Annotated in this window: 57 protein-coding genes and 1 pseudogene (1 of these 58 cut by a window edge); 29 read left to right on the plus strand and 29 right to left on the minus strand. The window is 72.9% G+C overall.

All coding sequences use genetic code 11. The features are described 5' to 3' along the window. The first annotated feature begins 183 nt into the window (after window positions 1–183). On the plus strand, window positions 184–984 hold the full coding sequence (locus NLX94_RS23260) for a GntR family transcriptional regulator (protein ID WP_254384953.1): 801 nt from the start codon (window positions 184–186) through the stop codon (window positions 982–984). A 27-nt stretch (window positions 985–1,011) separates the two neighbouring features. Here NLX94_RS23260 and NLX94_RS23265 read toward each other — a convergent pair whose 3' ends face one another. The 4 genes from NLX94_RS23265 to NLX94_RS23280 form a co-directional block, all read right to left on the minus strand. Beyond that, window positions 1,012–1,500 carry a DUF4265 domain-containing protein gene (locus NLX94_RS23265; RefSeq protein WP_254384954.1) on the minus strand — a complete coding sequence of 163 codons (489 nt, stop codon included), beginning with the start codon at window positions 1,498–1,500 and terminating at the stop codon, window positions 1,012–1,014. A 171-nt stretch (window positions 1,501–1,671) separates the two neighbouring features. Next, window positions 1,672–1,962: a hypothetical protein gene (locus tag NLX94_RS23270; protein WP_254384955.1), complete on the minus strand. Its 291-nt coding sequence runs from the start codon at window positions 1,960–1,962 to the stop codon at window positions 1,672–1,674. Continuing rightward, window positions 1,959–2,270, minus strand: a complete 312-nt coding sequence (locus tag NLX94_RS23275) for a hypothetical protein (protein WP_254384956.1) — start codon at window positions 2,268–2,270, stop codon at window positions 1,959–1,961. The genes NLX94_RS23270 and NLX94_RS23275 overlap by 4 nt, the downstream gene beginning before the upstream one ends. Next, entirely contained in the window at window positions 2,267–3,376 is a 1,110-nt protein-coding gene (locus NLX94_RS23280) for a TauD/TfdA family dioxygenase (RefSeq protein ID WP_254384957.1), read from the minus strand. Before NLX94_RS23280 ends, NLX94_RS23275 begins: the two co-directional genes overlap by 4 nt. A gap of 171 nt (window positions 3,377–3,547) precedes the next feature. Between NLX94_RS23280 and NLX94_RS23285 the strand changes: the two genes are divergently transcribed. After that, a complete protein-coding gene (locus tag NLX94_RS23285; RefSeq protein WP_254384958.1) occupies window positions 3,548–4,732 on the plus strand; it encodes a DUF2330 domain-containing protein in 1,185 nt (394 codons plus the stop codon). A gap of 18 nt (window positions 4,733–4,750) precedes the next feature. On the opposite strand, the gene NLX94_RS23290 is transcribed toward NLX94_RS23285, so the two are convergent. Both NLX94_RS23290 and NLX94_RS23295 read right to left on the minus strand, forming a co-directional pair. Beyond that, the gene (locus tag NLX94_RS23290; RefSeq protein ID WP_254384959.1) at window positions 4,751–5,503 is read right to left on the minus strand and encodes a phosphatase PAP2 family protein; all 753 of its coding nucleotides are present in this window, start codon (window positions 5,501–5,503) and stop codon (window positions 4,751–4,753) included. A 195-nt stretch (window positions 5,504–5,698) separates the two neighbouring features. Further along, a complete protein-coding gene (locus NLX94_RS23295) occupies window positions 5,699–6,751 on the minus strand; it encodes a zinc-dependent alcohol dehydrogenase family protein (RefSeq protein ID WP_254384960.1) in 1,053 nt (350 codons plus the stop codon). 109 nt (window positions 6,752–6,860) lie between these two features. Here NLX94_RS23295 and NLX94_RS39035 point away from each other — a divergent pair, with 109 nt between their 5' ends. Then, entirely contained in the window at window positions 6,861–6,986 is a 126-nt protein-coding gene (locus tag NLX94_RS39035; protein ID WP_302170383.1) for a hypothetical protein, read from the plus strand. Between the two features lie 60 nt (window positions 6,987–7,046). Here NLX94_RS39035 and NLX94_RS23300 read toward each other — a convergent pair whose 3' ends face one another. The 4 genes from NLX94_RS23300 to NLX94_RS23315 form a co-directional block, all read right to left on the minus strand. Next, on the minus strand, window positions 7,047–7,748 hold the full coding sequence (locus NLX94_RS23300; RefSeq protein ID WP_254384961.1) for a DUF4232 domain-containing protein: 702 nt from the start codon (window positions 7,746–7,748) through the stop codon (window positions 7,047–7,049). Between the two features lie 163 nt (window positions 7,749–7,911). Next, window positions 7,912–8,106, minus strand: a complete 195-nt coding sequence (locus NLX94_RS23305; RefSeq protein ID WP_254384962.1) for a hypothetical protein — start codon at window positions 8,104–8,106, stop codon at window positions 7,912–7,914. Between the two features lie 45 nt (window positions 8,107–8,151). Further along, on the minus strand, window positions 8,152–8,952 hold the full coding sequence (locus NLX94_RS23310) for a RimK family alpha-L-glutamate ligase (RefSeq protein WP_254384963.1): 801 nt from the start codon (window positions 8,950–8,952) through the stop codon (window positions 8,152–8,154). Continuing rightward, window positions 8,949–9,956 (minus strand): RimK family alpha-L-glutamate ligase, encoded by a 1,008-nt coding sequence (locus tag NLX94_RS23315; protein ID WP_254384964.1) that lies wholly within the window; start codon window positions 9,954–9,956, stop codon window positions 8,949–8,951. The genes NLX94_RS23310 and NLX94_RS23315 overlap by 4 nt, the downstream gene beginning before the upstream one ends. 286 nt (window positions 9,957–10,242) lie before the next feature. Here NLX94_RS23315 and NLX94_RS23320 point away from each other — a divergent pair, with 286 nt between their 5' ends. The 8 genes and pseudogenes from NLX94_RS23320 (at window position 10,243) to NLX94_RS23355 (ending at window position 16,726) form a co-directional block, all read left to right on the plus strand. Further along, complete coding sequence (locus NLX94_RS23320) at window positions 10,243–11,934, plus strand: sensor histidine kinase KdpD (protein ID WP_254384965.1); 1,692 nt, start codon at window positions 10,243–10,245, stop codon at window positions 11,932–11,934. Further along, complete coding sequence (locus NLX94_RS23325; RefSeq protein WP_254384966.1) at window positions 11,931–12,332, plus strand: roadblock/LC7 domain-containing protein; 402 nt, start codon at window positions 11,931–11,933, stop codon at window positions 12,330–12,332. Before NLX94_RS23320 ends, NLX94_RS23325 begins: the two co-directional genes overlap by 4 nt. Continuing rightward, entirely contained in the window at window positions 12,329–12,691 is a 363-nt protein-coding gene (locus NLX94_RS23330) for a DUF742 domain-containing protein (RefSeq protein WP_254384967.1), read from the plus strand. The genes NLX94_RS23325 and NLX94_RS23330 overlap by 4 nt, the downstream gene beginning before the upstream one ends. Then, complete coding sequence (locus NLX94_RS23335; RefSeq protein WP_254384968.1) at window positions 12,672–13,322, plus strand: ATP/GTP-binding protein; 651 nt, start codon at window positions 12,672–12,674, stop codon at window positions 13,320–13,322. Before NLX94_RS23330 ends, NLX94_RS23335 begins: the two co-directional genes overlap by 20 nt. After that, window positions 13,319–14,557, plus strand: a complete 1,239-nt coding sequence (locus NLX94_RS23340) for a cytochrome P450 (RefSeq protein WP_254384969.1) — start codon at window positions 13,319–13,321, stop codon at window positions 14,555–14,557. Before NLX94_RS23335 ends, NLX94_RS23340 begins: the two co-directional genes overlap by 4 nt. Further along, window positions 14,554–15,789, plus strand: coding sequence for a cytochrome P450 (locus tag NLX94_RS23345; RefSeq protein ID WP_254384970.1), 1,236 nt, complete (start codon window positions 14,554–14,556; stop codon window positions 15,787–15,789). Before NLX94_RS23340 ends, NLX94_RS23345 begins: the two co-directional genes overlap by 4 nt. Window positions 15,790–15,881: 92 nt before the next feature. Continuing rightward, entirely contained in the window at window positions 15,882–16,613 is a 732-nt protein-coding gene (locus NLX94_RS23350; RefSeq protein ID WP_254384971.1) for a hypothetical protein, read from the plus strand. 25 nt (window positions 16,614–16,638) lie between these two features. Then, window positions 16,639–16,726: pseudogene (locus tag NLX94_RS23355) on the plus strand. Window positions 16,727–17,021: 295 nt separating this feature from the next. On the opposite strand, the gene NLX94_RS23360 reads toward NLX94_RS23355, so the two are convergent. The 4 genes from NLX94_RS23360 to NLX94_RS23375 all read right to left on the minus strand — a co-directional run bounded on the left by NLX94_RS23360 (window position 17,022) and on the right by NLX94_RS23375 (window position 19,843). Beyond that, on the minus strand, window positions 17,022–17,744 hold the full coding sequence (locus NLX94_RS23360; RefSeq protein WP_254384972.1) for a zf-HC2 domain-containing protein: 723 nt from the start codon (window positions 17,742–17,744) through the stop codon (window positions 17,022–17,024). Then, complete coding sequence (locus NLX94_RS23365; RefSeq protein WP_254384973.1) at window positions 17,741–18,322, minus strand: sigma-70 family RNA polymerase sigma factor; 582 nt, start codon at window positions 18,320–18,322, stop codon at window positions 17,741–17,743. The genes NLX94_RS23360 and NLX94_RS23365 overlap by 4 nt, the downstream gene beginning before the upstream one ends. A 116-nt stretch (window positions 18,323–18,438) precedes the next feature. Beyond that, window positions 18,439–19,431 carry a DUF1996 domain-containing protein gene (locus NLX94_RS23370; protein ID WP_254384974.1) on the minus strand — a complete coding sequence of 331 codons (993 nt, stop codon included), beginning with the start codon at window positions 19,429–19,431 and terminating at the stop codon, window positions 18,439–18,441. Window positions 19,432–19,540: 109 nt separating this feature from the next. After that, window positions 19,541–19,843, minus strand: coding sequence for a putative quinol monooxygenase (locus NLX94_RS23375; RefSeq protein WP_254384975.1), 303 nt, complete (start codon window positions 19,841–19,843; stop codon window positions 19,541–19,543). Window positions 19,844–19,960: 117 nt separating this feature from the next. On the opposite strand from NLX94_RS23375, the gene NLX94_RS23380 reads away from it, so the two are divergent. Then, window positions 19,961–20,725, plus strand: a complete 765-nt coding sequence (locus NLX94_RS23380) for a DUF1838 family protein (protein WP_254384976.1) — start codon at window positions 19,961–19,963, stop codon at window positions 20,723–20,725. A 17-nt stretch (window positions 20,726–20,742) separates the two neighbouring features. On the opposite strand, the gene pip is transcribed toward NLX94_RS23380, so the two are convergent. Continuing rightward, window positions 20,743–21,705: a prolyl aminopeptidase gene (gene pip / locus NLX94_RS23385; RefSeq protein WP_308402498.1), complete on the minus strand. Its 963-nt coding sequence runs from the start codon at window positions 21,703–21,705 to the stop codon at window positions 20,743–20,745. A 437-nt stretch (window positions 21,706–22,142) separates the two neighbouring features. Between pip and NLX94_RS23390 the strand changes: the two genes are divergently transcribed. Continuing rightward, a complete protein-coding gene (locus tag NLX94_RS23390; RefSeq protein ID WP_254384977.1) occupies window positions 22,143–23,909 on the plus strand; it encodes a S8 family serine peptidase in 1,767 nt (588 codons plus the stop codon). 263 nt (window positions 23,910–24,172) lie between these two features. Then, window positions 24,173–26,947 (plus strand): AAA family ATPase, encoded by a 2,775-nt coding sequence (locus NLX94_RS23395; RefSeq protein ID WP_254384978.1) that lies wholly within the window; start codon window positions 24,173–24,175, stop codon window positions 26,945–26,947. A 34-nt stretch (window positions 26,948–26,981) separates the two neighbouring features. On the opposite strand, the gene NLX94_RS23400 is transcribed toward NLX94_RS23395, so the two are convergent. From NLX94_RS23400 to NLX94_RS23415, 4 genes are all read right to left on the minus strand, one after another. Then, complete coding sequence (locus NLX94_RS23400) at window positions 26,982–27,893, minus strand: glycoside hydrolase family 19 protein (RefSeq protein ID WP_254385184.1); 912 nt, start codon at window positions 27,891–27,893, stop codon at window positions 26,982–26,984. A 173-nt stretch (window positions 27,894–28,066) separates the two neighbouring features. Continuing rightward, the gene (locus NLX94_RS23405) at window positions 28,067–28,477 is read right to left on the minus strand and encodes a rodlin (protein ID WP_254384979.1); all 411 of its coding nucleotides are present in this window, start codon (window positions 28,475–28,477) and stop codon (window positions 28,067–28,069) included. 281 nt (window positions 28,478–28,758) lie between these two features. Next, on the minus strand, window positions 28,759–28,950 hold the full coding sequence (locus NLX94_RS23410) for a DUF5302 domain-containing protein (protein WP_254384980.1): 192 nt from the start codon (window positions 28,948–28,950) through the stop codon (window positions 28,759–28,761). Between the two features lie 81 nt (window positions 28,951–29,031). Continuing rightward, a complete protein-coding gene (locus NLX94_RS23415; RefSeq protein ID WP_254384981.1) occupies window positions 29,032–29,475 on the minus strand; it encodes a MarR family winged helix-turn-helix transcriptional regulator in 444 nt (147 codons plus the stop codon). 142 nt (window positions 29,476–29,617) lie between these two features. Here NLX94_RS23415 and NLX94_RS23420 point away from each other — a divergent pair, with 142 nt between their 5' ends. The 3 genes from NLX94_RS23420 (at window position 29,618) to NLX94_RS23430 (ending at window position 32,541) form a co-directional block, all read left to right on the plus strand. Further along, complete coding sequence (locus NLX94_RS23420) at window positions 29,618–31,165, plus strand: MFS transporter (RefSeq protein ID WP_254384982.1); 1,548 nt, start codon at window positions 29,618–29,620, stop codon at window positions 31,163–31,165. Between the two features lie 195 nt (window positions 31,166–31,360). Further along, window positions 31,361–31,975 (plus strand): HutD family protein, encoded by a 615-nt coding sequence (locus NLX94_RS23425; RefSeq protein ID WP_254384983.1) that lies wholly within the window; start codon window positions 31,361–31,363, stop codon window positions 31,973–31,975. A gap of 110 nt (window positions 31,976–32,085) precedes the next feature. Beyond that, the gene (locus tag NLX94_RS23430; RefSeq protein ID WP_254384984.1) at window positions 32,086–32,541 is read left to right on the plus strand and encodes a hypothetical protein; all 456 of its coding nucleotides are present in this window, start codon (window positions 32,086–32,088) and stop codon (window positions 32,539–32,541) included. A gap of 57 nt (window positions 32,542–32,598) precedes the next feature. On the opposite strand, the gene NLX94_RS39410 is transcribed toward NLX94_RS23430, so the two are convergent. Then, window positions 32,599–32,904, minus strand: a complete 306-nt coding sequence (locus NLX94_RS39410; protein ID WP_308402500.1) for a hypothetical protein — start codon at window positions 32,902–32,904, stop codon at window positions 32,599–32,601. Window positions 32,905–33,612: 708 nt separating this feature from the next. Here NLX94_RS39410 and NLX94_RS23440 point away from each other — a divergent pair. Continuing rightward, window positions 33,613–37,014: a CARDB domain-containing protein gene (locus NLX94_RS23440; protein ID WP_254384985.1), complete on the plus strand. Its 3,402-nt coding sequence runs from the start codon at window positions 33,613–33,615 to the stop codon at window positions 37,012–37,014. Between the two features lie 12 nt (window positions 37,015–37,026). Here NLX94_RS23440 and NLX94_RS23445 read toward each other — a convergent pair whose 3' ends face one another. After that, window positions 37,027–38,895 (minus strand): glyoxal oxidase, encoded by a 1,869-nt coding sequence (locus tag NLX94_RS23445; RefSeq protein ID WP_254384986.1) that lies wholly within the window; start codon window positions 38,893–38,895, stop codon window positions 37,027–37,029. A 215-nt stretch (window positions 38,896–39,110) separates the two neighbouring features. On the opposite strand from NLX94_RS23445, the gene NLX94_RS23450 reads away from it, so the two are divergent. Beyond that, window positions 39,111–39,782, plus strand: a complete 672-nt coding sequence (locus tag NLX94_RS23450; RefSeq protein ID WP_374684012.1) for a DUF4360 domain-containing protein — start codon at window positions 39,111–39,113, stop codon at window positions 39,780–39,782. 54 nt (window positions 39,783–39,836) lie between these two features. On the opposite strand, the gene NLX94_RS23455 is transcribed toward NLX94_RS23450, so the two are convergent. After that, entirely contained in the window at window positions 39,837–40,196 is a 360-nt protein-coding gene (locus tag NLX94_RS23455; protein WP_254384987.1) for a DUF6204 family protein, read from the minus strand. Window positions 40,197–40,426: 230 nt separating this feature from the next. Here NLX94_RS23455 and NLX94_RS23460 point away from each other — a divergent pair, with 230 nt between their 5' ends. After that, window positions 40,427–40,678 carry an acyl-CoA carboxylase subunit epsilon gene (locus NLX94_RS23460; protein WP_254384988.1) on the plus strand — a complete coding sequence of 84 codons (252 nt, stop codon included), beginning with the start codon at window positions 40,427–40,429 and terminating at the stop codon, window positions 40,676–40,678. An 85-nt stretch (window positions 40,679–40,763) separates the two neighbouring features. Here NLX94_RS23460 and NLX94_RS23465 read toward each other — a convergent pair whose 3' ends face one another. Next, window positions 40,764–42,404, minus strand: a complete 1,641-nt coding sequence (locus tag NLX94_RS23465) for an FAD-dependent monooxygenase (RefSeq protein WP_254384989.1) — start codon at window positions 42,402–42,404, stop codon at window positions 40,764–40,766. Between the two features lie 285 nt (window positions 42,405–42,689). Between NLX94_RS23465 and NLX94_RS23470 the strand changes: the two genes are divergently transcribed. From NLX94_RS23470 to NLX94_RS23500, 7 genes are all read left to right on the plus strand, one after another. Continuing rightward, a complete protein-coding gene (locus NLX94_RS23470; RefSeq protein ID WP_254384990.1) occupies window positions 42,690–43,820 on the plus strand; it encodes a SchA/CurD-like domain-containing protein in 1,131 nt (376 codons plus the stop codon). A 210-nt stretch (window positions 43,821–44,030) separates the two neighbouring features. Then, entirely contained in the window at window positions 44,031–44,477 is a 447-nt protein-coding gene (locus NLX94_RS23475) for a cupin domain-containing protein (RefSeq protein ID WP_254384991.1), read from the plus strand. After that, complete coding sequence (locus NLX94_RS23480) at window positions 44,474–45,757, plus strand: beta-ketoacyl synthase (RefSeq protein WP_254384992.1); 1,284 nt, start codon at window positions 44,474–44,476, stop codon at window positions 45,755–45,757. Before NLX94_RS23475 ends, NLX94_RS23480 begins: the two co-directional genes overlap by 4 nt. After that, complete coding sequence (locus tag NLX94_RS23485; protein WP_254384993.1) at window positions 45,754–46,989, plus strand: ketosynthase chain-length factor; 1,236 nt, start codon at window positions 45,754–45,756, stop codon at window positions 46,987–46,989. Before NLX94_RS23480 ends, NLX94_RS23485 begins: the two co-directional genes overlap by 4 nt. 18 nt (window positions 46,990–47,007) lie before the next feature. Continuing rightward, window positions 47,008–47,265 carry a phosphopantetheine-binding protein gene (locus NLX94_RS23490; RefSeq protein ID WP_254384994.1) on the plus strand — a complete coding sequence of 86 codons (258 nt, stop codon included), beginning with the start codon at window positions 47,008–47,010 and terminating at the stop codon, window positions 47,263–47,265. A gap of 1 nt (window position 47,266) precedes the next feature. Next, window positions 47,267–47,746, plus strand: coding sequence for an SRPBCC family protein (locus NLX94_RS23495; protein WP_254384995.1), 480 nt, complete (start codon window positions 47,267–47,269; stop codon window positions 47,744–47,746). 20 nt (window positions 47,747–47,766) lie between these two features. Further along, a complete protein-coding gene (locus NLX94_RS23500) occupies window positions 47,767–48,096 on the plus strand; it encodes a TcmI family type II polyketide cyclase (protein ID WP_254384996.1) in 330 nt (109 codons plus the stop codon). Window positions 48,097–48,209: 113 nt separating this feature from the next. Here the strand turns inward: NLX94_RS23500 and NLX94_RS23505 are convergent, their stop codons facing one another. From NLX94_RS23505 to NLX94_RS23525, 5 genes are all read right to left on the minus strand, one after another. Beyond that, window positions 48,210–49,262 carry a LacI family DNA-binding transcriptional regulator gene (locus NLX94_RS23505; RefSeq protein WP_254384997.1) on the minus strand — a complete coding sequence of 351 codons (1,053 nt, stop codon included), beginning with the start codon at window positions 49,260–49,262 and terminating at the stop codon, window positions 48,210–48,212. Between the two features lie 181 nt (window positions 49,263–49,443). Then, a complete protein-coding gene (locus NLX94_RS23510) occupies window positions 49,444–50,055 on the minus strand; it encodes an RDD family protein (protein WP_254384998.1) in 612 nt (203 codons plus the stop codon). Between the two features lie 294 nt (window positions 50,056–50,349). Beyond that, window positions 50,350–51,009, minus strand: coding sequence for a fasciclin domain-containing protein (locus NLX94_RS23515; protein ID WP_254385186.1), 660 nt, complete (start codon window positions 51,007–51,009; stop codon window positions 50,350–50,352). 105 nt (window positions 51,010–51,114) lie between these two features. Then, window positions 51,115–52,713 carry a molybdopterin-dependent oxidoreductase gene (locus NLX94_RS23520; RefSeq protein ID WP_254384999.1) on the minus strand — a complete coding sequence of 533 codons (1,599 nt, stop codon included), beginning with the start codon at window positions 52,711–52,713 and terminating at the stop codon, window positions 51,115–51,117. Between the two features lie 229 nt (window positions 52,714–52,942). Continuing rightward, complete coding sequence (locus NLX94_RS23525; RefSeq protein ID WP_254385000.1) at window positions 52,943–53,182, minus strand: chaplin; 240 nt, start codon at window positions 53,180–53,182, stop codon at window positions 52,943–52,945. A gap of 286 nt (window positions 53,183–53,468) precedes the next feature. Between NLX94_RS23525 and sigK the strand changes: the two genes are divergently transcribed. After that, entirely contained in the window at window positions 53,469–54,080 is a 612-nt protein-coding gene (gene sigK / locus NLX94_RS23530; protein WP_374684013.1) for an ECF RNA polymerase sigma factor SigK, read from the plus strand. Further along, entirely contained in the window at window positions 54,077–54,823 is a 747-nt protein-coding gene (locus tag NLX94_RS23535; protein WP_254385001.1) for an anti-sigma factor domain-containing protein, read from the plus strand. Before sigK ends, NLX94_RS23535 begins: the two co-directional genes overlap by 4 nt. A 45-nt stretch (window positions 54,824–54,868) precedes the next feature. Here NLX94_RS23535 and NLX94_RS23540 read toward each other — a convergent pair whose 3' ends face one another. Continuing rightward, window positions 54,869–55,333, minus strand: the 3' portion of a protein-coding gene (locus tag NLX94_RS23540) for an amidohydrolase family protein (protein WP_254385002.1). It continues 537 nt past the right edge of the window; only the last 465 of its 1,002 coding nucleotides appear in the window; its start codon lies beyond the right edge, outside the window — the gene reads right to left on this strand; it ends in the stop codon at window positions 54,869–54,871.

Consider the following 55,333-nt stretch of genomic DNA (forward strand, 5'->3'; position numbering starts at 1 on the left):
CGGATCTTGCCTGGCCCGCGCCGCCCGGCACCGCACCTCGCCGCGCTGCCGGGGCACCCGAGTACGTCCAGTACGCGGGAGCCCCGGCAGCACGGCGAGGCACGGCACCGGACGACGCGGGCCTGACCGGCAAGATCCGGAAGAGACGGCCTAGCCCCGTCCGGGCCATGGCAGGCTGACCCCGTGAACGAGGCACCGCACGACCCCGCTCCCAGGAAACCCGCACCCGGGACACCCGCACCCAGGACACCCCTCTACCTGAAGGTCGCCGGAGACCTGCGGACCGCCATCACCGCCGGCGAGTACGGATCCGGCGCGCGGCTGCCCGCCGAGGACGAGCTCGCCCGCCGCTACGGGGTCTCCCGGGGTACGGTGCGCCAGGCCCTCTCCGCCCTGCGCACCGACGGGCTGATCACCTCGCGGCGCGGCACCCGCCGGGTCGTCCTCGGCGGCGGCGCGGGGGAGGCCGGGGGAGTCGCGGAGCTCCGCAGCTTCACCCGGTGGGCCCGCTCGCTCGGCGAGCAGCCCGGCGGGCGGACCGAGACCGTGGTCCGGGGCGAGGCGGACGCCGAGGAGGCGGAACAGCTGCGCATCGAGGCGGGCGGCCCCGTGTACCGCGTGCTCCGGCTGCGCACCCTGTCCGGTACCCCCGTGATGGTGGAACGCACGACGTACCCGGAGCCGGTCGGCGCCCTGGTCGCGGACATGCCGCCGGACACGGTCTCGTACTCCGAGCAACTCGCGCGGCACGGAGTCCTCTTCGCCGACGCCCACCACACCATCGACATCGCGGCGGCCGACGCGGACGACGCACGCCTGCTGGGCTGCCCGCAGGGCGGGGCCCTGCTGCGCGAGCGCCGCCGCTCCACCGACCCCGCCGGCACCCCGGTGGAGTGGTCCCAGGACCGCTACCTGCCGGGGACGGTGTCCTTCACCGTGCACACCACCGCCACCAGCGCACTGGGCCGCCAGCTCGGCTCCTGATCAGGAGTCGTCGAGAGCTCGGCGGCGTCAGGTGCGTGTGGTGAACGGTGCCGCGCCGGCCCACTCCCAGAAGGCCTCGCCCGCGTCGACCGAGGACTCCATCGCAGTGAAGAGGCCGGCGGGCTCGGTGTCCGGCGGAACGTCGACGGCGACGAAGCGGTCGCCGTTCCACTCGCTCAGGAGTCCCGCCCGACGGATCTCGGCCCTGATCCGGTCTGCCGCCCTCTTGAGGTCGTCGGCCGGTACATCGGGGACGAACATCATCGGCAGTGCCCGATGCCCGGACCGCTCGACCAGTTCGCCGACATAGTCGTCGTCCGTCAGCAGCACGGTGTCGCCGAGGGCGAGCCCGTAGGTGAGGAACGGGATGCAGGCGACCTCGTAGGTCCCGTCGGCGACGGCGTGGAGCCAGAGCTGTTCGACCTGTCCGTCCAGGCCGAAGCCGGCCAAGTCGACCCGGGCGATGTGATTGCTCGCGGAGCGGCCGACCGGGTCGTCGTGAACGATGAACCTCATGACGTCATCTCCCTGGGGGCTCCGGTGGCCTGCCATGATGCCGCGGCCGATCGACGAGACCTCCGCCGGGGTCCTCCGACGCGGTGGGTCACGGGCGGCGAAGCCCGTCCGGCCGGACGGGATCGCATGCAGGCACGGGCACTGCCTCGGCCGAGGGTGCCGTCACCGCGGTCAACGGGCCTGAGCCTCCTTGATCAGCAGCCCTTCCAGCAGCGGCCGGAAGTGGTCGAAGCCGGGGGTGGTCAGCTCGGGGTCCTTGGCCTGCTCGTCCCAGCGGCGTACCGCCACCGCGTCGGCCGACCCCGGGAGCGCCTCGAAGGCCCGGGCCTGCTCGACGGTCATCGGGCCGCCCTGGACGCGCAGGGTGTGCACGGAGGCCTCGGAGAGGAGGTCGAAGTAGCCCGGCTCGGCCGTGCAGAGGTAGCGCTTGGCGGCCACGTGCAGCCGGACCGGCTCGGTCACCTCCGGGCCGAACCACCGGGCCAGCCAGTCGGCCCCGGTGTGGCTGTGCCGTTGTCCCGCCCCTCCTCCATCAGATCGCGGCCGGTCACGGTTCCGTGGAAGTGCCCGACGTCGTGCAGCAGCGCGGCCGCCACCAGGTGCGGGGGCGCCCCGGCGGCCTCGGCGAGGGCCCCGGCCTGGAGCATGTGCCCGGCCTGGGTGACGGCCTCGCCGAAGTACTCGGCGCTGCCCTCGCCCTCGAAGAGGCGGGCCAGCGCGTCGATGGCGCCGGTGGTGTCAGTGGATTCGGCGGGGTGCTGGGCGTTCACGCGGGGGCTCCTTCGCGGCGCAGTACGGCAAGGGTGGAGAGCAGCCCGTCGAGATCGGCGTACGCCCCCTGGAGGTGGCGTCCGCCCGATTCGGCGAAGGCGGTACGGGCGTGCAGCAGGCGGGTGTTGTCGAAGACCAGGCAGTCCCCGGGCGCGAGCCGGAAGTCCAGCCGGAGCTCCGGCCGTTCCAGCAGCTCGCCGAAGCGCCGGTAGGCCGCGTAGAACTCCTCCAGTACGCCGGCCGGCTGGTGCAGCGTGGAGATCGAGCGGTTGTTGAAGCGGACCTCGCGGATCCGCCCGAGCGGGTCCACGCCGATCAGCGGCCGGTGGGCCCGCAGTTCGCAGTGCGCGTCGGAGAAGGCGAACTCGACCGGCACCCGGGTCAGCACCTCGAAGGCCTCCGGTTCCCGCTCGCGCAGCAGCGCGGCGGCGTGGAAGCCGTCGACCAGCCCGGAGTCGCCGCCCCGGGCCTCGTTGCGCAGGCAGTGCAGCAGCTGGAGGGTCGGTACGGGATCCCGGTAGGGGTTGTCGGTGTGCGGGGTGATCAACGCACCGGTGAAGGCGAGGTTGTTGGGGTCGGCCTCCACGCGGACCTCGAAGAGCTCCCCGTAATTGGTCTCGCGGACGAAGCCGAAGGTCCGGGCCACGTCCAGCACCATCCGGTCCCGGCACGGAACCTCCCGCAGGAGGGCGAAGCCCAGCCGGACCACGCTGCCGAGAACCCGCTCGCGGACCTCGCGGGAGCTGATGTACGCGTCCCAGCCGGCCTGCGGGACCCTCCCGTCCAGGTCCGCCGCCGCCCACAACTCCTTGTCCGCCTCGGTCCGCCCGTCCCCGGCCGCGCGGTACGCGGCTCCGTCCGGGCCGTGCGCCTCGAGCCACCGGGCCGGGTACAGGGAGCGGTGGCCGTCCGGCTGCCACACCACCTCCCAGCCGGGCCCGCCGTCGGGGGCGGGCGCTTCGCGCACCGAAGCCACGGCCAGGCCGGCGGGGAGTTCGGTGATCTGGAACAGCTTCTGGCCGGTGCGCGGGTCGCGGCACTCGGCGCAGGGACAGTTGTCGCGCAGCCAGGGCGCGGGCGGGCGGGTGATCGCCGGTACGGACATCGTGGCTCCTGCCGTGCTGGGAAAGTTGTATGTACAACTCTGGGCCGTCCGTCGCAGCGTGGCAGGAACAGGTGACCGGCGGGTGGCGCCCAGATGGCCGGAACCGGATCGCGGCGCCGGCCGTCTGAGACCGGGGCGGCGGACGGGCCCGCGGTCGATGGAGCGAGGAGCGTGGGGGAGACGGTGGGGACGGCGGAGATGAGGACCGGCGGGGTGGGATCGACCCGGGCGGGGTCGGCCAGGGTGCGGGCGGCCCTCTGGATCCGGCGCAGGATCGGACTCCTGCTGTTCGCGCTGCTCGCGACCCAGGTGGGGGCCCTCGTCAGCCCGGCGCACGCCTGCGGCTGCGGGGCGATGGTCCCCGACGGCACCTCGCGGATCGGTGTCTCCCGGGAGGCCTCCGTGGTCCGGTGGGACGGTAGGACCGAGCAGGTGGCCATGCGGTTCACGGTCGGCGGCGACGCCGAGCGGGCCGCCTGGATCATGCCGGTGCCGGGACGGGCCTCGGTGCGCCTCGGCGACGCCGCGCTCTTCTCCCGCCTGGTGGACCTGACCGGACCCGAGTACCGCACCCGCGGCTACTTCTGGCCGCGCCCCGGGGACTGGCCCCGCGGCTCCGGCCGGGGGGACACGGCCGGAGCGGCCCCGCCCGGCAGCGGCGAGGGGCGGGTCGGCGTCATCGGCCAGGAGCGGCTCGGTGACTTCGACGTGGCCCGCCTGACCGCGACGGACCCCGAGGCGCTGGGCGACTGGCTCGAGGCCAACGGCTTCGAGCTCCCCGACCGCCTCTCCGCCGAGCTCAAGCCGTACGTGGACCAGCGCTGGGAGTACGTCGCCGTACGCCTCGCCCCGCGGGAGCCGGGAGCCACCCTGCGCGGCACCCTGGACCCGCTCCTGATCCGCTTCGAGAGCGACCGGCTTGTCTACCCGATGCGGCTGTCGCGGCTGGCCTCGACCGCCCAGTCCCTGGGCCTGTACGTCCTGGCGGAGCACCGCATGGAACCCGTCTCCGCGATCGGCGGCGACGCGCCCGAAGTGACCTTCGCCGGACGGGTCACCCCGACGGGGCCGGTCGCCGAATTCGCGGGTGCGGAGCCGGTGTTCCTGACGGCGATCGACCAGAGCTTCCCGGTGCCGTCCCGGATCGACGGCGATCACGAACTGCGCGCCGCCGGGGCGGACGCCCCGTACCGCCGGGTCGTGTACACGGACGAACTGCTCACGGCCGGCGGCGTCCCGGTCTGGATCCTGGCGCTCGGGGGCGCGCTCGCGGTGGCGGCCCTGGCGGCGGTCCTGACCGCGCTCCGGCTGCGCGGCGGCCGGCCGGCCGCCGCGCCGGGGAGTCCGCACGCGTAAGGGGCGCGGCTCCTGATGTCAGCGGGCGGGGGATTCCGCCTCCTCCGCCCGTCGCCGGGTGCGCGCACGCTCCGCGCCCCGCCAGGCCTCCCTGGCGAGCGCCGGGGCGCAGATCCACCAGGCGACCAGTCCGGCCCCGAGCCCGGCCGCGGCCCCGGCGGCGGTGTCGCTGAGCCAGTGCGCGTGCAGCCAGGTGCGGCTCCACATCATCGCCAGGACGAACACCGCGCCGCCGGTCCACCAGGCCCGGCGCCGGGCGGCGGGGACGAGGATCGCGCCGGCGATGACGACGAGGAGCGCCGCACCGGCGGCGTGTCCGGAGGGGAAGGAGCCGTGGTCGACCCGGACCAGCGGGTTCTCCGGGCGCGGCCGGTCCACCAGGTGCTTGAGGCCCTGTACGACCAGCATGTTTCCGGCCATGTAGACGGTGAAGAGGAACCCCGCCGACACCCAGCGCCGCCGGACGAGCAGGAAGACCAGCAGGGCGAGCGGGACGACCGCGCCCACCGGGCCCCCGAACCAGTTCAGCAGCGTGGCGACCACCGAGGGGAACCCGTCGTGCGGCCCGCCCATCCAGGTCAGCCAGCGGTCGTCGAGCCCCTGGAAGGGCGGCTGCGTGACGTCCTTGCGCACGACGAGCGCGAGCGCGGCGGCGGAGCCGAGCAGCGCGGTTCCGAGGACGAGGGTGCCGGTGGTGCGCTTGCTGCCGGGGTCCGTCGCGGACGCGGGTGCGCCGGCTTCGAGGGGTGGGGCGACGGGGGTCGTGGACATGGCTGTGCTGCCTCTCGCGGCGGGACGGAAAAGAGGGGGACGAGGGGTACGAGGGGGTGTGCGGGCAGGGGTGTGGCCGAGATGTGGCCGATCGGCGTGGCCACATCTCGTGCTTACACGTGTAATCAGGGAATGTAGCCATGCCCTCCCCCCACCACAAGCCCCTTGCCCCCGGCGGCCCGGCCGCCCGCCGGCTCAGTTCCGCGCGCCGGCCCCCGGCCGGATGATCGTGATCCCGGATCCCGGCGCCGTGCCCATCGCAGCCAGCGCGTCCGGCGCCCCCTCCAGCGGGATCGTGGAGGTGACCAGCAGGTCCGGCCGGAGAGCCCCGGAACGGACCAGCTCCATCATCGGCGGGTAGGCGTGCGCAGCCATCCCGTGGCTGCCGAGGACCTCCAGCTCCCAACCGATGACCCGCTCCATCGGCAGTGCCACCGCCCCGCGCGCCGCCGGCAGCAGCCCGACCTGTACGTGCCGACCGCGCCGGCGGAGCCCCGCCACCGACGCCGCCGCCGTGACGGCGGAGCCCAGCGCGTCGAGCGACAGGTGCGCACCGCCGCCCGTCAGCTCCCGCACGGCCCCGGCCGCGTCGCCCTGCCCCGGATCCACGCCGTGCGCGGCTCCGAAGGCCCGCGCCAGCTCCAGCGCCGCCGGCGCGGTGTCCACGGCCACCACCCGGGCTCCCGCCGCCACCGCGATCATCACGGCGGACAGCCCCACCCCGCCGCAGCCGTGCACGGCGACCCACTCGCCCGGAGCCACCCGGCCCTGCGCGACGACGGCCCGGAAGGCCGTCGCGAACCGGCAGCCCAGCCCGGCGGCGGTGTCGTACGAGAGCTCCTCGGGCACCGCCACCAGGTTCACATCGGCGTGCTCCAGGGCCACGTACTCGGCGAAGGACCCCCAGTGCGTGAATCCCGGCTGCGTCTGCCGGGCGCAGACCTGGTGCTGCCCGGCGGCGCATTCGGCGCAGCTTCCGCAGGCGCAGACGAACGGCACCGTCACCCGGTCCCCGGTCCGCCAGTTGGCGACTCCCGGGCCCACCGCCTCGACCACACCGGCCAGTTCGTGGCCGGGCACGTGCGGGAGCGTGATGTCCGGATCGTGCCCCATCCACCCGTGCCAGTCGCTGCGGCACAGCCCCGTCGCCTCGACCCGTACGACCACCCCGCCGGCGGCCGGCGCCGGATCGGCCACGTTCCGGACCTCGCCGGGTTCCCCGTACCGCTCGAACACCACCGCGCGCACGCCGACCGCCTCCACTCGCCTGTTCCGTCCGGCCCGGGCTCCCCTTGTCCGTCCCGGGGCCGGATGCGAAGCTGCGGGGACGACCACCACACACCATCAGGGGGACCCCATGACCCGCAAGCGCGCCGCGGCCGTCGCCGTTTCCGTCCTGCTCGCCCTCACCTTCACCGCCCTCGGCGCGAGCGCGTCGGCGTACGCGGCCGCGGGCGACAAGAAGGTCGAGGTCATCAAGTAGCCGGCCGCCGGCTTTCCCCGGTCTCCGGCTGCCCCAGGGCCTGTCGCCGAACGACAGGCCCTATGACGGCTTGGCGGAGGACCAGGCCGTGACGGTCACCTTGTCGTCGCAGAAGGCGAACACCCCGTCGTCCATGGCGATCTGGTGCTTCCCGGCGCCGAGCACGCCGATGACGACGGTCGGGTAGCTGCCCGGGGTCGCGCCGGACGCGCAGTAGCCGTCCGCCTCGCCCTGGACCTGGACGAAGGTGAGCTTGGTCCACGCCCGGGCACCCGGGGCCAGCATCACGTTGGTCGCGGCGGGGCCGGTGTGGGTGGTGGCCAGCGGCTTGTTCTTCTCCGGCGAGCCGTTGCCCGCCGCCGCCACCGTCGGGTACCCGTACACCTTGCAGGGTGACGCGGAGGTGTTGGTGACGGAGATGACGGCGGCCCCGGTCCCGGTGCCCGGCGGGCGGACGTCGGCCTGGTGTCCCTCGGACATCTTGATGTCGCCGACGGCGCAGGGCTTCTGCGTCCCGCCGCCCCCGGTCGTCCCGCCCTTGTCGCCGTCGGTGGGGGTGGGCTCGGCGGGCCGCGAGGACGTGGCCGGTGCGGACGTGGCCGGTGCCGACGGGGCCGGTACGGACGCGGTCGGCGCCGACGGGGCGGCGGCCCCGCCGTCCCCGTCGCCGGTCGGCGTACAGCCCGTCATCAGGGCCGCGGCCGCCAGGGCCGTCGCCAGAGCCGCCACGGTCCGGCCGATGCCTGCTGCTGTGTACTGCATGGGGTGCTCCCCGAGGTTCACGGCCGGTCCCGCACCGGCACTCGCGTGCGGGAACACGGCCCGCCGACCCGAGCAGGTTCCCGCCGCACGCCGCTGTGGCGGTTCCGTGACGCGCCCATGACGAACGCCGGTCACCCCGGAGCCGGTGGGGACGATGCAGCTCTCAGGAGGCCGGCCCGGTGCGGAGCCGCCGCACGTCCCGCACGAGCGTGTACGAAGCACTGAGGAAGATCAGGGCTCCGGCCACGAGCCAGAGGACCGACTCCCCGGACCGGTAGTCACGAACGGCGAGGGCGAGCAGCATCACGCTGACGAGGAAGCCGAAGGCCGAGATCAGAGCACTGATGCGGTGAGTCACACGGACATCATCAACGACGACCCCGGCCGGCGGAAGTGATGCGGCCTAGCCCTTGGCGCGGCTCAGGGTCAGGGCCGCCAGGGCTTCGGGGGCGCCCGGCTGGTCGCGGATGCCGGGGAAGGCGTTCACGTCCACGATCAGGGGGGAACCGTCGGCCGTGGCGATGATGTCCACGCCGTAGACGTCCAGGGAGTAGAGCTCGCCGACCCGGCGGGTCAGGTCGGCCCAGCCCTCCGGGAGCCGGGGCAGGGGAAGGGTCGGGCCGCGGCCCTCCGGGGAGAGCTCCGATCGGCGCAGGGCCGCGAAGACGCGGTCCCCGATCGCCCAGAGCTTGTGGTCCCAGCCGCTGTTCGGGGCGAAGTCCTGCACCACCACCGGCTCGTCGGGCCAGTCGCGGGCCAGCTGTCCCAGGCGCACGGGGTCGTCGACCCGGGCCACGAGGTCCTCGCGGCGGCTGTGGCGGCTCTTGACGACGACGGGGGAGCCGAGCGACACCCCGGCCGCCCACGGCGCCAGCGCGCCGACGGTACGGGTTCCCGCGAACGGCAGCCCGGCCCGGACCGCCAGCTCCGCCATCAGGGTGCGGTCCTGGCAGAGCGCGGTCGCCGCGGCGGAGTTGACCACCGGCGCCCCGAGCCGCTCCAGGCGCCGGGCCAGCTCCAGCCCGGGCGGGGTGTGTGCCTTGAGCAGGTACACGTCGGCCGGAGTCCCGCGGGGCGCCTGCGGATCCCCGTCCGGTGAGCCGGGATCCAGCAGTTCCACCCCGTGCCCGGCGGACCGCAGGAGTCCGGCCACCGCGGAGAGCAGCGGATGCCCGGGCTTGTCCGTGATCAGGCCGACCCTCATACGGCCTCTCCCGTGGCGGCGGCCGGGATGACGGCAGGAGTGCCGGCCGGGGCGGCGGCAGGGTCGGCACCCGTGGGGACGGTCGCGACGGGGGCGGCCACCGTGGCCGCGGTGGTCTGGAGGGGGATCGACACGGGCGGTCCGGCCGTCGGGCGCCGGAGGGCGGGCCCGGCTCCGGCCCCGGGCCGCGAACCGGTGCCCCGCGCGAGGTCCAGTACCGCGCGGGCCACCCGGTCCACCGCGTCCGGGACCTGACGGAAGCTCGGGAAGTCGTTCACGTCCACGACCACCGGCCCGTCGGGGCCCAGCAGGATGTCCACCCCGTACAGGTCGAGCCCGTACACCTCGCCGACCCGCGCGCCGATCTCCGCGATCTCCGCGGACAGCGGGACCAGGCGCTCCGGTACGGAGGCGTCCGGGTGCAGGGGGGAGCGGCGCTCGGTGGCGAACAGCTCCCCGCCGACCGCGTACACCTTGAGGTCGGTGCCCGGGTTGGGGACATAGGGCTGGGCGACGAGCATGCCCTCGCCGGCCAGTGCGGGGAGCATCGCGGCGAGCCGCTCCGGCGAGGAGACCAGGTGCACGGCCCGGCCGGAGCTGCCGTCGGCGGGTTTGACGACGAGCGGGTACTCGGACGCCGGGATCTGCGCCAGCAGCTCCGGCCGGGCCGCCGCGTAGGTCGGCGGCAGTGGCAGTCCCCGGCCGCGCCCGAGGGCGGCGGCCAGCGCCTTGTCCCGGACGCCCCGGATCGCGCGGGCGTCGTTGACGGTGGTCGCCCCGGCCGCGGCGGCGGCTTCGAGAAGGGTCAGCCCGGGCCCGCCGGACACCGTCTTGAGGACCCATGCGTCATGGGCGCCGGCGTCCACCGCCTCGCCCATGCGCAGCAGCGAACCGCCGGGCCGCAGCACTTCCACCCGGTGGCCCCAGGCCTTCAGCCGGCCGACCACCTCGTTCGGCATGCCGTCGTGGCGGTAGTGCTCCTCCACCAGGAAGCAGAGCCTCATGGACCTTCCCCATATTCCCCGGACGTCCGCCGATCCCGTCCGGCGAGTTGTGACGTCACAGGATGTCATGGCCGCAATGTGACGATCGGTCCGGCTGCGGAGGGAGGCGTGCGCCGGGCGGAGCGATTCTTCTTTTCTTCAAAAGGTCACAGAAGGCCTCTTACCGGTCGAGGTTGACTGGAAAACTTGTCAGAGGCTGCCCAAAACGATCAACAACTCTCCTATAGTGATGCCTCGTTGCCAGGAACCTTCTCCTCCATTTACGCCCGGTATGAGGCTTTGATTGATGACGGCGTCGCCCTCCCCCCTTCGCCCCTCCGCGCTGGCCCTGCTGATCACCGCAGTGGCCGGTGGCGCGCTCACCACGGCGGCGGTGGCCGCGGCCCCGGCGTCCATCGCCACCGCCCTCGGGTGGTTCTCCGGCGCGGGCGTCATGCTGCTCGCGGTGTCGGCCTTCGCCGTGACCTGGAGCACGCGCACCGCCCGGATCCAGCGCGCCCGGATCTCCGGCCTGAGCTCCGAACTGGCCGCCAGTGACGGGCACATCGCCCGGCTCATCAGCGACGCCACCCGTGACGCCGCCGCGTACACCGCCGAACGCGCCCGCCTCACCGGCGAGCACACCGCCGTACTGGAGCGGCTGACGGCCGACCACGCCGCCGAGCTGGAACACCTGGCGGCCGCGCACTCCGCCGAGCTCGACGGACTGGCCGCCGCCCAGAACGCCTCCCGCGAGCGGCTCGGCGGAGAGCTGCGCCGCGCCGAGTCGGGCCGGGCCGCCGCCATGGCCGCGGCCGCCAACGCCGCCGGACGGATGCAGGCCCTGGCGACGGGGATGCTCGCCGACCTGCGCGACATGGAGCACCGGCACGCCGACGAGGACGTCCTCGGAGACCTGCTCCACCTCGACCACCGCACCGCCCAGGCCGGCCGGCTCGCCGACTCCATCGCCGTGCTCACCGGGGCCCGTTCGGGCCGCCGCTGGGCGAAGCCGATCGTCATGGAGTCGATCCTGCGCGGCGCCATGGGCCGCATCGGCGGCTACCAGCGGGTCAGGCTCCACTCCACCAGCGACGCCGCCGTCGCCGGACACGCGGCCGAGGGCGTCATGCACGCGCTCGCCGAACTCCTCGACAACGCGGCCAACTTCTCCCCGCCGACCGCCGAAGTCCACGTCTACGTGGAGGAGGTGCCGTCCGGGATCGTCATCACCGTCGAGGACAGCGGCCTCGTCATGAGCGAGGTCCAGCTCCGCCGTGCCGAACAGGCCGTCACCGCCGCCTCCCTGGACCTGGCCGGACTTTCCGGGACCCGGCTCGGCCTCGCCGTCGTCGGCCGGCTCGCCCGCAAGCACGGACTGACCGTCTCCTTCCGGCCCTCCGCCCGCGGCGGTACGGGCGCCCTGATGATGCTCCCGCAGGAGCTGATCAGCCGCACGCCCGCCGAAGCCCCCGCCGCGCCGCTCGCCGTGCCGGCGCAGCCGTCCGCCCCGGCCGCGCCGCGGACTCCCGCCGCCCCCGCAGCTCCCGCCGGGGCCGGGCCCGAGCCCGAGGCCGTCCACGACACCGCCGCCGGCCGGGACGACGCCGTCCGCGCGCAGGACCGTACGTCCGTGGACCGCGGGACCGGCGCCCCGGGCGAACCGGGCACCGGGGCGGCGGACTCCGCCTCGTCCGACACCGGCGAACACCCGCACTTCGGCGACAGCGGCCTGCCCCAGCGCCGCCGCGGCCGGACCATGGCGGCGGCCCACCCCGAGGGCACCGACGGCCCGGGCGGCGTTCCCCGTACCGCCCCGGCCACGGACACCGCCGCAGCCGCCGCGCCCGGCGGGGCCTCCCGGTCGGCCACCCGCTTCGGCAGCTTCCGCCAGGCCGTCCGCGGCGCCGCGGGCCAGGGCACCGCGGGACCGGGCGCCCCCGGTGCGGAACAGCAGCCCGCGCACACCCCAGACTCGGAAGGCAACACGCGATCATGACCGGCTTCACCACCGACGAGACGCTCAACTGGCTCCTGGAAGGCCTGCTGGAGCGCACACCGGGGGCCCGCCACGCCCTCGTGCTCTCCCGCGACGGCCTCAAGCTGTGCCGTACGCCCGAGCTCTCCGTCGACCAGGCCGACCAGCTCGCCGCGATCGCCGCCGGCATCCAGAGCCTGTCCCACGGGGCGTCCATCGAGTTCGGCGACGGCACGGGCGGAGTCCGCTCGGCCATGACCGAGTTCTACGGCGGGATCCTGTTCATCGTCGAGGCGGGCGAGGGGGCGCACCTCGCGCTCGTCGCGGGCGAGGACGCCGACGCCGGACTCGTCGGCCACAACATGTCCGAACTGGTCGAGCAGCTCGGCGAACACCTCATCGCCAGGCCCCGGGGATGAGCCGGCCCCGGCCGGGCCGGGACGACTCACCGGACCGGCTCTACACCCTCACCGGTGGCCGCAGCCGCTCCGGCTCCGACGTGTTCGACCTGGTCACCCTGGTCGTCGCCGAAAGCGGTCCGGTGCCGGGCATGCAGTCCGAGCACGCGGCGATCCTGCGGATGTGCCAGTTCCCGACGGCCGTCGTGGAGATCGCGGCCGAGCTCGGACTGCCGGTCTCGATCGTACGGATCCTGCTGGCCGACCTGCTCGCCACCGGACGGATCCGCGCCCGGCACCCCCGTACGGCGAACTCCGCGTACAGCTTCACCGACCCCGACATCCTGGAGCAGGTGCTCGTTGCACTCCGCAATCTCTGACCGCCAGGCACTGCGCAGCACGGCCGACAACGGGCTGAAGATCGTCATCGTGGGCGGCTTCGGCGTCGGCAAGACCACGATGGTCCGCTCGGTCAGCGAGATCCGCCCGCTGAACACCGAAGAGACCATGACCAAGGCCGGCGAGGCCGTGGACGACACCGACGGGATCGCCGCGAAGAGCGCCACCACCGTGGCCTTCGACTTCGGGCGCATCACCCTGGACGCCCGCAACGTGCTCTACCTGTTCGGCGCCCCCGGCCAGGAGCGGTTCTGGTTCCTGTGGGACCGGCTCTTCTCCGGCACTCTCGGCGCCGTCGTCCTCGTCGACACCCGGCGCCTGGCGGACTCCTGGTACGCCATCGACCGGCTCGAGCACCACGGCACGCCCTTCGTCGTGGCCTGCAACGACTTCGGCGGCCCCGCGCACACCCCGGAGCAGATCCGCGCCGCCCTGGACCTGCCGGACGCCGTTCCGCTGGTGTTCTGCGACGCCCGCTCCCGGGAGTCCAGCAAGCAGGTCCTGATCTCCCTCGTCCAGCACCTCCAGCACCTCCAGACGGCCGTACCGGCCGGCACCCGTCCGAGCGCCCCGCCGAGCCCCCTGTCCCAGACCCCGGAGCCCACCCCGTGACCTGCCCCGCCGCCCCCGAGCACCAGCCCGTCTACCTCGGCGGCCCCCGGTTCCAGACCGACCCCGCCGAGCTGTACCGCGAGATGCGCCGCGACCACGGCGCCGTCGCCCCGGTCGTCCTCGACGGAGACGTACCGGCCTGGCTGGTCCTCGGCTACCGCGAACTGCACCAGGTCACCAGCGACCCCGTGCTCTTCTCCCGGGACTCCGAGCTGTGGAACCAGTGGGACCGCATCCCCGCCGACTGGCCGCTGCTCCCGATGATCGGCCGCCGCCAGCCGTCGATCCTCTACACCGTCGGCGAACGCCACCGCGAGCGGGCCGCCGTCATCTCCGAGGCCCTCGAAGCCGTCGACCCCTTCGAACTCAAGGGGCACGCCGAGCGGTTCGCCGACGAACTGATCGACGGCCTGTGCGGCAAGGGCTCCTGCGACATCGTCGGGGAGTACGCCATGCTGCTCCCGCTGCGCGTCCTGGCCCGGCTCTACGGCTTCTCCGACGGGCAGGGCCCCGGCCTCGTCCACGCCATGAACGAGATGATCAACGGCCGTGAGGGCGCCCTGGAGGGCCAGCGCCACCTCGCCGAGTCGATGTTCGCGCTGCTCTCCGCGAAACTCTCCGAGCCCGGACCCGACGTGGTCTCCCGGATGCTCGCCAACCGGACCGGCTTCACCGTGGAAGAGGTCGCCCAGGACCTGATGGTCATGATGGCCGCGGGCCACCAGCCCACCGCCGACTGGATCGGCAACTCCCTGCGCCTCATGCTCACCGACGACCGCTTCGCCGCCTCCCTCGCGGGCGGCCGGCACAGCGTCGGCGAGGCCATGAACGAGGTCCTGTGGGAGGACACCCCCACCCAGAACGTGGCCGGCCGCTGGACCTCCCGCGACACCCACCTGGGCGGACAGCGCATCGCCGCCGGCGACCTCGTCCTGCTCGGCATCGGCGCCGCCAACGCGGACCCGCACGTGCGCACCGACGCCGGAGAGCTGACCGGCGGCAACAACGCCTTCTTCTCCTTCGGGCACGGCGAACACCGCTGCCCCTTCCCCGCCCAGGAGGTCGCCGAGGTCATCGCGCGCACCGGCATCGAGGTGCTCCTCGACCGGCTGCCCGACGTGGACCTCGCCGTCCCCGCGGGCGACCTGGCCCGCCGCCCCTCGCCCTGGCTGCGCGGCCTCACCGCCCTTCCCGTGACCTACACCCCGACCCCCGCCCTTGGAGCCACCCGATGACGTGCCCGATCGACCACACCGGCCCCGAGGCCATCGTCCTGGACCCCTTCGTCGCCGACCTCCAGGCCGAGAGCGCCGCGCTGCGCGCCGCCGGCCCGCTGGTACGGGTGGTCCTCCCCGGTGACGTGACCGTGTACGCCGTCACGCACCACGCCGAGGCCCGCAAGCTGCTCACCGACCCCCGGATCGTCAAGGACATCGACGTCTGGGGCGCCTGGCAGCGCGGCGAGATCCCGATGGACTGGCCGCTGATCGGCCTCGCCAACCCGGGCCGCTCCATGCTCACCGTGGACGGCGAGGACCACCGCCGGCTGCGCACCCTGGTCGCGCAGGCCCTGACCGTACGGCGGGTCGAGAAGCTGCGCGCCGGCATCGAGGCGCTCACCACCGGCATGCTGGACAAGCTGGCCGGGCTGCCGGCCGGTGAGACGGTGGACCTCAAGGCGCAGTTCGCGTACCCGCTGCCGATGAACGTCATCAGCGACCTGATGGGCGTGGACGCCGAGGAACACCCGCGGCTGAAGGCCCTGTTCGAGAAGTTCTTCTCCACGCAGACGCTGCCCGAGGAGGTGCCGCAGATGATGGCGGACCTCGGCGCGCTGTTCTCCCGCATCGTCGAGTCCAAGCGCGAGAACCCCGGCGACGACCTCACCAGCGCCCTCATCGAGGCCTCGGAGGACGGCGACCACCTCACCACCGAGGAGATCACCAACACCCTCCAGCTGATCGTCGCCGCCGGCCACGAGACCACGATCAGCCTGATCGTCAACGCGGTCGTCGCCCTGGAGACCCACCCCGAGCAGCGCGACCTCGTGCTCAAGGGTGAGGTCTCCTGGGAGAACGTCATCGAGGAGACCCTGCGCTGGTCCAGCCCCACCTCGCACGTCCTGATCCGCTTCGCCACCGAGGACGTGGAGGTCGGTGACCGGATCCTGCCCAAGGGCGAGGGCCTGATCGTCGCCTTCGGCGCGCTCGGCCGCGACGAGGCCCAGTTCGGCGAGACGGCGGGGGAGTTCGACGCCGCCCGCACCCCGAACCGGCACATCTCCTTCGGCCACGGCCCCCACGTCTGCCCCGGCGCGGCCCTCTCCCGCCTGGAGGCCCTGGTTGCCCTCCCGGCCCTCTACGCCCGCTTCCCGAACCTCACGCTGGCGGTGGCCCCGAGCGAGCTCCGCAACAAGCCGATCCTCACCCAGAACGACCTGTTCGACCTCCCGGTCCGCCTGGCCTGAGGTGCGCTGCCCCGCCCCCTCCGCTGAACAGGGGTCGGGGCAGCGGCTTTTAATCGGATGTGCTGATCGGCCGCGGTTGTTAGGTTCTGTGTGTGCCGAAGCTGAATCAGATCATCGCAGTCGAAAAGGGCGTCAAGTCCAAGGCCCTCCAGGAGCTCACCCAGGCTCACCAGGACGTGCAGAAGCCCGCCCTGCTGGCCGGAATCTCCCGGACCTACCAGCCCAAGGACGAGGAGGGCGAGCAGCTCCCGCCCGAGTCCACCCGGGTCCAGATCAAGGCCGAGGACGCCCTGCGGGCGACCGCCTCGACCCTCACCCGGCTCTTCGACGTGACCGCGACGAAGGACTGGGCGAACCGGTCCGCGGTCGCGGACGTGGTGGTCGACGGCACGGTCCTGCTGCCCCAGGTGCCCGTCCCGTACCTGCTCTTCCTGGAGAAGCAGCTCACCGACCTGCACACCTTCGTGCGCAAGCTGCCGGTGCTCGACGCCTCCGAGTCGTGGAGCCTGGACCCCTCGACGGACGCGTGGAAGACGGACGCGGTGCGGACCATCCGCACCAAGAAGGTCCCGCGCAACCACGTCAAGGCCGAGGCCACGGAGAAGCACCCGGCGCAGGTCGAGGTGTACTACGAGGACGTGGCGGTCGGCTACTGGACCACCGTGAAGTTCTCCGGCGCGCTGCCCGCCCGGCGGGTCAACGAGCTCCTCGACCGGGTCGAGAAGCTCCAGCAGTCGGTCAAGTTCGCCCGTGAGGAGGCGAACAACACCGAGGTCACCGACCAGCGGATCGGCGACGCGGTATTCGGCTACCTCTTCAGGTAGCCCCCACATTCGCCCCCCGTCGCGAGCGGGGGGTGCGCGATGAGCGCAAGCTGAAACTGATGTTGAAGCTGATCATGGGGTGTCAGTTGGGGGTTCGAATCCCTCCCCCCGCACACGTGCGGGGGTGGCCCAAGCCCGGTAGAGGCGGCCCCGTAAATCTCAGATTCTCGCTCCAGTCTCAGTATTCGCCGCCGAACACCGGATCGACCGAGCGTGGGCGAACATCGACGGATGGGGGTTCAAGTCCCTCCGGCGCCTCTCTCGTGGCGCTGTAGTTCAAAGGCAGAACACGTCGATCTCAAGATGACCCGCGGCTCTTAAACGCCGCCGGTGTGCGCAATTGGGTGGCAAGCTGGAGCCCGGGAGCTGGACATGCTCCCGGGCTCCGTCACGTTCGCCGACCCGCCGTCACGCGGGCATCGGAACCGAGACGAACTCCGTGCCCGACTCGTTCTCGACCAGGATCTCCCGGACGTCCGCCGGGTCCACCGCCGCCGAGCCGTCCAGGGCTGCGCCCTTGCCCTCGCCGTGTTCCGCGGTGCCCACCACCCAGCCGCCCGCCGTGGTGCGCGTACCGTCCCGGGAGACGACGACGATCCGGCAGCGCTCGCCCGCCGGGATCCCCGTCACCGCGGCGTGCACCCGCACCCACTTGGCCGCGGGCGTCATCTGTACGGTCATCCGCGCGCCCGTGCCGGAGTCCGTCGCGGAGGCCACCTTGGTCCCCGCCACCGGCGGCGACGGCTCCGCCGAGACCGTGGGGAGCGGCCGGGCCTCGACCTCGACGCCCTCGCCGCCCAGCTGCGTGCCGGCCCAGAAGACGGCGGTCAGCGAGGCCGCCACCGCCAGTCCCGTGAGCGCGGTCCGGCGCCGGCGCGCGCCCTGGACCTCCTGGCGCATCTGGCGCAGGGTGCGCTGGAGCAGCAGGTCGCCGCCCTGCGGCGGACCGTCGAGGAACGCCTCGGGGGGCACCTCGCCCAGCGCCGCCTCCATCTCGCGCAAGGCCGTCACCTCCTGACGGCACTGCACGCAGCCGTCCACGTGTTCCTCGACCCGGCGGACCTCGGCGTCGTCCAGGACGCCGAGAACGTACGGGCCGAGCAGTTCCTCCTCGTGCCGCTGCCCGTTCATGCCACCACCTCCTGCAGTCCGCCGGGCCGCGGAGACGGGCCGCCCGTGCGTGTGCTGTCCCCGAAGACTTCTCTGAGCGCCTTGAGCGCGTAGTGCGACCGCGATTTCACCGTGCCGGCCGGGATGCCGAGGGTGTCCGCCGCCTCCGCGACGCTCTGCTGCCGGTAGTACAACTCCGTCAGCACGTCCCTGTGTTCCGGCGACAGCCGGTCCAGTGCGCCCAGGACGGTCATCGTGTCCACGACCGCGTCGGCGTGGTCCGCCTCCACCGGCGGCCGGGCCGGCGATCCGGAGACCTCCGGCGGGCGGGCCGCCTTCGCCCGGTACCGGTCGGTGATGATGTTGCGGGCCACCGTGAGCAGCCAGCCGCGCACCGAGCCCTTCCCGTTCACCAGGACCTCGGAGTGCCGCCAGGCCCTGATCAGGGTCTCCTGGACGATGTCCTCGGCCGCCGCCCGGTCCCCGGTCAGCCGGGTCGCGTACGCGAGCAGGGCGTGGCCGTGCTCCTCGTACACGGACTTGATCAGTGCCTCGTCGGTCGAGCCCCGCCGAGTGCGGGGCCACAGTGGTCCGGCCATCTCACCCTCTCCCTCGCTTACGTGGTGCGGTCACAACACGCCGCGCGCGAGCGGCCGGTTCACGTGACCTGCGTCACGCGCGGGCCGAGGTGCGCGGAACCCGTTGCGAGGGCCGTTCATGTGCGGCAGTCGCGGCCCTGGTTGAGGCAGTCCACGATCTCGTCCATCCGCGCGTCCGTCATCACATTCACGAACATCCCGTGGTCCGTCCTGGGACTGTGCCGCTGCTCGGGGAAGGAGTCGAGGGCGAGGGGCGCCCCCGCGGGGACCTCGTAGGCGAGGGAGATCCGCAGGCGCGGCACGGGGAAGGTGTCCTGGGGGCAGACCCCGTTCGCGGCCGGGAAGCGCAGGTGGGCGCGGTGTCCGGGAGCGGTGGTGTCCAGGCCGTTCCAGCAGCTGGGGAAGGTGAGCGTACGGGTGAGGCGTTCGCCCTCCGGGCAGCGCGGATAGCGGGTGGTGGACCGGTCGGGGGAGCCCGAGCAGCCCCAGCTCGCCCGCACGTCCTGGTCGGAGTCCGCGGTGAGGGCCACCGCGTCACCGGTCAGCGCGCGCAGGAACCGGGGCATCGCCACCACCTTGCTCACCGGACTGCCGAGGAACTCCACCGACACCGCCGCCTCCGGCAGGATCGCGCCCGCGTTGCCGTGGCCGGCGAACTTCTCGTGCGGCCGCTCTCCCGGCCGGTCGGTGCGGCGCAGCACCGGCCAGTAGTACGTGGAACGGTCCCCGCCCGCGCAGCTGGTGGCGGCCGCCTCCAGGGAGGCATCGGTGGAGACGGCGTCCGTGGACAGGTTCCCCACGTAGGCGTGCGTGTGGTGGGCGCCGGAGCGCAGGCCCGGGGAGACGACGAGGTTGTCCTCGTTGTAGTGGCCCTCGGCGTTGCGTCCGCAATCCACCGACACCCGGCCCGTGGAGGCCTGCGGACCGGCCGCGGGGGGCTCGGCGGGGCCGGGCGGGACCTCCCGGAAGTCCACGAAGTCGGCGGCCACGGGACCGGCCCCGGCCGCATGCGGTCCGCCCGCGCGCGCGGCCCCCAGTACGGCGGCGGTCAGCCCGGCGCCCAGCACCAGGCAGATCAGCAGCGTGAGCAGTCGGCGTTCGTTCCCCATGCGGGTCACGGTTGCCGCCCGCCACCGCCCGCGTCAACCGGGCGTCCGTGCTGCGGTCGCCGCCCCCGTTCGGCTGTTCATACGGCAGGGCAGCCTTCCCGCGGCCCGTTCAGGCCAGGAGTGCCGCGTCGAGCTCGATCACCTCCGCGGGCCCCGCCCGGAACGCGGGACTCGCTGCGTCCGCTTCGATCATGTGCGGGGTGGCGTCGTGCGCGGCGAGGGCCGTCCGCGAGGACCACTCCTCGATGAGGGCGAACCGGTCCGGATCGCCGCTGACCCGGTGCATGTCGTAGCGCAGGCAGCCCTCCTCGGCCCGTACGAGCGGTGCGAGGCGCTCGTAGGCCTCGATCTGCTCGCGGCCGCGGCCGGGGAGGGTGGTGATGAGGATCAGGAGTCGAACGGTCGATGGCATGGGACGCAGCCTAGATCGACAGCACCGGCGGGCGGAAAGGGATTTCCGCCTGCCGGACCCGGCATGGCCGGTCCGGTCCTTGCCCGGGACCGGCGGACGGCGCCAGAGTGGCCGGGTATGACACCCGAACGCCTCCTGCAGGCCCTCGCCCGCACCCGCGCCTCCCTCGACGGCTCCGAGGTCACCCTGTGGTGGACCGGCGACGTCCACTCCTGGGCTCCCGGCGAGCCCTACCGGCGCCTCTTCGGATTCGAAGGCGTCAACGTGGCCCGGCTGGTGGAGGACGAGGCGCCGGGGACCCACCAGCTCCTCACCCGCGAGGCCGCGTTCTACCTGGACCCGGTCACCCGCGAGATCCTGGAGACCTGGGAGGACAAGCCGGTCGTCCACGTCTGGAACGACCCCGCGAACCAGAGGTGGCGCCCCTTCCCGGTCCCCATGACCGAACTGGGGGACCAGGTCTGCTTCAGCCTGGAGATCCCGCTCGCCTACCCCTCCCCGCTGCCCGTCGCGCAGTACCCGGCGAACTCGGCCGACGACACCTACCGGGCCCTGGAGCTCTTCCAGTTCTTCGCCCCCGCCTCGGTCCTCGACACCGAAGCGCCCAGCGTCCCGTCCTCCGTGTCCTGGACCCGGATGTCCCCCTGGCTCCCGTGGATGGAGCAGGGGCAGCGCCCCGGCGGTCTCGTCTTCCACTGCCGGGGCCGCAAACTCGGCTCCTACGCGGAGGTCCCGGAGCGGACCCGCGCGTACATCGCCGCCCACCACCCGGAGTTCGCGCACGCTCCCGAGAAGTGGACGGAGCCGAACGAGACCAGCTGGACGTACTTCCGCCGGCTCAACCCGCCGATGGACCGGCCGACCGACCCGCCGACCGGCTGAGCCGGGGGATTCAGCGCTCAGTCCCCGGCAGCGAACCGGTCGAGCGCCCCGAGCACGTGGTCGAGGGTGGTCGGGCCACCGGTGTGGCCCGCCTCCTCCACCACGGTCAATTCCGCGCCGGGCCAGGCACGGGCCAGTTCCCAGGCCGTGTCGAGGGGGCTGCCCATGTCGAGCCGGCCGTGGATCAGGACGCCCGGGATCCCGGCCAGCCGGTGTGCCCCGCGCAGCAGCTCGCCCTCCTCCAGCCACGCACCGTGCGAGAAGTAGTGCGAGCAGATGCGGACCAGGGCGAGCCGGGCGGCCGGCGGCCGGCCGGTGTACGGCGCCGGGCCGCCCTTCGTCTCCCCGGACAGCACCGCGTCCTCCCAGGCGCACCAGTCCGCCGTGGCCTTCGCCCGCACCTCCTCGTCGGGATCGGCCGCCAGCCGCGCGTAGGCCCCGACGAGGTCGCCTTCGCGTCCCGCGCCCCCGGATCCGGCGACGAAGCGTTCCCACTGCTCGGGGAAGTACCGGCCGACCCCGCGGTACAGCCAGTCGATCTCCGAGCGCCGGGTGGTGGTGACGGCCGGGATGACGATCTCGGAGACCCGCTCGGGGTACCGCTCGGCGTAGGCCAGGATCAGGGTGGAGCCCCACGAGCCGCCGTACAGCAGCCAGCGGCCGATGCCGAGGTGCTCGCGCAGCCGCTCCATGTCGGCGAGCAGGTGTCCGGTGGTGTTGTGCCGCATGTCGGTCGCCGGATCGCTCGCGTGCGGGGTGCTGCGGCCGCAGCCGCGCTGGTCGAACAGGACCACCCGGTAGCGTGCCGGATCGAAGAGCCGGCGGGCCCTCTCGGTGCACCCCGACCCGGGGCCGCCGTGGACCACGAGCGCGGGCTTCCCGTCCGGATTGCCGCATGTCTCCCAGTAGACGGCGTTGCCGTCGCCGACGTCGAGCATCCCCTTGGCGTAGGGCTCGACGGGCGGGTGGAGCTCGCCCACGTCCGGACCTCCTCGTCCTCCCCGTGCCGGACGGCCGCTTGCCGGCGGTCCGCCGGGGTCCGGCCACCCTAAGGGGGCCCCGGCAGGGTCCGGACAAGGGTTTTCCCCGTATCGCGTTCATCCCCGCTTTGCCTACTGTCTGCCCACCGGCGATCCTCCCCGTCCGAACAGCCCCCGCGCCCACCCCACATGGCGTGAAGCTGGAGGGTCGGACCGTCGCCGGTGCCACCGTTGCCCAGCCCCGACGCTGCGGCGGGCGACGACGTGGTGTGCAGCAGCGGTGGCCGGGCGGGCTTGACCAGCCCGTTCCGGCCCCGCGGCCGCCGGTCAACCTCCCACACTGCACCAACCGGCCGCCCCGGCGCGTTCCGCGGCGGCCCGCGAAAGGGAACACCGTGCACGCATCCAGTCGACGCAGGCTCATAACCGTGGTGGCGATGTCCGTCACCCTGCTCGCCGGCACCGCCACCACCTCCCTGGCGCTGACCGCCGCGGACCCCGCCCCCGCCGCGCGGACCATCCCCGCCGCCGGCGCCCCCGCCGCCGCGGCCCCCGCCGAGAACCTCATCGTCGGGTACAAGTCCTCGGCCGCCGAGGCCGGTTCCAACGACGCGGCCGCCGCTGACGTGGCCGCCAAGGGCAAGAAGGCCTCGAAGAAGGCCACCTTCGAGCGCCGCCTCGGCACCGGAGCGGCCCTCGTCACCCTCGGCGCCCCGGCCGACGCGGCGGCCGTCATGGCCCAGTTCCGCGCCGACCCCGACGTCGCCTACGTCGAGCCCGACTCCCGCGCCTACGCCCTCGCCGTCACCCCCAACGACACCGAGTACGCGAAGCAGTGGGACCTCTTCGAGCCCACCGCCGGCATGAACGTCCCGCCCGCCTGGGACACGACCACCGGCTCGGGCGTCACCGTGGCCGTGATCGACACCGGCTACGTCGCCCACTCCGACCTCGCCGCCAACGTGGTCGCGGGCTACGACTTCATCTCCAGCTCCACCGCCGCCCGCGACGGCAACGGCCGCGACAACAACGCCGCCGACCAGGGTGACTGGACCGCGGCCGGCGAGTGCGGCGTCGGCTCCAAGGCCAGTGACTCCTCCTGGCACGGCACCCACGTCGCCGGCACCATCGCCGCCGCCACGAGCAACTCCAAGGGCGTCGCCGGCATCGCGTACGGCGCGAAGATCCAGCCCGTCCGCGTGCTCGGCAAGTGCGGCGGTGCCACCTCGGACATCGTCGACGCCATCACCTGGGCCTCCGGCGGCACCGTCTCGGGCGTCCCGGCCAACGCCACCCCGGCCAAGGTCATCAACATGAGCCTCGGCGGCTCGGGTGCCTGCACCGCCACGTACCAGAACGCCATCAACGCCGCCGTCGGCCGCGGCACGACCGTCGTCGTCGCCGCCGGCAACAGCAACTCCGACGCGGCCGGCTTCTCGCCCGCCAGCTGCAACAACGTGATCAACGTCGCCGCCAGCAACCGCACCGGCGACCGCTCGTTCTACTCGAACTACGGCGCGATCATCGACGTCGCCGCCCCGGGTGGTGAGACCCGCCGCGCCACCGACACGCCCGGCACCATCACCACGCCCGAGAACGGCATCTGGTCCACCCTGAACACCGGCGCCACCACCCCCGGCGCCGAGAACTACGAGCCCTACCAGGGCACCAGCATGGCCGCCCCGCACGTCGCGGGCCTCGCCGCCCTGCTGAAGTCGGCGAACTCCGCGCTGACCCCGGCCCAGATCGAGTCCGCGATCAAGACGAACGCCCGCCCGCTGGCCGGCACCTGCACCGGCGGCTGCGGCACCGGCCTCGCCGACGCCGGCGCGACCGTGGCGGCCGTGACCTCGACCCCGCCCACCCCGGGCTTCGAGAACACCACGGACTTCGCGATCGGCGACAACACCACCGTGGAGAGCCCGGTCACCGTCACCGGTGTCACCGGCAACGCCCCGGCGGCCCTCAAGGTCGGCGTGAACATCGTCCACACCTACATCGGTGACCTGAAGGTCGACCTGGTCGCCCCCGACGGCACCGTCTACACGGTCCACAACCGGACCGGCGGCAGCGCCGACAACATCAACCAGGTCTACACCGTCAACGCCTCCTCCGAGGTCGCGAACGGCACCTGGAAGCTCCGCGTCAACGACAACGCGGGCGGCGACACCGGCAAGATCGACTCCTGGAACCTGACCTTCTGAGTCCGGCCCCTGAGTCCGCCCCCTGAGTCCGGCCTACCGGGCCGGATCCCCACTCCGGACCAACTGGGCCTGACGGGGCGATAGTACGGACCAACAGCCCGCCCGGCCTGCCGATACACCGCGTATCGGCAGGCCGGGCGGGTTTTCCTGTCGCGTGACTGAATTCTGCGTCACAATCCGGGTCCGCCGGGCATCCGACCTCGTATTGTCGCGTCTCACAGGAAGGGCACAGGGACGGGCAAGCGAGAGGCTGGTGGCTGTGCGTGGTGGTGGCGACGGGGAACGCCGACACGACCGTCGGACACGGTGAACTGATCAAGGCGGTCGACCGCGCGCTGACCACGCACGGACGCGCCCTGCTCACCGGGCCCGCAGGCTCGGGCAAGACCGAGGTGCTGCGCGCCCTCACGGACGCCGCCGCGCTGCGCCACGAGACCGTGCTCCATCTCGCCCCCGGAGCCGCCGACCGGTGGATACCCGAGGCCTCCGCCGCCGCCCTCCTCGCCTCCGTCCCGGCCGCCGCGACGGAATGCCTCTCCGGACCGCAGCGCACCGCCATCGCCCTCCTGCGGCGGGAAACCGACGCACCCCGCGTCGGCCGCGACCACGTCGCCCTGCGCCTCGCCGTCGTCGAGGTGCTGCGCACCCTCGCCGCCCGCGGCCCCGTCCTGCTCGCGCTCGACAACGCCCAGTGGCTGGACGCCGAGAGCACCGACCTGCTCCGCTTCGCCCTGGGCCTGACCCCGCCGCGGGTACGGGTCCTCGCCGCCGAATGCGTCCAGGGCGGAACCCCGCTCTCCGAGCCCCTCTGCGGACCGGACACCCCACAGATACGGGTGCCCCCGCTCGGCACCGACGAGATCGCCGAACTGCTGATGCGCCGGGGCCTCCCGGCCCGCCTCGCCGGCCGGATCCACCAGGCCAGCGGGGGCAACCCGCGGCTCGCCCTGGCGCTCGGCCGCTCCGTCGCCGAAGCCGCCGGGTCCCGCGACGGCGGCGCCCACCACGCCGATCCGCTGCCCGTCTCCGGCCAGGCCCGCGAGGTGGCCCGCCGGCTCCTCGGCGTCGTGCCCGCCCAGGCCCGGCGCACCCTGCTCTACGCCGCCCTCGCCGCGCGCCCCACCACCGCGCTGCTGCGCCGGGCCGGCCGGCTGGACGCGGAGGGCGAGCTCGCCGTGGCCGAGCGGGCCGCGCTGGTCACCGTAGAAGAGGACGGGACGGTCCGGTTCACGGCCGGGGCCCTGACGACCGCACTGGCCGCCGACGCGGGGTGGCCCGAACGTGCCGCCGGGCACGCCGCGCTGGCCGCTGCCGTGGACGACCCCGTCCAGGCCGTACGCCACCGGGCGCTGGCCGTGGACGCCCCCGACCAGGCCCTCGCCGCCGAGGTCACCGAAGCCGCTGCCTCCTGCAGACGCCGCGGCCAGCGGGCGCTGGCCGCCGAACTCGGCCTGCTCGCGGCCGACCGGACCCCCTACCACCTGCCCGGGGAGGAGCTCGCCCGGCTGGTTGCCGCCGCCGAGGACGCGGGCTGGGCCGGCCGCGCCGACCTCGCCCGCCGCGCCACCCGCGCCGTGCTCGCCCGCGACGCCTCGCCCGGCGACCGGGTGCGTGCCCGCCTCGCCGTCATCGACGCCGCCGGCCAGGCACTCGGCGCCCTCGACGAGACCTTCGCGTACGCCATGGCCGACGCCGAGGGCGATCCCGCCCTCCAGGCCGCCGTGCGGCTGCGGACCGCCTGGAAGCACAACCTCAGCGACGGCGACCCCGTCCGCTCCCGCGACGCCGCCGCGCAGGCCGGCGTACTGGCCCGCAGCGGCGGGGACCAGGTCGCCGAAGCCATGGCGCTGACCGTGAGGGCCCGCATGGGCCGCATCCTCGGGGACCCGGACGCCGAGGAGATCCTCGCCGAGGCACTCGCCCTGCCCGCACCCGAGGTACCCCTCGGCATGCGCAACGCCCCGCAGTACCTCGCCGTCCGCCACGCCCTCTTCGACGACCGCAACGACGACGCCCGGCGCCAGCTGCTCGTGCTGCTGCCCGCCGTACGGCGCACCGGCTCATCGGAGGACGTCTTCGAGGTGCTGCGCAGCCTCACCGAGGTCGAGCTGCGCCGGGGCAGGTGCGCGGCCGCCACCGCGCACGCCCGTGACGCCCTGGAGCTGACCGTCGAGGCGGGGCTCTCGCCCGGCCCCGCCTGGTACCTGGCCGCCCTGGCCGAGGCCATGGGCGGGGGCTTCGCACGGGCCGCCGGATACGCCCGGCGCGGCATCCAGGCCTCCGAGGAGGAACACGACCAGGTCTTCCTCTCCCGCGGCCTGTACGTGCTCGGCCTGGTCGAACTGGCCACGGGCGAGGCCGCGAAAGCCGTCACCACCCTGCGCCGCGTGGCCGAACTGGAGGCCGCGCAGCAGGTGGTGGACCCCTCGATCCTGCGCTGGCACGGGGAGCTCGCCGAGGCCCTGGTCGCCGCCGACATGCCGGAGGAGGCCGCCGATCTCCAGGCGAAGGTGCGTACGACGGCCCTCGCACTCGGCCGCACCAGCGTGATCGCCGCCCTCGACCGGGCCCGGGGCCTGTGCCTGTCGGCGCAGGGCGACGCCGATGCGGCGGTGGCCCTGCTGGAGGACACCGCGGAGCGCTTCGAGCACCTCGGACTTCCGCTGGAGCGGGCCCGTACGCTGCTCGCGCTCGCCCGGGTGGAACGCCGCCGCCGGCGGCGCGCACCGGCTCGCGCCGCACTGGGGGCGGCGGCCGAGGTCTTCTCGCGGGCCGGCGCTGCTCCGTGGACCGAGCTCGCCCGGGAACCGTCCCCGTGCCCCGCCCCGGGGGAGGGCGCCGGGGCCCGGTCCCTGGGCGCCCTCACGGAGGCGGAGACCCGCCTCGCGGTGCTGGTGGCCCAGGGCGCCAGCAACCAGGAGGCGGCCGCGAAGCTGTTCGTCAGCGTGAAGACCGTGGAGGCCCGGCTGACCCGGATCTACCAGAAGCTCGACGTCCGGTCCCGGGCCCAGCTGGCCACCACGCTGCGGCTGCGCTGAGCCGGGAGGTGCCGATCCCGGCTCGGCGCCCGGTTCAGCAGCTCAGGTTGTTCCCCGGGGTCACGCCGAGGATCTGGGTGAAGCTCTGGTACTTGCTGATCCGGCTCTGGACCTGCGCCGGGTTGCCGCCGTTGCACTCCAGGGCGCCGTTGATGGAGCGGATGGTCTCGCCGAAGCCCGCGCCGTTGACCATGGCGGCGTGGGCGGTCATCGTGCCCGGGCCGTTCTGCGTGTTCCAGTACCAGAGCGCCGTCTTCATCGCGATGGCCGGGTCCTGCTCCACGAGGTAGGGGTTGGCCAGGAGGTTGATGCCCAGGGCGTCGCCGGCCGCCTTGTAGTTGAAGTTCCAGCTGAGCTGTATCGGCCCGCGTCCGTAGTAGGCGGCCTGTCCGGCGGGACAGCCGTAGGGCTGGTTCGCGTCGCAGTAGTGCGGGTAGTTGGCGGTGTTCTGCTCGACGATGTGCACCAGCCCGCCGGTCTCGTGCGAGACGTTGGCGAGGAAGGCCGCCGCTTCCCGCCGCTTGACGGTGTCGTCGCCGCTGTTGGCGAAGGCGGGGTAGGCGGACAGGGCCGCGACCAGGCCGTTGTAGGTGTAGAAGGGGTTCCGGTTCGGGAACATCTGCTGGAACTGGGCCTCGCTGACCACGAATCCGGACGGGTTCGGGTTGGTCGGGTCCGGGTCCGGCGTCGTCCCGCCTCCGCAGACGCCCTGGTCCGACCAGACGCCCCACTGGCCAGTGGTGCCGGGGGTCTCGCCCTGGGTCCACCACTTGGCCAGCCAGTTGTGGCCGCCGTACGAGGCGGTCGCGCCGCCGGTGTAGACGGCCGAGCTCGCCCACGCTCCGGCGCAGGCGGGAGCCGCGGCGGCGGGGGAGGAGGGGAGGGCGATCGCGAGGCCGAGGGTGACGGCGGCGGTGGCGGCCAGCGAGAGGGCGCGGCGGCGCAGGGTGCGGATCACGGAAGTTCTCCTTCGGTGGGGGGAGTTGCCGTGGGGAGGCAACGGGCAGTCGGACAACTGCGCCCACTGAAGCGAGAATGGTCTGGACCTGTCAAGGTCTAGACCAAAAGAAGCGCCGGTGCTCCGCCCCGAAGGGCAGTGCACCGGCGCTCCGTTGGAGATCAGCTACCGGCGGAGAGGTTGCCGGAGAGGACCGGGATGTTCTCCAGGATGTGCGAGGCGGTCTCGTCACCCTTGGCCTGGGTGGAGTTCTCGGCGCACTGCTGGTTCTGCGGGTTGGACGCGATCGGGATGTCCTGGACGCCGACGTTGATCAGGGCCAGGATCGACTGGGCGTTGACCTTCGCCGGCAGGCCGACGCAGAGCTTGTTCAGGGAGCCCTGGATGGCGGCCATCTGCGGGCTCATGGCGCCCTTGGTCTCCTGGTTGCCGTAGAGCTGCGAGGAGTCGTTGCCGTTGACCGTGTTGACGCCGTTGTCGTTGCCGATCGCCATCGCCGGGGAGGCTACGGCGGCACCGGCACCCAGGACGGCGGCGGTGGCGGCTGCGGTGGCCATGAACTTCTTGAGCATGTGGGGGATCCTTCTTCTGTCGCACTGTCGCATGAGATAGCTGCCCTCGGCGGGACGAGCTGCTCAACTGCGGTGGACAGCGGGGGTTATCACCCATCACCCGAGTGGCCCAACCTTGCACTCCGCGGGTGCGGTCCGGCGTCGGCCGATTGACCCAATGCGGACGGGCGGGCGGATCCCCTGCCCCGGGTGCCGTCCCCGACCGGATCCGGACCGTGTGCGGTCCCGGACCCCGTCGGGGCAGGCGGGAGCGGTGTCGCGGCAGCGCGACGCCGCCGCGGTCAGCCGGTCTTGCGACGGACCTTCTTGTTCTTGCCCCCGGGGCCGCCGCTGGAACCCTGGATCTTCGCCCGGCTCTGGTGTGCCTGCTGCGACTGGGCATTGGCGGCGTTGCGCTCCAGGGCCTCCTTGAACTTCCGCTTGGCCTCCTCGGCCGGCGATTCGTTCTTCGGGGTGTCTGATTCTTCTGACATGCGTCCTCCTGGAATGTTCTGAAGCCGTTGCAGTCTGTCAGCTGGCGTTTCCCCTGGCCAACGCGTTCGGGCGGTGCTGTCTCAGGCGTCCTTCTCCAGGGACGGCCGCAGCCGCTCCAGCAGGGCGTGGAGCGACGCGCGCTCGGTGTCGTCCAGGATGTCGAGGGCGCCGTGAGTGACCTGCATCTCCTCGCGCACCCGGCGGATCACCTCGCGGCCCGCGTCCGTGGCCACGACGTTCTTGACGCGCCGGTCCGCGGGATCGGGCTCGCGGCGCACCAGCTCGCGGGCCTCCAGCCGGTCCACGATGCCGGTCACGTTCGAGGCGTCGCACACCAGCAGGGTGGCGAGGCCGCGCATCGGCAGCGGGCCGTTCAGCTGGGCGAGGACCCTGGCCTGGGTGGAGGTGAGTCCGTGGTGGGCGGCGGCCGCCGCGAAATCCCGCCACTGGGCGGTGCCGATCGCGGCGAGCAGCTCCAGCAGCTCCAGCTTGGTCGGGACGGCGTGGGGGGTGGTGGCGCTCATGCTCGGAGCGTACTCAAGGTGTTTTACATGAGCAACCTTTTACTTGACCACCTTAACTATTGACGTCTACCGTCTGCTGGAGTCGAAGTACTTGATGACGTCAAACATCTGCGCTCTGAAGCACTGAGAAGGTCCCCCTGTCATGAGCCCCACCCCCTCCGCCGCCCCGCAGGCCGGCGGCCACCGGAACGAGACGGTCATCGTCTTCGGCCTGAGCCTGGCCGCCATGGTCGTGTCGATGATGCAGACGCTGCCGGTCCCGATCCTCGGGCTGATCCGCAGCGATCTCGGCACCACCACCGCCAACGTCAGCTGGGTGACCACCGCCACCCTGCTGTCCGCCGCCGTCTTCACCCCGCTGCTGGGCCGCTTCGGCGACCAGCACGGCAAGAAGCCGACGCTGGTGGCCGTACTCGGCGTCATGGTCGCGGGCTCCGTCATCGCGGCCCTGGCGTCCTCGCTCCCGCTGCTCCTCCTCGGCCGCGTCCTGCAGGGCGCCGCCACCGCGATCTTCCCGCTGGCCCTCTCCGTGCTGCGCGAAGAGGTCCGCCCGCAGAAGCTCCCCGGAGCGATGGCCCTGGTCAGCGGCACCCTCGCGTTCGGCAGCGGCCTGGCGCTCGTCGCCACCGGCCTGCTGACCTCCGGCAGCGACGCCGACTACCGCAACGCCTTCTGGATGGCCACCGGCTTCGCCGTGCTCGCGCTGCTCGCCGTCGTGTTCCTCGTTCCGGCGACCCGGCACAAGACGGGCGGCCGCACGGACTTCCTCGGCGCGCTCACCCTGGGCATCGCCCTGCTGCTGCTCCTGCTGCCGATCTCCCAGGGGCACGAGTGGGGCTGGGCCTCCGGCCGTACGCTGGGCAGCTTCGCCGGCGCCGTCGTCATGACCGCCGTCTGGGTGTTCACCGAGCTCAAGGTCCGCGAGCCCCTCGTCGACATGCGGATGTTCGTCCACCGTCCGGTCCTGATGGCCAACCTGGCCGGCGTCCTCGTCGGCTTCGGCATGTTCGCGAACTTCCTGGGCGTCTCCTACCTCGTCCAGATGCCGGAGGCCCTGACCGGCTACGGGTTCGACGCCTCCATCCTGCGCGCCTCCGTGCAGTTCCTGCTGCCCGGCGCGATCGTCTCGCTCCTCGCCTCGCCGGTCGGCGGGCAGCTCGTCCGCCACCGCGGGCCGCGCGCCGCACTGGCCGTGGCAGCGGCCCTCGGCGCCGCCGGCTTCGGCTGGCTGGCCCTGGACCACGGCCACACCCTCTCGGTGATCGGCGCCGGACTCGTCGTCGGCGCGGCCGTCAGCTTCGGCTACGCGGCCATGCCGGCCGTGATCATGGCGAGCGTCCCGCACCACCAGAGCGGCATCGCCAACGGCATCAACTCGATCTCCCGCTCCACGGGCAGCGCGATCGGCAGCGCCATCGTGACCACCATCCTGGCCTCGAAGACGATCGAACACCTCCCGGCCGGAGTCCCCGCGCTGCCGGCCGAATCCGGCTTCACCCTCACCTTCGTCATCGGCGCCGTGGCCTTCGGCCTGGTCGCGGTGATCAGCGGAATCGGCCTGCGCGGGGCACACGGCCCGCGGACGGCCGCCACGTCCGCCGCCACGCCGGTGGCCGCGTCGGCCGGTACGGAGCCCGCGGCCACCGAGCCCGCCGCCGTAGCGGTGTCCGCGGCGAAGGCCGAAGCCTGACCGGTCCGCATCACCGCATGACCGCATCACCGCACCACCGCACCACCGGAGCAGCGCCTTCACCGAGCCGCCCCCGGACCCCGCCGCGCACGCGGCAGGGGACCGGGGGCGGCTCGGCCCGTTCGGACCCGGCCCGTGGGCTCGATAAGCTCGCCTGGGCCCGTCATCGATCTTCACGGGCCCCGGAGGGGTGTCATGACCAGCGAAGCAGTGATCCGGATCCTGCGCGCGGCCGACCGGCCGGCCGCCCGGTGGAAGAACGGCGGGGGAGTGACCCGCGCGATCGCCGCCGGACCGGAGGGGGCTGGGATGGACGATTTCGGCTGGCGGGTCAGCCTGGCCGAAGTCACCGCGGACGGCGCCTTCTCCGTCTTCCCCGGCATCGACCGCACCCTCACCCTCGCGGAGGGCGCCGGCATGGACCTCGAGATCGGCGGCGTACGACGCCTCGTGGACCGGCGGTACGCACCCCAGCGGTTCCCCGGCGACGAGCCGACCGACTGCCGGCTGCTGGGCGGCCCGGTGGTGAACTTCAACGTGATGTACCGCCGGGGCGTGGTGGCCGCCGACACCGCCGTCGTACGGGGCGACCTCGCGCTCACCGTGCGGCCCGGCGAAAGCCTGCTGGTCGTTGCCCTGGAAGGGACGGCCGAGCTCGACGCCTCCGCCGAACTGGGCCCGTACGACGCCGCCCTGGCAACGGGCCCCCGGGACCTCCTGCTACGTACCTCCGGCCACACGGCACTGGTCCGCCTCGCCCCACCCCGCCCCCCGTCCCCGGCGGAACCCGACCCCACTCACCCCGCGTAGGTTCTGATTTCGCTCTCGTGGCGGTGGGAGTCTCGATGAGCCCGCAACGGTCTGCACCACGGTCACGGGTGGGGCTGACGGAGGTCCACGGGCTCAGGGGTGGAGGAGCCATGGCAACGCTGCTGGGGCAGCAGGCGTTGGACGCCGAGGTTGCGTTCAGGTCGTTCGGCTTCCAGGAATCAGACGACAGCGCAGTACCCGTTCCGTATCCCAACGGCTTCGAGTGGGGGGTGTTCCTGCAACCGCATGTGCGCCGGTTCGACCTGTTCAGCGCGGGTCACACGCACACGGCAGCAGTTCTCGCGCGCGTCTGGGACGGTCAACCCGACGTAGAGAATGCTGTCTGGGACGAGCAGGGGGAGTTCGACTATGAGTCGGTCACGGGCGATGTGGCGGTGTGGGGTACTGGGCGTTCAGATCAACTGATCCGGCTGGGTCGCTCCGGCCAGTGGCGGGTTCGCGTGCGCTGTACGGGCAGGGCCGAGGTCGAGAGGGTGACGCAGACGGAAGGAACCGCCTACGGAGTGGAGCGGTACACGATCGACTTCTGGCCGAAGCCGGTGTGAGTCGAGGGCCTGCCACCAGGCTGCGTCCCTGTATGGCAGGCCCCTGGATTTCTGGTGTCAGTCGACCTTCACGATGAAGGCATCCTCGACCCCATCGATGATGCGGTTGGAGTTGTAAAGCCGACGAGCAGGGCCAGCAGCGCCGTTCTGTGCTCCGGGTACCGGCATGGCGGAGTAGCTTTCCAGGACTACCTTGGCGCCCGCGCTGCCGTCGAGGCCGCGGACCTCGGGATGCTGGTGGGCAACGCCGACAATCCCCAGTGGGAGAACGTGGTGCGCCTGGCCACCAGTCATGCGCGCCCCGCCGAGCGTGCGCGACTCCTCATCAGCCTCGTGGAACGCGGTGATCAGGACCCCGGGCATCGCGCGCGCTTGTACCGCCTGGCCGCCTCCTGCCTCGAGTACGCCCCCGAGCTCGATCCCCGGGTACGGGAAGACGTCGAGAGGCGAGCTGCGATGTTCGACCCGCCAACGACAGGCTGAGGGCAGTACCGCCCGACTATGCCCGGTCTGGCGATGGCTTCCGCAGCGCGACCCCGGGGTGGCGGGCGTCTGCGACGGCCCGTAGGCCGGTGGCCCCGGCTCCCCAGCGGACCGCGCCCGCAGAGAGCGCGTCGGGGCTGAGGTCGCACAGCGTGCTGGGCGACGCGAACGCGAAAGTGTGGAAGTAGCCGGGCCCTGGCCGATGGTGTCTGCGGTTCTTCCTGGAGATGGGCTTCGACCAGGGACTGGGTCGCCCAGGTTGCCGAGAGTGCCGGTACGGGCCTGTTCGCGTACTTCCCCGGTGTGAAGGAAGCACTGATCCCGGAGGGCGGTGCCGCGCGCGTTCTTCCCGCGGACTCGGGGGTGCCCTGGATGTGGGCTTCGACCGCCTGGAGCGGGGCCGGTCCGGGGGGTGGTTCGAACTGCCCTGCGTGTGCGAAGCGTTGACAAAGTCGTCATTCGCTAGAAACCCGTGGCGCCATGGCCGCATAACTGCGATCAGATCACTCAAAAAATTAATAACGCTACGCAAGTTTGCGGCAGGCGCGGCTGCGCCGGGCCGGGTCCCCCCATGGAACAGAGGACAGCATGAGATGGAAGCAAAGCGGTCGGCTGCTGGTGGCCGGCTCGGTGGTCGCGGGGCTGGTGTCGGTCGGGCTCCTGCCCGTCACCTTCGCGGCCGCCGCGGGCGGGCCCAACATCGCCCTGGGAAAGTCGGCCAGTGCGAGCGGATCCCTCGGCGGGTACGGGGCCGCCGGAGTCACCGACGGCAACCAGGGCTCGTACTGGGAGGGGCCCGGTAGCACCTTCCCGACGTGGGTGCAGGTGGACCTCGGCAGCAGCGTCGCCGTCGACCAGGTGGTGCTGAAGCTGCCCGCCCCGTGGGAGACGCGCACCGAGACGCTGACCGTGCAGGGCAGCACCGACGGGAACACCTTCACCACCCTGTCGGCCTCGGCGGGACGGGTGTTCAACCCGGCCCAGTCCAACGTGGTGACCATCGGGTTCACCGCCGCGACCGTCCGCTTCGTGCGGGTGAACGTCTCCGCCAACACGGGCTGGCAGGCCGCGCAGATATCCGAGCTGGAGGTGTACTCCGCCGACGGCAGCGGCGGCCCCGGCGATCCCGGTGATCCCGGAGACCCGGGTACGCCCCCGGTCGGGGTGAACCTCGCCAAGGGCAGGCCCATCGAGGCCTCCTCCACCACCCAGTCGTACGTGGCGGCCAACGCCAACGACGACAGCGTCACCAGCTACTGGGAGGCGGGAGGGCAGCAGTCCACGCTGACCGTGAAGCTCGGCTCCAACGCAGACGTCACGGGTGTGGTCCTCAAGCTCAACCCCGACCCCGCCTGGGGCAACCGCACCCAGAGCTTCGAGATCCTGGGCCGGGAGCAGGCGGCGAGCGCCTTCACCACCCTCAAGGCCCGCGCCGACTACGCCTTCAGCCCGGCCGGCAACCAGAACACCGTGACCGTGCCCGTCACCGGCCGGCTCGCCGAGGTCCAGCTGAAGTTCTCCGGCAACACCGGGGCCGGCGGCGGCCAGGTCGCCGAGTTCCAGGTCATCGGCGCCGCCGCCCCGAACCCGGACCTGACGGTCACGGACCTGGCCTGGTCCCCGGCCGCCCCCTCCGAGAGCGACGCCGTCACGGTCAACGCGACCGTCCGCAACGCCGGTTCGGCCGCCTCCCCGGCCACCACCGTCAACGTCAGCATCGAGGGCGCGGTCGCCGGCAGCGCCCCGGTCGGCGCCCTCGCAGCGGGAGCCTCGGCCACCGTCCCGGTCGCCGTCGGCAAGCGTCCGATGGGCAGCTACACCGTCTCCGGCGTGGTCGACCCGGCCGGGACCGTTCCCGAGCAGGACGACACCAACAACAGCCGCACGGCCGCCGCGAAGCTCGTCGTCGGCCAGGCGCCGGGCCCCGACCTGGAGGCCCTCTCCATCACCACCAACCCGGCCAACCCGGCCGTGGGCGCCCCGGTCTCCTTCACCGTGGCCGTCCGCAACCGCGGCACCGCGGCGGTGGCCGCCGGGACGGTCACCCGCCTGGTCGCGGGTTCCACCACCCTGAACGGTCCCACCCCGGCGATCGCGGCCGGCGCGACCGTCAACGTACCGATCAACGGCACCTGGACGGCGGTCAGCGGCGGAGCCACCCTCACCGCCACGGCCGACGGGACCGGCCTCGTCGCCGAGACCAACGAGAACAACAACACCCACTCCCGCGCCGTGGTCGTCGGCCGCGGGGCGGCGGTCCCGTACACCGAGTACGAGGCGGAGGCCGGGAGTTACACCGGCACCCTGCTGCAGAGCGACGCCAAGCGCACCTTCGGACACACCAACTTCGCCACCGAGTCCTCGGGCCGCGAGTCCGTGCGGCTCTCCTCGGCCGGCCAGTACGTCCAGTTCACCTCCACCAACCAGGCCAACTCCATCGTGGTGCGCAACTCCATCCCGGACTCCGCGAACGGCGCCGGCGCCGAGGCCACGATCAGCCTGTACGTGAACGGCAGCTTCGCCCAGAAGCTGAACCTCTCCTCCAAGCACAGCTGGCTCTACGGCAGCACCGACAGCCCCGAGGGCCTGACCAACACCCCCGGCGGCGACGCCCGCAGGCTCTTCGACGAGTCACACGCCCTGCTCGCGCAGAGCTACCCGCCCGGCACCACCTTCCGCCTCCAGCGCGACGCGGGCGACACGGCCTCGTTCTACGTCATCGACCTGATCGACCTGGAGCAGGTGGCCCCGGCGGCGCCCAAGCCTGCCGAGTGCACCTCGATCACCGACTACGGCGCGATCCCGAACGACGGCATCGACGACACGCTCGCCATCCAGAAGGCCGTGACCGCGGACCAGAACGGGCAGATCGCCTGCGTCTGGATCCCGCAGGGCCAGTGGCGCCAGGAGCAGAAGATCCTCACCGACGACCCGCTGAACCGGGGCCAGTTCAACCAGGTGGGCATCAGCAACGTCTCCATCCGCGGCGCGGGCATGTGGCACTCCCAGCTCTACACCCTGACCGAGCCGCAGAACGCCGGCGGCATCAACCACCCGCACGAGGGCAACTTCGGTTTCGAGATCGACGACAACACGCAGATCTCCGACATCGCGATCTTCGGATCGGGCCGGATCCGCGGCGGTGACGGCAACGCCGAGGGCGGCGTGGGCCTCAACGGGCGCTTCGGCAAGAACACCAAGATCACCAACGTCTGGATCGAGCACGCCAACGTCGGCGCCTGGGTCGGCCGCGACTACGACAACATCCCGGCCCTGTGGGGTCCCGGCGACGGCCTCGAGTTCAACGGCATGCGCATCCGCAACACCTACGCCGACGGCATCAACTTCGCCAACGGCACGCGCAGCTCCACCGTCTTCAACTCCTCCTTCCGTACGACCGGCGACGACGCCCTCGCGGTGTGGTCCAGCAAGTACGTGAAGGACCAGTCCGTCGACATCGGCCACGACAACCACTTCCGCAACAACACCATCCAGCTCCCGTGGCGGGCCAACGGCATCGCCATCTACGGCGGCTACGGCAACACCATCGAGAACAACCTGATCTACGACACCATGAACTACCCCGCCATCATGCTGGCGACCGACCACGACCCGCTGCCCTTCTCCGGGCAGACCCTGATCGCGGGCAACGGCCTCTTCCGCACCGGCGGTGCCTTCTGGAACGAGGACCAGGAGTTCGGGGCGATCACCATCTTCCCGGCCAACCTGCCGATCCCGGGCGTGGTCATCCGTGACACCGACATCCACGACTCGACCTACGACGGCATCCAGTTCAAGACCGGTGGCGGGGTCATGGCCGACGTCAAGATCACGAACGTGACCATCAGCAAGTCCAACAACGGCTCCGGAATCCTGGCCATGGGCGGAGCCCGCGGCAACGCCACCCTGTCCAACGTCACCATCACCGGATCCGCCGAGGGCAACATCCTGATCGAACCGGGCTCCCAGTTCCTGATCAACGGGGGCTGACGGCGGGCGGGTTCACCGCTTGCCGAGCTTGACCCACCTCGCCGTACCGGGAACGCCCTTCGCGTCGAGGAGGAACAGCATGTAGTACCCGGGCGGGGCGTCGGCCGCAGTGGCCGGCGCCCGCAGCCCGATCGTGCGGCCGCGGACGCCGGTCATCCGCAGCTCCAGATGGCGCTGACTGGTGTTCACCGCATGGGTGACGGTGGTCGGCGCCAGCAGCACGGCGCGCCGTACGGCGGCGGCCGTCGGGCTCTCCACGGAGAACTCCCCGCCGTGGGCGATCTCGCCCGCCGGGACCCGGTCCAGTACGGGCCGGGTTCCCCGGTGCAGGTAGGCGGGCTCGTAGATCTCGATCGAGCCGTCCATGCCGTCCTTGATGTCCGGGTCGTTGGCGATCTGCTGGAGCTCGTCCCCGGTGACCACGACCCGGCCGTCCGGCAGCACCAGCGCGTTGGAGTGGTAGCCCCGCGGCAGCCGCTGGGCCGGCCCCAGCCGCCACCGGCCGTCCGTACCCCGCAGTTCGGTCCGGCGGAACTTCAGGTCGGCCTTCGGGTTGAACGGCCCGAACCCGTAATCCCTGGTGTCCTTGGCCCCGTTGACCGTCAGCAGCGTGCCGTCCGGCAGGATCAGCGTGTCGTCCTGGGTCCGCCCGAAGGCGCGCGGCTCCTCCGTGGTCCAGGCGCCGCCCGACAGCCGGTAGGTGTTCGGGTCGAGCGGATCCCCGCCCAGCACCAGCACCGAGTCCGGTCCGTCGAATCCCGCGGGCAGCGGCACGGCGGAGCCGTACCCCCGGAAGTCGGCGGGCCGCCTGGGCAGGTCCGTACGGGTCTGCGCGCGCGGGTCGAAGAGCCACTGCTGGTCGGCGTCGCGCCCCAGGCCGTAGATCATGCCGTCGCGCAGCGAGAACAGGTGCGGGTAGTCGTTGCGGAACGGCGCGTCGGAGCGCATCCGCTCCACGGGAAGGTCCAGCGGGATGTCGTACGGGCGCCAGGGCACCGGCTGCCCCGGCGCGGGGAACCGCTCGACCACCGGGGTGGGCGTCCCCGTGCCGCGCTCGGACTGGCCCGACATGATGATCTGGCGGCCGTCCGCGCCGGTCACCACCGACGGGTACCAGCGGCCGACCGCCATGTCGCGGTTGCGGTACCAGCCCTCGGTCCACGGGTCGAAGACGAAGGACAGCTTCGCCCCGCTGCCGCCCTTGCCGCCCGTGTTGCCGCCGAACACCCCCAGCATCCCGTTGGGCAGGAAGGAGTGCCCGGCGCAGAAGAAGGGCGCCGGGCGCGGGGCGTGCGTACCGTCGGGCATCAGCACGACGGGCGGGGTGACCTTCTTGAAGGCCCGCGCGCCGGTCCCCTTCGCCGGATCCCACAGGTAGGCACGGCCCGCGTTCGACGGTCCGATCCGGTCCGTGGGCCCGGTCTCCTTGGTGGGGTTGGTCTCCACCCGGGAGAAGGAGAAGAGCAGCACCTTCCCGGTGGGCAGCAGGGCCGTGTGCACGCCGAAGTCGGGGGAGGGGAAGTACTCGGCGAACCGTCCCGAAACCTCCGCCTTCACCGCGGAGTTGGCCTCGAGCTGGGAGGCGGCGAGCGCGGCCAGGCTCGCGTTCCGCCGGGACTGCGGATACCCCGCCGTGCCCTGGGCCGCCCGGCGCAGCTCGGCGTGGACGCGCGCGTGACCGGAGCCGATCACGGCGGCCTCGGCGGCCTCGGCCGGGTCGGGCCCGCCCGGCGCGGCGGAGGCGGCGGAGGCGGTGCCGGTCCCCCCGGGCCCGCCGCCGCCACCGCCGTCCGTGCCGTGTCCCGGAGCCGCGGCCGTGAGGACCAGGGAGCAGACGACCGCGGTCGCGGAGAGCAGGGCGGACCGGTGCAGGCGGCGCATGGGGCTCCTCGGCGCGGGCGGTTCCGTAGGGCGCTCATCATAGGAAATACCGGGAGGAACCGACCGGTCCGACGTGCTCGGTGCGCCGCCGATGAGCCGTTCGGCCCTCTCCGGAGCGCTGCCGACACGTTTCTCCGGTGAAAGGGCCCGGCCATCGGAGTGAGGCCGCGCACCCGTTCCCCGATCGGCCCGCTACCGACCGCTTCCATGGCCGGGTGATCAGAACACTGCGCACCGCGCTCGGCGCCGTCCTCGTGACCGGCGGCCTCCTCGCCCTCCTGCCCGCCTCCGCCGCCGGTGCGGCGGGCAGCCCCGGCGCCCCCGCGGCACCCGAGGAGCGGGTGACCGTCGACGTCGCCACGGTCAACGGCTCGGGCTGCCGTCCCGGCAGCGCCACCGTCGCCGTGGCCGAGGACAACTCGGCCTTCACCGTCACCTACAGCGAGTACCTGGCCATGGCCGGCGGCAACAGCGCCCCGACCGACGGCCGCAAGAACTGTCTGCTCTCCCTGCTCGTCCACGTCCCGCAGGGCTACACCTACGCCGTCGCCCAGGTGGACTACCGGGGATTCGGCAGCCTCCAGCAGGGCGCCATCGGCACCCAGAAGGCCAGCTACTACTTCCAGGGCATGAAGCAGACCGACTACCGGACCCACAAGTTCCAGGGCCGGCTCGACGACAACTGGCAGGCCACCGACACCACGGGCATCGAGGCCCTGGTCTTCGCCCCCTGCGGGGAGCAGCGCAACTTCAACATCAACACCGAACTGCGGGCCGAGGTCGGCACCTCGGACCCGGCGAAGACCAGCTACATGGCGCTCGACTCCACCGACGGCAGCATCAACAGCATCTACCACTTCGCATGGAAGAAGTGCCAGGTGCGCTGAGCCGGCCCGGCACCACAGCCGGTCTCACCACGGGCGGCCGCGCGGGGCTCCTGCTCAGGAGTCCTCCCGCGCGGCCGCCTGCCGCTGCCGCTTGCTCAAGGGGGCCAGGCTGAGGTCCTGGGCCTGCGAGCTCATCCGCTTGAATCCGTACCCGTGCTCCGTCAGCCAGGTCTCGGCGGCGAGCTCGGCCTGGGCGGTCGCGTCCAGGATGTCCTCCTCGGCCTCGCCCTCCGCCAGGAAGCGGAAGGTGAAGAAGGGCCGGGCCGCCACGTCGTACGTGAGGTGCCCCTCGGGAGTGAACTCGGCCGTCAGCACGGAGTGCCGGGCCGCGTCCGCCAGGAGCGCGGCGCGCTGCTCCTCGGTGAGGCCGTCGAAGGACCCCTTGACGGTGATGCGGAAGGTACGGGTACTCATTGCGCCACCCTAGGCAGCACCCCGAGCCCTCCGCACCGGGATTTTCCGGAGCCCGCCACTCCGACGGCCCAATCGCCGCGCGCCCTCGCGCACCCCGGCGTCACCCGGTCGGCGCGGCCGCGACCTGGGCTTTCGCGCAACTGCCCGGCGTGCCGGGCGTGTCGCGCCCCGCTAGCGTCGGCAGCGTCCGGAGTCCCTGGATTCCGCGAGGGGGGTCCCGCCATCCGCCTGTGCGAGAGGCCGAGCCGATGCTGAAGGACGCTCCGATAGCCCAGCCGCCCCCGATAGCCAGCCTGATCCGCGTGGAGAAGGGCGTGGCGGCCCCCGAGGAACTCGCCGCGATCGCGGTGGTCGTCGCCTGCTTCGCCCGGCGCAACCGCGCGGAGGCCGGAGCGGAGACGGCTCCCGCCGGTACCGCCCGCCGCAGACGCCCCCCGCACCACGGCTCCGGCTGCTGGGCGGGCTGCTGGGCCTGCGGCTGACGCGGACCGGCGACACCCATGAATGCCCCTGTCCCCGGCCCGCTTACGGGCCGGCGGCAGGGGGACCACCTGGCGTACGGGCCGGTCAGGCCCGGCGCAGCACCGCGGACAGCGCCCCGGAGAGCGCGGCCTCCGGATCGGGCGCCGGCCCCTGCGAGCGCCACGCGACGAACCCGTCGGGCCGCACCAGCACGGCGCCCTCCCCGGACAGGGCGTGCACCGCGCTCCAGTCGGCGCCCTCCTCCTGCACCAGATCGGCGCCCGGTGCGCCCGGCGCCCCGATCGCGTAGGCGTCGAGCTTCACCGACAGCCGCCCGGCCACCCGTTCGGCCGCTTCCCGCCACGGCGATCCCGCACCGCAGAGCAGCACGAACGCCTGCTCGTACAGGTCCACCGTGGAGACCCGCTCGCCGTCGGCCCGGGTCAGCCACATGTGCGGGGCCCGCGTGCCCGGGTCGCCCGTCATGCGCATCCCCTCCGGGATGACGGGCCGGTCCGGGGAGCCGCCCACGAACGCGCCGCTCGGATAGGCGTAGGCCATCGCCGTCGTCAGGACCCCGCTGCCCGGCCCGCCGCCCATCGTGGGCGGGGGAGCGTAGCCGGGGTGGCTGTGCTCCGCCGAACGGGCCGAGGCCCGCTGGGCGGTCGCCACCGCCACCGGGTGGCGCTCGGCCCCGTAGGTCTCCAGCAGTTCCATGCCCGCGGAGCCGCCGAGCACCGCCGCGATCTTCCAGGCCAGGTTGTGCGCGTCCTGGATGCCGGTGTTGGAGCCGAAGGCCCCGGTCGGGGACATCTCGTGGGCCGCGTCGCCCGCCAGGAACACCCGCCCGGACGAGTACCGCTCGGCGATCCGCTCGGCCGCGTGCCAGGGGGCCTTGCCGCCGATCTCCACGTCCAGGTCCGGTACGCCGATCGCGGCCCGGATCTGCTCCCTGCACCGCTCCTCGGTGAAGTCCTCCAGGGTCTCGCCCTGGTCCGGGTGCCACGGGAGGTGGAAGACCCACTGGGTGTCGTTGTCCACCGGCAGCAGCGCCCCGTCCGCACCGGGCTTCATCAGGTAGCAGACGATGAACCGCAGGTCGCCCAGGACCTCCACGAGCCGCCGCGAGCGGAAGGTGACGCTGACGTTGTGGAACAGCTCGCCGCTGCCCGTCTGGGGGATGCGCAACTGCTCGCGCACGGGGCTGCGCGGACCGTCCGCCGCGATCAGGAAGTCGGCGCGCACGGTGATGTGCTCACCGGTCTCCCGGTCCTTGACCAGCGCGTTCACCCCCGTCTCGTCCTGGTCGAAGCTCATCAGCTCGGTCGAGAACCGCACGTCGGCGCCCTGGGCACGGCTCTGCGCGGCGAGGATCGGCTCGATGTTGTTCTGGCTGCACACGCACCAGCCGGTCGGGCTGAACTTGCTGAGCGCCCCGGCCGGGTCGATGGCCTTGACCAGCCATTTGTGGTCACCGCCGAGCAGGGACTCCGTCTGCAGGATGCCCATGTTGTTCTCCAGCGCGGACGCCGCCTGCCGGATGGCGCCCTCCGCCCCGGCCACCCGGAACAGCTCCATGGTCCGGGCGTTGATGCCGCGCCCGCGCGGGTGGTCGGAGGTGCCGGCGTGCTTCTCCACTACCAGGTGCCTGATGCCGTGGCGGCTCAGGAACAGCGAGGTGGACAGACCCACGAGGGAGCCGCCCACGACGAGAACCGGTACGCGAACATCTGCCGTGTCTTCCATCAGCTGCGAGCTCCTGAATTCTGTGTGGGGGGAGTGCACTCTTTTATGCCCCCGATCGCCGTCCAAGCCCAGGAGATACGCCGGTTGTCACCCGCTTGATCCGGAGATGTAGCGCTACGTCCGCACCCGGATGACGATGAGCGACAGCGGTTCCCCCGAAGACACGCCGGCCTGCCGTCCCCACGACGGCCCCGGTCCGGAGCGGCCACCGCACAGCACGGACGAGGGTCCGTACGTGATGAAAATCCCCGCCCTCCCCCAGGGCCCTCACGAAGGAGTGAGCAGATGACGACCACCCTGTCCGAACGGGTGTCACAGTCCGCCTTCGACGGATCCATGCTCCGGGTCGTCCTGCTGATGGACCTCCACGAAGGAGCCCAGCAGCGGTTCTTCGAGGCGTACGAGCAGCTGCGCCACGACATCGCGTCGGAACCGGGCCACATCAGCGACCAGCTCTGCCAGTCCTTCGAGAACCCCTCGCAGTGGCTCATCACCAGCGAGTGGGAGAGCGCCCCGCAGTACCTCGCCTGGGTCAACAGCGAGCACCACGCCGAGCAGGTGCGCCCGCTCGGTGCCTGCGCCCGCGCCATGCGCCCGCTCAAGTACACCGTCCTGCGCGAGACCGGCCGCGGCTACCAGGACGCGCAGCGGCCCGTCGCGGCCCGGCTCCAGGAGTCCCCCCGGCTCGGCGCCGGCATCGTGCGCCACGCCCTGACCTTCACGGTCAAGCCCGGCAGCGAGAAGAACGTAGCCGCCATCCTCTCCAGCTACGCCTCCCCGGCGGCGGACGTGGACGGGCACACCCGGCTGCTGCGGACCTCGCTGTTCATGCACGGCAACCGGGTCGTGCGTACGGTGGAGGTCCGCGGAGACCTGATGTCGGCCCTGCGGCACGTCTCCGAACAGCCCGAGGTGCGGGCCGTGGAGGAGGAGATCAACCCCTACCTGGAGCAGGACCGCGACCTCGGCGACCCCGAGTCGGCCCGGATGTTCTTCATGAAGGCCGCGCTCCCCGCCGTCCACCACGTCGCCGCGCGCGAACCCGGCGGCGCCGACCGCTCCGACGTACGGCGCCACGCGCTGTTCTACCCGGCCAAGCCCGGCTGCGGACCGGCGCTGGCACGGTTCCTCGCCCGGCAGGACGAGGACATGGCCCACCGGCCCGACGCCCCGACCGTGAGCAGCAGCATCTTCCAGCGCGACGACATCGTCGTACGCCTCATCGACGTGCGCAGCCCGCACGGCGACGGGCTGGAAACCGCCTTCGGCGTCAGGGGACCGCGCAAGGCGGCCGTCCTCGCCCGCCTGATGGCGGGGCCCGTCAGCTGCTCGGACGGATCCGAGGGGGCCGCCGCGTCCGCGGTCCGCCAGACCATGAGCCTGATCACCGACCGCCGGGCGCCCGCCGAAAGCTGACCGGCGCGGCACCGCCCGCCGGGACCGGCCGGATCACCTCGGCCCGCCCGGATCAGCCGGCCCGCCCGGCCCCTCTGTCCACCCGGCCCCTCTGTCCACCCGGCCCCCCTGTCCACCCGGCTCCCCGGACCGCCGGCCCCGGATCCCCGTCCCGGGCCCTTACCCACCAGCCCCCGTCCAGGCTCCCCACTGCCAGGAGGAACCCCCGCCATGACCAGACAACGCCCACCGCACATCGTGGACCTCAGCGAGACGCAGCCCAATACGAGGCGCGGCGGCGACCTGAGGGCCGTCCTCACGCCGACCTCGGTGGGCTGCACCAGCGGCTTCATGGGCCTGGCCGTCATGGCGCCGGGCGAGCACATCGCCGAGCACTACCACCCGTACTCCGAGGAGTTCGTGTACGTGGTCGCCGGCGAGCTGGAGGTCGACCTCGACGGCGAGGCCCACCCGCTCCGCACCGACCAGGGACTCCTCGTCCCGATCAACGTGCGCCACCGGTTCCGCAACGTCGGCGGCACCGAGGCCCGGATGGTCTTCCACCTCGGACCGCTCGCCCCCGACCCGAAGCTCGGGCACGTGGACACGGAGGAGGCCGTCCACCCGGAGGGCTCCGCCTGGGAGCGGCCCCCGGACCGCGCGGGAGCGGTCACATGACCCGCCGGCGCGTGGCCGTCACCGGGGTCGGCGTCGTCGCCCCCGGCGGGATCGGCACCTCCGCCTTCTGGGAGCTGCTCTCCAACGGGCGTACGGCGACCCGCGGCATCACCCTCTTCGACCCGACCGGCTTCCGCTCCCGGATAGCCGCGGAGGTCGACTTCGATCCCGCCGCACACGGCCTCGGCACCGAGGAGGCGGCCCGCGCGGACCGGTACATCCAGTTCGCGCTGGTCGCCGCAGCCGAGGCGGTGCGCGACGCCGGACTCGACCTCACCACGGACGAAGCCTGGCGCACCGGAGTCTCCCTCGGCACCGCCGTGGGCGGCACCACCCGCCTGGAACACGACTACGTGGCCGTCAGCCAGTCGGGCGACTGGTGGGACGTGGACCACCGGCTCGCCGGGGCCCACCTGCACCGCGCCTTCACCCCGGCCACCCTGGCCTCCGCCGTGGCGGAGAAGACGGGAGCGCGCGGACCGGTCCAGACGGTCTCCACCGGCTGCACCTCCGGACTCGACGCCATCGGCTACGCCTTCCACTCCATCGCCGAGGGCAGGATGGACGTCTGCATCGCCGGCGCCTCCGACTCGCCCGTCTCCCCGATCACCGTGGCCTGCTTCGACGCCATCAAGGCCACCTCGCCCAACAACGACGACCCCGCCCACGCCTCCCGGCCCTTCGACGCCGACCGTGACGGGTTCGTCCTCGGCGAAGGCGGAGCCGTCCTCGTCCTGGAAGAGCTGGAACACGCCCGCGCGCGCGGCGCGACCGTCTACTGCGAGATCGGCGGCTACGCCACCTTCGGCAACGCCCACCACATGACCGGGCTGACCACCGAGGGCCTGGAGATGGCCCGCGCCATCGAAACCGCCCTCGCCCAGGCCCGCACCGACGCCCGCGAGATCGACTACGTCAACGCGCACGGCTCCGGGACCAAGCAGAACGACCGCCACGAGACCGCGGCGGTCAAGAAGGTCCTGGGAGACCACGCCTACAAGACGCCGATGACCTCCATCAAATCCATGGTGGGGCACTCCCTCGGCGCCATCGGGGCCATCGAACTGGCCGCCTGCGTCCTGGCGATGACCCACCAGGTCGTCCCGCCCACGGCCAACTACGAGACCCCCGACCCCGAATGCGACCTGGACTACGTCCCCCGCGTCGCCCGCGAGCGCCAACTGCGCAACGTGCTCTCCGTCGGCAGCGGCTTCGGCGGCTTCCAGTCCGCCGTCGTCATGACCCGCCCCGACGAGCGCAAGGAGGAGGTGGTCTCGTGAGCGTCCGCACGGTCATCACGGGCATCGGAGTCGTCGCACCCAACGGCAGCGGCGCCGAGGCCTTCTGGAAGGCGACCCAGTCGGGCGCCTCCGTCCTGGGCCGCGTCACCCGGGAAGGCTGCGAACACCTCCCGCTGCGCGTGGCCGGCGAGGTACGGGGCTTCGACGCGGGCTCGATGGTCGAGGAACGCTATCTCGTCCAGACCGACCGCTACACCCACCACGCCCTCGCCGCGGCCGACCTCGCCCTGGAGAACGGCCGGCTCGGCCGCGCCGACTACGAGGACGACCCCTTCTCGGTCGGCGTGGTCACCGCAGCCGGTTCGGGCGGCGGCGAGTTCGGCCAGCGCGAGCTGCAGCACCTGTGGGGCCAGGGCCCGCGCTACGTCGGCCCCTACCAGTCGATCGCCTGGTTCTACGCGGCCAGCACCGGGCAGATCTCCATCCGCCGGGGCCTCAAGGGCCCCTGCGGGGTCGTCGCCGCCGACGAGGCGGGCGGACTCGACGCCTTCGCGCACGCCGCCCGGGCCATCAGTCAGGGCAGCAGGGCCATGCTGGTCGGAGCCACCGAGGCGCCCCTGGCCCCGTACTCCATCGTCTGCCAGCTCGGCTACGAGTCCCTGAGCACCCACGAGGACCCGGAGCGGGCCTACCGGCCCTTCACCGAGAAGGCCTGCGGCTTCGTACCCGCGGAGGGCGGCGCGATGTTCCTCGTCGAGGAGGAACGGGCCGCCCGCAGCCGCGGCGCCACCGTCCGGGCCCTCCTGGCCGGGCACGCGGCAACCTTCACCGGCCCGCACCACCCCGAACGGGCCGGAGCCTCCGGCGAGGGCCTGGCCCACGCGATCAAGGGCGCCCTGCGGGACGCTGGCTGCGCCCCAGAGGAGATCGACGTGGTCTTCGCCGACGCGCTCGGCACCCCGGAAGCCGACCGGGCCGAGGCGGCCGCGCTCGTCTCCGCCCTCGGGGCGCACGGGCGCAAGGTGCCGGTCACGGCACCCAAGACCGGGACGGGACGGGCCTACTGCGCCACCCCCGCCCTCGACACCGCCGCCGCGGTCCTCGCCCTGGAGCACGGCATCGTCCCGCCCACGCCGAACGTGTTCGACGTGTGCCACGACCTCGACGTGGTGACCGGCAGCGCCCGCCCGGCGGAGCTGCGCACCGCGCTCGTGCTGAGCCGGGGCCTCATGGGCTCCAACGCCGCGCTCGTCATCAAAATCCCCTCCTAGAGACAGAAGGAGCCGCTCATGTCCGAACGACTGACCGTCGAGGAGCTGGCCGCCCTGATGAAGTCCGGGGCCGGCATCACCGTGGACCCGGCCGACATGAAGAACCGCCCGGACTCCCTGTTCGACGACTACGGCCTCGACTCGCTGGGCCTGCTCGGCATCGTGGGGCTGCTGGAGAACCAGCGCGGCCGGGCCCTGCCCACCGACGCGGACCGCTGCAAGACCCCCAGGGAATTCCTCGACCTCGTCAACACCAGCCTCATGACCGGAGCGTGACATGGCAGGACACACCGAGAACGAGATCGTCGTCAAGGCGCCGATGGAGACCGTCTGGGAGGTGACCAACGATCTCACCGGCTGGCCGGAGCTGTTCAGCGAGTACGCCTCGCTGGAGGTCCTGGAGGAGGACGGGCCCACCACCCGCTTCCGCCTGACGATGCACCCCGACGAGAACGGCACCGTGTGGAGCTGGGTCTCCGAACGCACCCCCGACCCCGTCGGCCGCACCGTCCGCGCCCGCCGGGTCGAGACCGGTCCGTTCGAGCACATGAACATCCACTGGCAGTACTTCGAGGTGCCCGGCGGCACCCGGATGGTGTGGACCCAGGACTTCGCGATGAAGCCGCAGGCACCCGTCGACGACGCCTGGATGACCGACAACATCAACCGCAACTCCAAGATCCAGATGGCGCTGATCCGGGACAAGATCGAACAGCGCGAACGCGAGGTCCGCACCCCCGCGGTCAGCCGCGTCTGAGACGAAAGGCAGCACACCGGATGCACCGCGCTCTCATCGTGGCCCGCATGGCGCCGCAGTCCGCCCCCGACATCGCCGAGCTCTTCGCGGCCTCGGACGCGGGCGAACTGCCGCACCTCGTCGGGGTCACCCGCCGCAGCCTCTTCCAGTTCGGCGACGTGTACATGCACTTCATCGAGGCCGACCGGCCCCCCGGCCCGGCCATCGCCGAAGTGACCGGCCACCCGGAGTTCCGGGAGCTCAGCGACCGTCTCACCGCCTACGTCAGCCCGCACAACCCGGAGACCTGGCGCAGCCCGAAGGACGCCATGGCCCAGGAGTTCTACCGCTGGGAACGCCCGGCCGGCTAGGCGTACGGGCCGGCCCCACGGCCGACCCGGCCGGAGCGGACCGCGCGACCGGCAGGCCACGGGCCCCGCACCCACCCGGGTGCGGGGCCCGCCACCGTGCGCGCGCCGGGCCCTCACGCGGAGCCGCGCACCACCAGCGAGGTCGGGGTGATCACGGATCCCGGCACCGGGTGCGATCCGTGCGCCGGCTCCAGGGACCGCAGCAGCAGCCGGACCATCAGGCGCCCCATGCCCTCGATGTCCTGCCGTACGGTCGTCAGCGGCGGATCGGCGCCCTCCGCCACCAGCTCGGCATCGTCGAAGCCGACCAGCGCCACGTCCCCCGGCACCGACCGGCCCCGCTCGCGCAGCACGCCCAGCGCGCCCGTCGCCATCAGGTCGTTCGCCGCGAACACCGCGTCCAGATCCGGGCAGCGCTCCAGCAGTTCCGCCATCGCCCGGGCCCCGCCCGCCGCGGTGAAGTCCCCCTCGGCGACCAGCGCCGGATCCGCGTCGAGCAGGACGTCCCGGTACCCGTCGAGCCGGTCGGTCGCCGAAGTCTGGTCCAGCGGCCCGGCGATGTGCGCGATCTGCCGCCGTCCCCGGGACAGCAGGTACCGTACGGCCTCGCGCGCGCCCCCGCGGTTGTCGGCGTCGACGTACGACAGCGGACCGTACGGCGCGGCTCCTGCGGCCTGCCCGGTCCAGCCGGGCCGCCCGCCGTAGACCGTGGGCATGCCGACGCGGCGGGCGATCGCGGGCAGCGGGTCGTCGGTGTGCAGCGAGAACGCGAGCGCGCCGTCGACGTGGCCGCCGGCCAGGTACCGCTCGATGCGGTCGTAGTCCCCGCGGTGCTCGACGAGGAGCAGCACCAACTGGGTGTCGTGCGCGGTCAGTTCCTTGCTGATGCCGCGGATCTGACGGGAGAAGAAGGGATCGGAGAAGATCCGGATCTCCGGCTCCGCGATGATCACGGCGACCGCGCCGGTACGCCGGGTGACCAGCGTGCGGGCCGCGTGGTTGGGCACGTAGCCGAGGTCCAGGACGGCCGCGCGGACCTTGTCCACCAGGTGCGGGCGGACCCCGTCGCCGCCGTTCACGACCCTGGACGCGGTGGCCCGGGACACCCCGGCGCGCGCCGCCACCGCCTCCAGGGTGGGCCGGCCTGCGGGAACCTGTTCGGCCACGGGCGCTCCTCGTGCGTGTCCGGGGGCGGCGGCCCGGGCCCTGCGGCCCGCGGCCCTGTCGGACAGCAGGGTAACCCGTACCGGCGCGAAGAGTGAGAGCGCTCTCACGGCCTGCCGGCGGGTTCGGGGGAACGCGTCGGGGCCCGCCCGGAATCCGGACGGGCCCCGACGTCAGGCCGTGTCAGCCCTTGGGCACCACGATGACGACGGTGCTGCACACCTTGTCGGCGAAGGTCTGCTTCTTGGCGTCCCACAGCGGCCACAGCCAGCCGACGTAGCAGCTGACGCTGTCGAGGAAGTGCGCCAGCTTGCGGACGAAGGCCATGCCGAAGCCGAGGACGTTCCCGTCGACCTCGCGGCGCACGCTGATCCCGACGACCTTCTTGCCGATCGTCTGGCCGGTCGAGCCCTCCTTGTAGAGCTGGAAGAAGCCCATGCCGATGGCGTAGAGGGTCGCGACCAGGCTGAGGATCGCGACGCCCGCCGAGGGCTCGGTGGTTCCGGCGGTGAAGACGGTCACGAGGATCGTCGGGCCCGCGATGATGAGCATGTCGAGGAGGTACGCGCCGACGCGCAGGCCCCAGTGCGCCAGCGGCGGCATCCCCGAGCCCGGCATGGGCGGCATCCCGGCCGGCGGGTACGCACCGTACGGCTGCTGCGGGGGGACGCCGCCCATGGGCTGCTGCGGGTAGCCGTACTGCGGGGGGACACCCTGCGGCGCCTGCTGCGGGTAGCCGGGCTGACCCTGCGGGGGCTGCTGGCCGTAGGGGTTGTTCGGGTCGCCGAAGCTCATGGCGGGGTCTCTCCTGGGGTGTGAGGGGGACGAGCGGTCCGCACGGAGGGACGGGGGGACGAGCGGGTTGCCCCCTGCGCAGCCGCGAACTTGCGGGGGCCATCGTGTTAGTAACATCGGCCACTTGTCCAATCCGTTGTCACATGAGCCGACCAGTTGACGCACGGGGGCAGCAGGGGAGAACACAGCATGGAGTCCCGGACCCTGAGGACGGGTCCGGGACTCCCGGGGCCACTTCGCTGACCGCTTCTACAACGACCGGCGTCCCCACGGGTCACCGGTCCGACGGCACCACTACTTCGGCATCAGGACCGTGTCCACGATGTACACCGTGGCGTTCGCGGTCGGGACGTTGCCGCAGACCACGTTGGACGTGCCGTTGACCTTGTAGGACTCGCCCGAGCCGGCCGTGGTCACCTTCCCGGTCTCCAGCGTGGCGAAGGAGCCGTTCTCCAGCTGCTTGGGCGTCAGCTTCTCGCCGACCACGTGGTACGTGAGGATCTTGGTGAGCGTGGCCTTGTCGGCGAGGACCTTGTCGAGGTCGGCCTTCGGGATCTTGGCGAAGGCGTCGTTGGTCGGCGCGAACACCGTGATGTCCTTGGCGTTGTTGAGGGTGTCGACGAGCCCCGCCTGCTTCACGGCCGCCACCAGGGTGGACAGGGCCGGGTTGTTGGAGGCGGCGGTCGCGACCGGGTCCTTGGCCATGCCGTCGAAGCTGCCCGCGCCCTCCTTCGGGACACCGGCGCACGCGGCGCCGAAGGGCCCGTCCGAGGTCATCGGCGCGGAGGCGTCCGCGTCCGGGGAGGAGGCGCCGGCGCTCGCCGCCGCGGCCGCACCGGCGGCCGAGTCCTTGCCGGAACCGGAGCCGGAGTCGGAGCAGGCGGCCAGCGCGAAGGGCAGTACGGCCGCCGTGGCGACGGCGAGGGCGGTACGGCGGAAACGAAGGGTGTTCAGGGTGTTCATGGTGTTCTCCAGAGAAGGGGGTCGGTGTGTGCGGAAGGGAAGAGAAAGGGGAGGGGAGGAGGTGTGTGAAGTGGTGCGGGACCGGGGTCGCTCCGGTCAGCCGACCGTGACGAAGACGCCGTGCCGGCCGCTCGCACCGTCCGGGATCGTGCGGGTCCGCAGCTCGGTCTGGACCTCGCCCCGGCCGTCCGTGGCGCGGACGGTCAGCCGGTGGCCCCCGGACGCGGCCTTCCAGTCGAAGGACCACTGGCGCCAGGTGTCGGCCGTGGCCGGCGCCGCGAGCGAGGCCTCCTGCCACGGCCCGTCGTCGACCTGGACCTCGACCCGCTCGATGCCCCGGTGCTGGGCCCACGCCACCCCGGCGACCGTCACCGTCCCGGCCGGGATCCGGGCGAAGGGCTTGGGCGTGTCGATCCGGGCCTGTGTCTTGACCGGCGCCCGGCGGGCCCAGCCGCGCTTGACCCAGTAGGGGTCGTAGGAGGCGAAGGTGGTGAGCTCGATCTCCCGGATCCACTTGCAGGCGGAGACGTAGCCGTAGAGGCCGGGTACCACCATCCGGACCGGGAAGCCGTGGGCGAAGGGGAGCGGTTCGCCGTTCATGGCGACGGCCAGCATCGCGTCCCGGCCGTCCATGACCTCCTCGACGGGGGTGCCCAGCGTCATCCCGTCGACCGAGCGGGCGATCAGCTGGTCGGCCCGGCCGCCGTCCGAAGGCGCCCGGACACCCGCTTCCCGCAGCAGGTCCGACAGGCGTACGCCGAGCCAGCGCGCGGAGCCGGCGTAGGGGCCGCCGACCTCGTTGGACACGCAGGTGAGCGTGATGTCCCGCTCGATCAGAGGGCGTTGGAGGAGCTCGGCGAAGGAGTAGGAGAGCGGGCGGGAGACGCCCTTGCCGTGGATGCGCAGCCGCCAGGTGCCGGCGTCCACTGTGGGGACCACGAGTGCGGTGTCGACACGGTAGAACTCCTTGTTCGGTGTGGTGAAAGGGCTGACCCCGGGAATCCGCAGGGCCGCCCCGGCCGGGATCGGCGCGGCCGGCGAGGCGGGAGCGGGCAGCCGGACGGCCGCGCGGGAGGCGGCGGCGCCCTGGCCGCGCCGACCGGTCAGGGCCCGGCCGAGGGCGCCGGCGCCGGTGGAGGCGATGGCGGTGACCCCGGCGGCGAGGAGGAAGCCCCGCCGGTTCCAGGCGGCGGGGGTGCCGGTACCTCCGGTGCCGGTGTTTTCGGGGGCGGTTGCTCCGCCCGCCTTGCCCACCAGCAGGTACAGCACCAGTGCCCCGGTCACCGCCCCCAGCAGCGAGGGCAGTACGTCCCCGGCCCCCGCCGCGTCGGGCCGGCCGAGCGCCGCCGCCGCGCCGAGGACGCCGAAGGCCAGGACGCCTGCCGCCCCCGTACGGCGGTGGCGCAGCGCGAACACGCCGAGCAGGGCCGCCAGGAGGCCGACGGTGGCGAGGATGCCGAGCTGGAGGACCAGCTTGTCGTTCTCGCCGAAGGTGCGGATGGCGAAGTCCTTGAGCGCTGCCGGAGTGCGGTCGATGGCCGCGCCGCCGATCACCGTGACCGGTCCGGCCTGCGGCCGCACCAGGGACGCGGTCAGCTCGGCGGCGGCCAGTGCCGCGTATCCCGCCAGCAGTCCGCTCGCCGCGGCGAGGGCGGCGCGCCCGGCTGTCCTTCGGTTGATGCTCACAACCCTCATTCGGCGCGGGACCCCTCCCGGATGGGCCGGTCATCCGATCAAGCGAAGATCTGCTGATGTGTTGACGGCTGGGGGCTGTACTCGCACGCGGGCGGCGGCGCCGACAGCCGCCGCCCGCGCGGGTCCTCCGGGGACCGGCGGCGCTCAGGAACGGCGATCCGCTCCCCGCCGTCCGGAGGACCACCGGCCCGCCGCCGCCCCGTTGCCGGCGGCGGGCCGGAGTCAGGCGTCAGGCGTTGACACAGGTGTTGCCGAAGGAGGGGTTGAGCAGCCCGATCACGCTGACCGAGTTGCCGCACGCGTTGACCGGGATGTGGATCGGGATCTGGATCAGGTTGCCGGAGCCGACCCCCGGGGAGTGGGCGGCGAGGCCCTGGGCTCCGGCGTCGGCCGAGGCCGCCGAGGCCCCGCCCACGAGAAGGGCGCCCGAGGCGAGGGCGAGTACGGCACTCTGGAGGACACGCGACACGACAGATCTCCTTGCTGGCGGTGCGGCGGCGGACTCCGGAACCCGTCGGGCCTCGACCTCACACCGCGCGGCGGCCCCGGAACGGGCCCGCAGCCCCCCTTCGGCCCGGACCCCCGGGGCGGTTTGGTCCCGGGGGCCCGGTTCCCCCGAACGGATGCCCTTTCGCGTGTGTGCCGGCCAATCCGCGCGCGCACCGGCTCCGAAGACAGGGTGAGACAGCAAGAACCGGCGCGCACCGCGACCCCCGCGGACGGGGAACGGGTGCGCCTGCCACGAAGGATCGTTCATGCGATGGATGGACCGGCGAGAACCACTCGCAGAACCGGCGCGCCCGCCCGGGCCCGCGTCGGCCGCGGCCGAGCACGCGGAGCTGATGGCGCGCGTCGCGCAGGGTGACCAGGACGCCTTCTCCGCCCTCTACGACGCCGTGGCCGGAACCGTCTTCGGCATCGCGGTCAAGGTGGTGCGCGATCGCGCCCAGTCCGAGGAGGTCGCGCAGGAGGTGATGATCGACGTGTGGCGCCAGGCCGCCCGCTACCGCCCCGACCAGGGGAGCGTCATGGCCTGGGTGGCCACGATCGCCCATCGCCGGGCGGTCGACCGGGTGCGCTCCGCCCAGGCCGCGGCCAACCGCGAGCACGACGTGGGCGTACGCGGCCAGGAACGGCCCTTCGACGAGGTGAGCGAGCAGGTGGAGAGCCGGCTGGAACGCGATCAGGTCAAACGCTGCCTGCGCCGGCTGACCGAAATCCAGCGGCAGGCCGTCACCCTCGCCTACTACCAGGGCCTGACCTACCGTGAGGTCGCCGAGACCCTCCAGACTCCTCTTCCCACGATCAAGACCCGGATGCGCGACGGACTGATCCGCCTGCGCGACTGCATGGGGGTGACCACGTGAAGCACGACGAAGAACTGCACACCCTCACCGCGGCCTACGTACTGGACGCGCTCGGCCCGGGTGAACAGGAGGCCTTCTCCCGGCACCTGGCCCACTGCGCGCCGTGCTCCGGGGACGTCGCGGAGTTCTCCGCGACCGCCGGCCGGCTGGCCGTCGCCGTGGCCCTCGTACCCCCGCCGCAGCTGAAGGCGGACGTGCTGGCCCGGATCGAGACCGTCCGCCAGGTGCCCCCGAGGGTAGGCGTCCGCCGCGCGGCCGGATTCCTGGACCGGCTCCCGCGCAGGGCAGGCGCCTTCGTCGTCGCCGCTTCCCTCGTAGGGGCGGCCCTCTTCGGCGGCGCCGCGCTCCACGAGAGCGGGCAGGCGGACCGGGCCCGTCAGGAGGCCCGGCAGGCCGAGGCGCGCAGCCAGGAGCTGCGGGCGGTGGTCACGTCTCCGGACGCCCGTACCGTCCACGGCCGCACCAGCGACGGAGCCGCCGCGACGGTGATCACCTCCGCCGCCCGCGACCGGGCCGTGTTCCTCACCGACCGGCTGCCGGCCGCGGGGGAGGGCCACACCTACCAGCTCTGGCTGGCCGACGGCGGCACGATGCGCCCGGCCGGGTTCCTCAGCGGCGACGGGGCAGCCGTCATGGAGGGCGGCCTCGGCACCGCCACGGCGGTCGGCCTGACGCTGGAGCCCGCCGGCGGGTCACCGCAGCCGACGACCAGCCCCCTGGTCCTGCTGGCCCTGCCGGCGTAGGGCGTACGGCGCATCCGGGCGGGTGATCGCGAGCGTCGGCTCCGGTCACCCGCCTGCTGCGTGCGAGGGCCGGCCGAACAGCGCCGCCGCGTTCGTGTCGAGGATCGCCGCGGCGTCCCCGGGCGGCAGTCCCGACTCGCGGACGTAGGAGACGGCCCGCACGAACACCTCCCCGTCCTCGTAGGGGAAGTCCGTGCCGAGGACCAGGCGGTCCGCGCCGAAGGAGGCCGCCGCCGCGACCAGGGCGGGCCCGTGGCAGTGCGCGACGGTGTCGTACCAGAGCCGGCGGGCCGCCACCGAGGGGAGCTCGGGCGTACCGGGGGACTCGAAGGCCAGGTGGTCGTCGAGCCGGCGCAGCAGCATCGGCAGCGCACCGCCCAGGTGGGAGGCGAGGATCCGCATCCGGGGATAGCGCAGGGGCAGGCCCGCGAGGATCAGGTGCATGACGGCCACCGTGTCCTCCACGGGTGCCCCGACCATCCAGGTCATCCGGTGCCCGGTGATCAGGGG

Origin of the sequence: Streptomyces sp. TBY4 (assembly GCF_024213195.1) — a bacterium.
GTDB lineage: Bacteria > Actinomycetota > Actinomycetes > Streptomycetales > Streptomycetaceae > Streptomyces.

What these genes read in the sequence shown, in the direction of transcription:
- NLX94_RS23265 (WP_254384954.1), bottom strand. Translation starts at nt 1,500, where the DNA reads ATGAGGTTCATCGTTCACGACGACCCGGTCGGCCGCTCCGCGAGCAAT.
- NLX94_RS23280 (WP_254384957.1), bottom strand. Translation starts at nt 3,376, where the DNA reads ATGTCCGTACCGGCGATCACCCGCCCGCCCGCGCCCTGGCTGCGCGAC.
- NLX94_RS23290 (WP_254384959.1), bottom strand. Translation starts at nt 5,503, where the DNA reads ATGTCCACGACCCCCGTCGCCCCACCCCTCGAAGCCGGCGCACCCGCG.
- NLX94_RS39035 (WP_302170383.1), top strand. Translation starts at nt 6,861, where the DNA reads ATGACCCGCAAGCGCGCCGCGGCCGTCGCCGTTTCCGTCCTGCTCGCC.
- NLX94_RS23300 (WP_254384961.1), bottom strand. Translation starts at nt 7,748, where the DNA reads ATGCAGTACACAGCAGCAGGCATCGGCCGGACCGTGGCGGCTCTGGCG.
- NLX94_RS23310 (WP_254384963.1), bottom strand. Translation starts at nt 8,952, where the DNA reads ATGAGGGTCGGCCTGATCACGGACAAGCCCGGGCATCCGCTGCTCTCC.
- NLX94_RS23315 (WP_254384964.1), bottom strand. Translation starts at nt 9,956, where the DNA reads ATGAGGCTCTGCTTCCTGGTGGAGGAGCACTACCGCCACGACGGCATG.
- NLX94_RS23320 (WP_254384965.1), top strand. Translation starts at nt 10,243, where the DNA reads ATGACGGCGTCGCCCTCCCCCCTTCGCCCCTCCGCGCTGGCCCTGCTG.
- NLX94_RS23325 (WP_254384966.1), top strand. Translation starts at nt 11,931, where the DNA reads ATGACCGGCTTCACCACCGACGAGACGCTCAACTGGCTCCTGGAAGGC.
- NLX94_RS23330 (WP_254384967.1), top strand. Translation starts at nt 12,329, where the DNA reads ATGAGCCGGCCCCGGCCGGGCCGGGACGACTCACCGGACCGGCTCTAC.
- NLX94_RS23345 (WP_254384970.1), top strand. Translation starts at nt 14,554, where the DNA reads ATGACGTGCCCGATCGACCACACCGGCCCCGAGGCCATCGTCCTGGAC.
- NLX94_RS23360 (WP_254384972.1), bottom strand. Translation starts at nt 17,744, where the DNA reads ATGAACGGGCAGCGGCACGAGGAGGAACTGCTCGGCCCGTACGTTCTC.
- NLX94_RS23365 (WP_254384973.1), bottom strand. Translation starts at nt 18,322, where the DNA reads ATGGCCGGACCACTGTGGCCCCGCACTCGGCGGGGCTCGACCGACGAG.
- NLX94_RS23370 (WP_254384974.1), bottom strand. Translation starts at nt 19,431, where the DNA reads ATGGGGAACGAACGCCGACTGCTCACGCTGCTGATCTGCCTGGTGCTG.
- NLX94_RS23375 (WP_254384975.1), bottom strand. Translation starts at nt 19,843, where the DNA reads ATGCCATCGACCGTTCGACTCCTGATCCTCATCACCACCCTCCCCGGC.
- NLX94_RS23380 (WP_254384976.1), top strand. Translation starts at nt 19,961, where the DNA reads ATGACACCCGAACGCCTCCTGCAGGCCCTCGCCCGCACCCGCGCCTCC.
- NLX94_RS23390 (WP_254384977.1), top strand. Translation starts at nt 22,143, where the DNA reads ATGTCCGTCACCCTGCTCGCCGGCACCGCCACCACCTCCCTGGCGCTG.
- NLX94_RS23405 (WP_254384979.1), bottom strand. Translation starts at nt 28,477, where the DNA reads ATGCTCAAGAAGTTCATGGCCACCGCAGCCGCCACCGCCGCCGTCCTG.
- NLX94_RS23410 (WP_254384980.1), bottom strand. Translation starts at nt 28,950, where the DNA reads ATGTCAGAAGAATCAGACACCCCGAAGAACGAATCGCCGGCCGAGGAG.
- NLX94_RS23415 (WP_254384981.1), bottom strand. Translation starts at nt 29,475, where the DNA reads ATGAGCGCCACCACCCCCCACGCCGTCCCGACCAAGCTGGAGCTGCTG.
- NLX94_RS23420 (WP_254384982.1), top strand. Translation starts at nt 29,618, where the DNA reads ATGAGCCCCACCCCCTCCGCCGCCCCGCAGGCCGGCGGCCACCGGAAC.
- NLX94_RS23425 (WP_254384983.1), top strand. Translation starts at nt 31,361, where the DNA reads ATGACCAGCGAAGCAGTGATCCGGATCCTGCGCGCGGCCGACCGGCCG.
- NLX94_RS23430 (WP_254384984.1), top strand. Translation starts at nt 32,086, where the DNA reads ATGGCAACGCTGCTGGGGCAGCAGGCGTTGGACGCCGAGGTTGCGTTC.
- NLX94_RS39410 (WP_308402500.1), bottom strand. Translation starts at nt 32,904, where the DNA reads ATGCCCGGGGTCCTGATCACCGCGTTCCACGAGGCTGATGAGGAGTCG.
- NLX94_RS23440 (WP_254384985.1), top strand. Translation starts at nt 33,613, where the DNA reads ATGAGATGGAAGCAAAGCGGTCGGCTGCTGGTGGCCGGCTCGGTGGTC.
- NLX94_RS23445 (WP_254384986.1), bottom strand. Translation starts at nt 38,895, where the DNA reads ATGCGCCGCCTGCACCGGTCCGCCCTGCTCTCCGCGACCGCGGTCGTC.
- NLX94_RS23455 (WP_254384987.1), bottom strand. Translation starts at nt 40,196, where the DNA reads ATGAGTACCCGTACCTTCCGCATCACCGTCAAGGGGTCCTTCGACGGC.
- NLX94_RS23465 (WP_254384989.1), bottom strand. Translation starts at nt 42,404, where the DNA reads ATGGAAGACACGGCAGATGTTCGCGTACCGGTTCTCGTCGTGGGCGGC.
- NLX94_RS23470 (WP_254384990.1), top strand. Translation starts at nt 42,690, where the DNA reads ATGACGACCACCCTGTCCGAACGGGTGTCACAGTCCGCCTTCGACGGA.
- NLX94_RS23475 (WP_254384991.1), top strand. Translation starts at nt 44,031, where the DNA reads ATGACCAGACAACGCCCACCGCACATCGTGGACCTCAGCGAGACGCAG.
- NLX94_RS23480 (WP_254384992.1), top strand. Translation starts at nt 44,474, where the DNA reads ATGACCCGCCGGCGCGTGGCCGTCACCGGGGTCGGCGTCGTCGCCCCC.
- NLX94_RS23490 (WP_254384994.1), top strand. Translation starts at nt 47,008, where the DNA reads ATGTCCGAACGACTGACCGTCGAGGAGCTGGCCGCCCTGATGAAGTCC.
- NLX94_RS23495 (WP_254384995.1), top strand. Translation starts at nt 47,267, where the DNA reads ATGGCAGGACACACCGAGAACGAGATCGTCGTCAAGGCGCCGATGGAG.
- NLX94_RS23500 (WP_254384996.1), top strand. Translation starts at nt 47,767, where the DNA reads ATGCACCGCGCTCTCATCGTGGCCCGCATGGCGCCGCAGTCCGCCCCC.
- NLX94_RS23510 (WP_254384998.1), bottom strand. Translation starts at nt 50,055, where the DNA reads ATGAGCTTCGGCGACCCGAACAACCCCTACGGCCAGCAGCCCCCGCAG.
- NLX94_RS23520 (WP_254384999.1), bottom strand. Translation starts at nt 52,713, where the DNA reads ATGAGGGTTGTGAGCATCAACCGAAGGACAGCCGGGCGCGCCGCCCTC.
- sigK (WP_374684013.1), top strand. Translation starts at nt 53,469, where the DNA reads ATGCGATGGATGGACCGGCGAGAACCACTCGCAGAACCGGCGCGCCCG.